This window comes from Mycolicibacterium arenosum (assembly GCF_024320865.1).
Classification (GTDB): Bacteria; Actinomycetota; Actinomycetes; order Mycobacteriales; family Mycobacteriaceae; genus Mycobacterium; species Mycobacterium arenosum.
Window position 1 is genome coordinate 113,645 of the sequence record NZ_JANDBD010000015.1, and the last position, 57,083, is coordinate 170,727.

The window sequence follows — 57,083 nt, forward strand, 5'->3', positions numbered from 1 at the left end:
CGCCCACCCACCAGGGTTTCTCCAGCAGCAAGGTGACGCTCAGCACCGCCGCCCCTATGCCGAACAGCAGCGAACCGCCCAGCCCCTCCCACGACTTCTTGGGGCTGATCGCGGGCGCCATCAGGTGCTTCCCGAACAGCACGCCCGCCACGTAGCCGCCGATATCGGCGAACACGACCGTGACGATGATCGTGAACACGCGCACGCCACCGTGGTCGGCGAAGATCAGTAGCGCGGTGAAGGCGGCGAAGAACGGCACCCAGGTGGCGAGCAGGACCGTCGCCGAGATGTCGCGCAGATAGTTGACCGGCTGTTCGCGCAGCCCGTGTCCGACCAGCCGCCACACCATGCAGACGACGACGGTGCCACCGTACGCGCCGAGCATCCCGTTGGCGCCGAACGGCCACGTGAGCCAGATCATCGCCTGGCCGCCCAGCAGCAACGGAATGGTCGGCAGCGCGTAGCCGTGCTCGGAGAGCCGGCGGATGACCTCGTGCGTGGCGATCGCCATGGCCACGGCCAGCAGCGGCAGCCACAGAATCGGCTTGAACAGCAGGGTGCCGATCGCCATGGCGCCGAGCAGAACGCCCACCCCTATCGCGGCAGGCAGATCCCGGCCCGCGCGGGATTTCTTTTTAGCAGGTTCCGTGGTCACGGGTGTCGATGCCGGGGTCGCTAGACCTCGAGCAGCTCGCCTTCTTTGTTCTTGACGAGCTCGTCGATCTGCGTCGTGTACGTCGAGGTGTACTTGTCGAGCTCCTTCTCGGCCCGGCCGACCTCGTCCTCGCCGGCCTCACCGTCCTTCTTGATGCGGGCCAACTCCTCCATCGCCTTGCGACGGATGTTGCGCACCGACACCTTCGCGTCCTCGCCCTTGCCCTTGGCCTGCTTGACGAGGTCGCGGCGGCGCTCCTCGGTGAGCTGCGGGATGTTGATCCGGATGACGGTGCCGTCGTTGGACGGGTTCACCCCGAGATCGGAGTTGCGGATCGAATCCTCAATGCTCTTGAGCTGATTCGCCTCGTAGGGCTTGATCACCACCATCCTGGCCTCCGGCACGTTGATGCTCGAGAGCTGGGTGATGGGCGTCATCGCACCGTAGTACTCGATGTTGATCCGCGAGAACATGCCGGGGTTGGCCCGCCCGGTGCGGATCGAGGCCAGATCGTCGCGGGCCACCGAGACGGCCTTCTCCATCTTCTCCTCGGCGTCGAAGAGGGTTTCGTCGATCACGGTGTCTCCTTGTTCTTCGGGCCGTCCGTGGTGACCAGTGTTCCGATCCTCTCACCCGCGACCGCCCGTGCGATGTTTCCGTCCGTGAGCAGGTTGAACACCAGAATGGGCATGTTGTTGTCCATGCACAGGCTGAACGCGGTGGCGTCGGCGACCTGCAGGCCCCGGTCGATGACCTCACGGTGGGTGATGTGCGTCAGCAGTTCGGCGTCCGGATTGGTGCGGGGATCGTCGGTGTACACGCCGTCGACGGCCTTGGCCATCAGCACGACCTCGGCGCCGATCTCGAGCGCGCGCTGCGCCGCGGTGGTGTCGGTCGAGAAGTAGGGCAGCCCCATGCCCGCGCCGAAGATCACGACGCGCCCCTTCTCGAGGTGCCTGCGCGCACGCAGCGGGATGTAGGGCTCGGCGACCTGTCCCATCGTGATGGCGGTCTGAACTCTGGTGTCGATGCCCTCCTTCTGCAGGAAGTCCTGCAGCGCAAGGCTGTTCATGACGGTACCGAGCATGCCCATGTAGTCCGAGCGGGTGCGCTCCATGCCGCGCTGCTGCAACTGGGCGCCGCGGAAGAAGTTGCCCCCGCCGATGACGACGGCGATCTGGGCGCCGCTGCGGACGACCTCGGCGATCTGGCGCGCTACCAGCGCGACGACGTCGGGGTCCAACCCGACCTGGCCGCCGCCGAACATCTCACCGCCCAGCTTGAGCACGACGCGGGAGAACTTCGGGCTGATCGGGGCGCTGTGGCTCGCTGGGCCATCGGTACCCACCGCCATCATGGCTCCTCACGTTCGAACGACTGCCCCAATCCTGCCAAACTCCGGCAACGGGGCAGCGAAAGGGTGGCGGTGGGTGTTGGATCTCATCCGTGGCCGCCATCACCCGCAGCAGGACGGTACCCGCAGAACAGCAAGCGGTATGGGACGTTCTGGCCGACTTCGGAGAACTGAGTTCCTGGGTCGACAGGTGCGACCACTCCTCGATCCTCAACCACGGCCTCGAAAGTCCGGCCGGGACGTCGCGCCGCGTGCAGATGGGCCGCGACGTCCTGGTCGAGACGATCACCGAATTCGTCGCGCCGATCACGTTGGCCTACGACATCGACGGCCTGTCAGCGCGGTTCGGCCGGCTGGCGAACCGGTGGACGCTGTCGACGACCGGACCCGACACCGTCGTGAGCGTCACCAGCACCATCGACTGCGGCAGAGGCGCCCGCGCTCGCGCCACTGAACTCGTCGTCGGCCGCGTCATGGCCAAGACGTCCGACGAGATGCTCGCCGGACTGATCCGACGAATGGAGTCCCGACATGACTGAGCGGCCCGACATCGTGATCCTCATGACCGACGAGGAACGCGCGACCCCGCCCTACGAATCCACCGAGGTGCTCGCGTGGCGCGAGAGGACACTGACGGGCAGGCGCTGGTTCGACGAGCACGGCGTTGGTTTCACGCGGCACTACACCGGATCACTCGCCTGCGTCCCGAGTCGGCCGACGATCTTCACCGGCCAGTACCCGGACCTGCACGGCGTCACCCAGACCGACGGCATCGGCAAGCGCTACGACGACTCCCGGTTGCGATGGCTGCGTCCCGGTGAGGTGCCCACGCTGGGTAACTGGTTCCGCACCGCGGGATACGACACGCACTACGACGGCAAGTGGCACATCAGCCACGCCGATCTCGAGGACCCGGTGACCGGCGCCCCGCTGGCGACCAACGACGACGAGGGTGTCGTCGACCCCGCCGCCGTGCAGCGCTACCTCGACGCCGACCCGCTGAACCCGTACGGCTTCTCCGGGTGGGTGGGCCCCGAGCCGCACGGAGCGGCCATGGCCAACAGCGGTTTTCGCCGCGATGGGCTGTTCGCCGACCGCATCGTCGCGTGGCTCACGGATCGCTATGAACGCCGCCGGGCCGGTGACGAGGCCGCGCTTCGCCCGTTCCTCTTGGTGGCGAGCTTCGTCAACCCCCACGACATCGTGCTCTTCCCGGCGTGGGCGAGGCGCAGTCCGCTGCAGCCGTCACACCTCGACCCGCCGCACGTCCCGGCCGCACCCACCGCCGACGAGGACCTGCGGGACAAGCCCGCCGCGCAAATCGCCTTCCGGGAGGCGTACTACTCCGGCTACGGGCCCGCCCCCGCGATCGGACGGATCTACGAGCGCAACGCGCAGGCCTACCGCGACCTCTACTACCGGCTGCACGCGGAGGTCGACGGTCCGCTGGACCGCGTGCGCCGCACCGTCACCGACGGCGGCTCCACCAACGCTGTGCTGGTGCGCACGTCCGACCACGGCGAGCTGCTGGGGGCGCACGGCGGCCTGCACCAGAAGTGGTTCAACCTGTACGACGAGGCCACCAGGGTGCCGTTCGTGATCGCCCGCGTCGGCACGGCCGCTACGGAACCCCGCACGGTGACGGCCCCGACGTCGCACGTCGATCTGGTGCCGACGCTGCTGGGCGCAGCCGGCATCGACGTCGACGCGGCGGCCGCGACCCTCGCGGAGTCGTTCACCGAGGTGCACCCGCTGCCGGGCGTCAACCTGATGCCGATCGTCGACGGGGCACCGGCCGACGCGGGCCGAGCCGTGTATCTCATGACGCGCGACAACGTCCTCGAAGGCGACACCGGCGCATCGGCTGCTGCGCGCGGACTCGGGATGGCCGTCAATCCGCCTGCGCCGCTGCGTATCAGGATCCCGGCACACGTCGCCGCGAACTTCGAGGGGCTCGTCGCTCGCGTCGACGACGCGGATGCGCCCGGCGGCGCGGGACACCTCTGGAAGCTGGTGCGGACGTTCGACGATCCCGCCACGTGGACGGAGCCGGGGGTGCGGCATCTGGCGGCCAACGGCATGGGCGGCGACGCGTATCGCACCGAGCCGGTCGAAGACCAGTGGGAGCTGTACGATCTGAGCGCCGACGGCGTCGAGGCCGTGAATCGCTGGTCGGATCCGGACCTGCACGACCTGCGTGCGCACCTGCGAATGCTGCTCAAGGAACAGCGGGCATCCGCGGTGCCGGAGCGCAACAACCCGTGGCCGTACGTGGCGCGGCGCCCGCCGGTGGGTCCGGCGCGCGGCGTCCTGAGCAGCCTGGCCGCTCGGGTGCTAGCCGAGGTGCGCCGAAAGTAGCCACGCACCAATGGATTTGCGGCCGTCACCCTCGTCGCGGACGCCGTCGAACATCGGGCTGTCGGGAACGTTCGCGTGGATACGTGCGGGGCGAATGTCGTCGATCACCCAGTACCGGCCGACGATGTCGCGCAACTCCTGCTCGGTGACGGCGTTGACGGGGCCCGCAGGCACCGCGGCGCGGTCGAAGACGAGAACGAAGTAGGACGCGCCGGGCGCAGCGGCGCGGACGATCGACTGCTGGTAACCCTCACGCAGTTCGACCGGCATCGAGTGGAAAAGCGTGCTGTCCACGATCGTTCCGAAGCGCCCGTCGTATCCGGTGAACGAACTGATGTCGGCGACCTCGAATTCGACGCCTGCCAGGGCGCGGCGGTCGGCCTCGGCGCGGGCGAGTGCGATGGCGGTCGGCGACTGGTCGAGCCCGACGGTCGCCACGCCGCGCTCGGCGAGGTACATCGACGTGGCGGCTTCCCCGCAGCCGGCGTCGAGCACGTCGCCGTGGAACCGGCCCGCGTCGATCAGTGCGGCGATCTCGGGCTGGGGTGCACCGATACTCCACGGGGGCTTGACCCCGGTGCTCATCTCGGGCGCCTCACCTCGGTAGGCGGTTTCGAACATCTCTCGGCTCGGATCGTCGGTCATGACTCCGGTTTATCAATCTAGTTGATATATGTCAATATTGTTGACATGAACGACGCCGATCAGCCGCTCGGGTACCTGTTGCACAGGTTGACGACGTCGCTGCGCGCCGAGGTGACGACCGGGGCGCTCGATCCGCTCGGGCTGACGTTCCCCCAGTACATCTGCATGAGGATCCTCGCGAAGTCGCCGGGCCGCTCGAACGCCGAACTCGCGCGCGACGTGATGGTGTCGCCGCAGGCGATGAACATGGTGGTGCGCGGACTGCAGGACCGCGGTCTGGTCTCCCGGCCGGCGGCAGTCGATTCCGGACGCTCGCTGCCCGCCGAACTCACGAAGTCCGGGCTCGCTCTACTGAAGCGCACCGAACCCGGCATCCGCGCGGCCGAGAAGCGTGCGCTCGCCCCGCTCTGCGACGACGATCAGCGCGACCTGCGCCGACTCCTCGCCGCCCTGAACTAGCCCCCGCCCCCCTCCGCGAGCGTGCGTGTCTGTACCGCGGCACGCCGCGTCATCGTGTACGTCCGCGCACGTTCGCGACGTCGAGCCGTCACGTATCGGGTCGCCATATCGTCAGATAGGCGAACTCGACAGCGAATGGAGGCGACAGCCATGGCGAGGCCGATGCTGAACACGGCGGTGCCCGAGGCGTACCGGACGACGATCGCGCTCAGCGCGCAGGCTGAGAAAGCCGCGCTCGACGCGGGCGTCGCACCGCTGACGCTCGAACTACTGCGAATCCGGGCATCCCAACTCAACGGATGCGGATACTGCCTGCGCATGCACACACGTGACGCACTGGACAAGGGCGAGAGCATCGACCGCATCGCGATACTGCCCGCGTGGCGGGAGACGTCCTACTTCTCCGCCGAGGAACGCGCGGCCCTCGCGATCGCCGAGGAGATCACGCACATCTCAGATCATCGCGACGACGACACGTCGGCGGTGAGCCCCGAGCAGGCGGCCGCGCTGCGCTGGGCGGCGATCGCCATCAACGCGTTCAATCGGATCGCGATCTCCAGCCACTACGCGGTGCAGCCGTGACGGCGGTCAGCACGACGGTGCACCGAATCCTGCTCGCGCTCCTCGCGGTAACGGGAGTGCTCGTCGGCTCATGGGCGTACTTCGCGCCGAAGCACTGGTACGACACGTTTCCGGGGCTGGGCCTGCGGTGGCTGCCGCAGTTGGGCCCCTACAACGAGCACTTCGTCAAGGACGTCGGGGCCTTCTATCTCGGCCTCACGGTGTTGAGCGTGTGCGCCTTCGTCTACATCGCGAACGCGACGCTGGTCCGCGTCGCCGCGGGAGCGTGGACCGTGTTCAACCTGCTGCACTTGGTCTTTCACGTGCAGATGCTGCACATGTACGAGCCCCGCGACCAGGTGCTCAACGTGATCGCGCTGAGCACGGTGCTACTCGTCTCGCTCGCCCTGCTGCTGCCGCAGCGCGCGCCGACACCCTGACACCTCCCCCGCGAGCGTGCTTGGACTGCCACGCAAACCGGCGTGTCGCGGTACAGACACGCACGCTCGCGGAGGGAGGGGACCCGCTGTAGGTCAGGACTCCAGGGCGCGGTCGGCGACGGGGAGTCCGGCGTGGCTGTGACAGGCCTTCGGGGGCGACGGAGGCAGGTCCAGGGCCGGATTGCCGTCGAAGAAGCCGATCGGCTTGAGGTGGAAACCGGTGTAGGCACAGGGCATCACCGGCCAGTCCTCGGGCCTGACGACGTGGTGCGCACCCAGCGTGTACCAGAGCACCACGTCGCTGTCCTCCAGCGGTGCGTCACCCTCGACGAACTCAGGCAGGCCCTGCACGTCGGCGGACTGGTACATGTAGTCACCGGCGGCGAACTTCTCCGCCGGGTCGTACTTCGTCACCCACAGGTTGTGCTGCAGGAAGCGCGCCCGGTCGTAGATGTAGGAGCCCTCCTGCACCATCACCGGCACGACGTCCTTGGGCACCAGCTTGTAGGCCACCGGGATCCCGAGTTCGTTCTTCTTCGACGGGTTGGTCACCTTCCAGTACCGTCCGGTCGACCAATTCCAGTCGCGTGCACCCTCGGACTCGGACGCCACCAGGGTGTCCCTGGTGATCCAGGCGTTGTGATGCGGATTCAGCTCCGGGTCCGGCTCCGGAATCGAATCCACCTCGTAGACACTGTTTCCCGCGCCGTCGATGCTCATGTCGAGGCGGAAGTTGAAGAAGTGCTGATGATTCGGACCGTAGATGCCCGGGGCGACCATCTTGCCCCAGCGCGGCTGCTCACCGGGTTCGACCTCGACGGCGCCCGTGGTCAACACACCCGACAACTTCACCTCGACCTCGATCGAGGCGTCGTTGTAGAAGTACCAGAAGAACCCGTACTCGTAGTTGCCGACCGTGCAGATCATCGAGACCACCAGCCGCCGAGACCGCCGCACCTCGACCTCACCGGTGCGGAAGTCGGTGTGCTTCCAGGAGATTCCGAAGTCCTCCTCGTGCATGCAGATGGCGTTGGGAATCGTCACCGCGTTGCCGCTGGAGTCGTTGACCGTGCCGTCGAAGTAGTGGATCTCGCCGAGACAGTCACATCCGAGCGTGAGCGGGTTGGCCGAGAAGCCCATCCCGACCTCGCCCATGTCGAAGACGTTCTTGTTCCAATGCGTCGGCGCCGTGTCACCGTAGGGCACCACCATCTCCGACAGCGATCCCCGATACAGGATCGGACGCGTTTCGCCGCGGTCGGTGTAGGTGACCTCGTGGATCGTGATGCCCTCGCGCGGGTTGAACCCGAGACGCAGAGACCACTTCTGCCACCGCACCTTCCACCCGTCGACGGTGAAACTCGGTCCGTCGGGCTGGGTGATCTCGATCGGCTTCACGTCGTCGCGGAACTCGGTGAACGCCGGCCGATTGTTCGCGTCGAACATGAACTCCTGCGAGTAGTTGCCTGCCGTCGGGGGCAACGGCACCACGCCGTGGTCCTCGATGTCGAGGACCTCCATCCTGTCCAGATCGAACGTGACGATCAGGCCCTCGACGGGACGCGCGTAGCCGTGCTCCGACGGCGCCGCGCGCATGAACGTCAACGGCCGGCATATCAGCGCCGAGTTGTCGTAGTGGTCCTGGGCGCCGTAGTAGCCCGCGGGCCACGGATCGATCATCGCGAGGCTGAAGTCGGTGACGCCGCGCTTGAGCATCGCCTGCTGCCACCTCGGATCCTCGCGGACCTTCTCCTCGACCCCCGTCATGTGCTCGACGAGGTACGACGGGAATCGACCGGGAATCGGCGTCCAGGAGTCGATGACCCTGGCACCCAGATCGACAACCGCCTCGTAGATCATCTTGGCCGCCGCGTCGTACATGCTGACGAACGCACACCGCGGTACGTCGATCCCACCCTCGAAGGTCAAGCCGGTGTTCTTGGCGGGCTCGGCCAACTGGATCATGACGAACTTCAATGTCGGCGTGGCGTACTCGGACGCCATCACGATCGCCGCTGCAGCCTCGATCTCCGCTCCGTCGAGCGGATCGAGCGGATACCGCGTCGTGCCGTCGCCGATGGTCGACGGAAGGGTGTCCTCCAGCGTCATTTGGCTGTCTCCTCCGAATCCTTGTCGAGCTCGAACACCGCGAGGTGGGCGAGCGCGTCCTCCTGGCTGACCTTGTGCGCCGACCGCCGTCCGAAGAAGTAGACGACGACGCCGAGCGCCACCATCCCGAGGCTGATGGTGCCGACCCACTTCATCCACTCCGCGTCGCCGACACCTGCGCTCTCGAGCCACGACTTGGCGAACGAGTAGTAGATACCGCCGACGGTGCCGACGGTGCCGACGATCACCGTGATCCACACGCCGACCATGCCGCCGGGGATCCGCCAGAAGGTCTCGTTCTCGTAGCGATCGGCGTACTTCTTCCGCGCGATGATCACGGGGAACAGGAAGAAGAAGCCCGAGATCAGCCACACGGTCGACAAACCGCCCTGCAGGAAGATCGTCGTGTTGACCAGGCTGCTCTGCGAGTACAACCCGACCAGGATCAGCGATGAGATCACACCCTGAATGAGTATGGCGGACACCGGGTTACGGGTACGCGGGTTCAAGTGGGTGAAGATCCGCGGGAGGTGACGCTCGAGGCCCGACACGAAGATCAGCCGGGAGTACGCCACCTGGTAGGTCATCAGCGCCACCACGATGATCAGGGCCAGCACGATGGCGGCGGCCTCCATCAGACCGGGGAACCCGGCGACGTCCAGCATGCCGATGACACCCGTGACGGCGTCGATCTCGTCGGACGGCAGAGCCATCATCGTGCCCAGCGTGGTCAGCAGGTAGATGGCGACCAGGGCCGCTGAACCCCACAGGATCATGCGCGGACCGCTCTTGCGCACCGACAGGAACTCCGCACCCATGTTGTACGGCGTTTCGACGCCGAGCAGGTACAGCAGCACTGTGCCGTAGAGGAAGCCGGCCACGGCGAAGTTCGGAATGGTCGCCTCCGACCAGCTGAACGGCGTCGCCGAGCCGTTCTTCACCGCGAACAGCACGCCGCAGATGAAGATCGTCAGCGCGAGGACGCCGAACACCACGAACACCACGTTCATGATCTTCTGGTTCGCCGCGAGCTTGGCCAGCGCCAGACCGATGACGGCCCAGAGGATCACCAGCTGCAGGATGACGCTCGTCATCACGCCGACCTCGCCGTGGAAGGCCAGCAGCAGGAACGAGAGCACCACGGCGGGCGAGGACGCGGCGTTGAGGATCACCGGCACCCACGACAGGTAGCCGCCGATGAAGCCCCACGTTTCACCCATGGTCCTGGTGGCCCAGATGTACACACCGCCCTGCCCCGGCCACAGGTTGCCGAGTTCGACGACGGCCATGCCCGCGGGAATCAGGAACGTCAGGATGCCGAGGATCCACATGGGGATGGCGGTCCACCCGCCGGTGGCCATCACCGAGGAGCCGGTGATCCAGCAGATGATGAACACGTAGGCGGCGGTGAGGCCGAACGTGCTCATCACCTTGGGCAGGATCTGTTCGGGGACCAACTCCGTGGTCATGAGTTTGTCGCGATCGGCGGGCGCCGGCGGCGTCGCGTCGAGTTCTGCTGTCATGTCACTTCTTTCGACTCGAGAAGGGGATATCGAACTACTGCTCTCTGCTCTTCGCGCAAGCGCTCATCACTGGACGATCTGTCCGTCTTTCATCCGGATGACACGGCTCGCTTCGTCGGCCACCGTGGGATCGTGAGTGCTGGCGACCACGGTGACGCCGAGCGTCGAGCACAGGTCGCGCAGCATGCGCACCACCGTCTCCCCCGTGCGGTGGTCCAGGTTCGCCGTGGGTTCGTCGGCGAGTACCAGGGTCGGGTCGCTGATCAGCGACCGCGCGATGGCGGTGCGCTGCTGCTCGCCGCCCGACATCTTGGTCGGCTGATGATTGATCCGGTGGGACAGCCCGACCAGTTCCAGTAGTTCGGTCGCCCTCTTGCGCAACGCCTTGCGGTCGTAGGGCTCGAACATCAGCGGCAGTTCCACGTTCTCCACGGCCGACAGGAACGGGATCAGGTTGTAACTCTGGAAGATGAACCCGATGGTGTCGTGCCGCAACGCCGCGAACTGGCTCTCGGAGATCTTCCCGGTGTCCTGGCCGGCGACCTTCACCAGGCCCTTCGTCGGCCGGTCCAGCCCGCCCATGATGTTGAGCAGCGTGGACTTGCCGCTGCCGCTCGGGCCCATCAGGCAGACGAACTCCCCCGGCATGACCTGGAGTTCGACGGCGACGAGGGCCTTGACGACCTCGTCGCCGAGCTTGTGCAGCTTCCACACGTCGGAGATCTCGATGACGGGTGCGGTGGCACCCGCCGTCGGGGTCTCCTCCGTGAGTGGAACATCCGTGGTGTCGTCGAGTGCGGTCACGGTTTAGCCTCCTGCCGATAGCGAACGAATGGGCGGCCGCGACGCTGCGTTCCACGTCGGGATGATGCTGGTGGCCAGCGCGGCCGCGATGCTGATGACGACGGCGATGGCCGAGCCGATCAGGATGCCGGAGACGGCGACGCCCGTGGGCGCCAGCCCCGTGACCCCGACGATCCACCCGCAGAGCGCCGCCAGGACCACGCCGACGATCGCGCCGAGGACGGCGGCCACCACCGGCTCGACGAGCAGCGCGAGAATCACGGGTTTGCGCGGAATACCGTTAGCGCCCAGGACTCCCAGTTCCCGCGTGCGGTGCGCGACCGTGCGGGTGGTGGCGACGGCCACCTCCACGACGCCGACGAGCAGCACGGTGACCGCGATGAGCACGACGGCGCGGCCGATCTCGTCAGCGTGGCCGAGGGTGGCGGACTGCTCCCTGATACCCGCCGACATCCCGAAGACGATGACGACGAGGAAGGCGCCGGTGGCGGTGGTGACCACGGGCAGCACCATCTCGCCGATGCGGCGCCGCGCCGACAGCCATCCGTAGGCGAGCCCCTTGCCGATCATCTGTCCCCCAGGAGGTCGACCGGTCGCTGCTGGAGCAACCGGTGCACGGGTACGAGCGCCCCGACGATCGCCATCGCGGGCAGGAAGGCCGCCACCATCGCGGCGGCCTGCAACCACGCCGTCGGGGTGGCGATGCTCGGAATCACCAGTGCCACAGCGGCACCCGCGCCGAGGACCCCGACCAGGTAGGCGGTGACGAACACGATCGCGGATTCGACGAGGAAGAAGTACAGCACCTCGTCGGCCAACCCGATGCTCGACATGATGCCGAACTCGCGCTTTCGTTCGGCGACGGCGGCGAGGAACGACGACAGCGCGATGACGAAGCCCAGCACGAGGCCGATGATCGAGATCAGACCGAGCGTGCTGCTGGTGACCTTGCCGGAGAACAGTGCCGAGTAGGCCTGATCGAAGGTCAGCGGGCCGCTACCGCCGACGAGGTCGTAGACCAGACCGCGGCCGCTCGGGTCGGGGACCACCGCGGGGTCGTAGGTGGCGGGCAGTCCCGTGGCCGCACTGAACGTGCTGCCGAGATCGCGTCTCTTCTCCTGGCCGTCCGGCGCGTACACCGTGAGCCACCCGCGGTCGCCGACGAGCGACGACGCGAGCGAGGTCGACACCCACACACTCTGGCCCGAGCCGTCGATCGCCGCGGTCAAATTCCGGCCGCCGATGCTGACGGTGTCACCGTCGGCGACGCCGATGCGTTCGGCCAGCCCGGAGCCGAATCGTGCTTGATCGGAGGGGATCTCGTCGACACCGCGCAGCGACACCGGCACCCCGGCGATGTCGGTGATACCGGACAGGGTGCGTACAGCGCGCCAGCCGTCCGGTATCACGACGGTCGGCGCCGCCCCTTCGGCGACGAGTGCCTGCACGCCTGCGTCGTACTGAACGCCCGCCGCGGGGACGGCCCACAGCTGCGCGTCGCCGAGGACGTCGGTGACGGAGTCGGCGCCGGTGATGGCGAAGCTCGCGGAGATCGTTCGAACGATCGTGACGCAGGCAATCGCGAGCGCGATGCCCAGCACGGACAGCGTGAACCGTTCCGGTCTGCGCCGAATGTTGGCCAGGGCGAAGCGCACCAGGCACGAAAGCGTGTTACCCGACTCGGCGGCCGCGATCGCCGGCGCTCGAGTGGACGCGGAGGTCTGCACATACGGATGTTGGGATCGCCGTGTTTCACCCGTGGCGATGGGCGGTGTCCGGCAGGTTAACTAGATGGGCCCCCGATTAACGGGTCGTGTCACCGGGACAACGGAATTCGTAGGTGGAACGGGACCTCTGCGCGAAAAAGCCGCCACGTCACCGACATTCGATCGTCGGATTCGCGTGTCACGCTCGTAACGAGGCGAACGGTGCGGCGTCCTCCAACTCGTACGCCAACCCCAGCAGCCGCGCCTCGTGACCGACAGTGGTCGCGAACATCATCCCCACCGGCAGTCCGTCCGCCGACCGCGCGAGTGGCAGGGAGATCGCCGGATCCCCCGTGGCGTTCTGCAGCGGCGTGAATCCGACCCACGCGATGAGCCGATCCATGATCTGTTCGTAATCACCCGTCGGATCCAGATGCCCGATCCGCGGAGTCGTCTCCGCCAGCGTGGGATTCAGCACCACGTCGTACTGCCTGCCGAGTGCCGCGGTGATGCGGCGACTGCGCGCCAACCGCGCGATGGCGGCCGGTACGCGATGCAGGTTGCGCGCCGCCGCACGATCCAAACCGAGGGTGAGGTTGTCGAGTTTCGAGCGGTCGAACGACGGGCCGAACATCCGACGGCCGCCGCGGACGATCGCCATCGCGAGAAACGCCCAGTACAACAGGAAGTCGTCCTTGAAGTGTGCGGGCACGGGATTGGAGATGGTGGTCACGTGATGGCCGAGTTCCTCCAGCAGCGCCGCCGTTTTGAGGGTGAGTTCGGTGACTTCGGGACTCGCGTCCCGCGTGATCGACTGCGTGCACACGGCGATCCGCAAACGCGCGTCCGAGGGACTGCGGACGTCACCGATGGGCGGGAGTTTGGGGTTGGGGGTGACGCGCTCCATCTCGCGCAGAAACGCCGCGGTGTCGCGCACGGAGCGGCTGACCACACCGTTGGCCACGATGTGCAACGGCATCGCCCTGGTCTCCCGGTCGAGCGGCAGCCGTCCGCGCGACGGCTTCAAGCCGACGAGTCCGTTGCACGCCGCGGGAATCCTGATCGATCCGCCGCCGTCGTTGGCGTGCGCGATCGGCACCACACCCGCCGCGACGAACGCCCCGGACCCCGACGAGGACGCGCCCGCGGTGTACTCCGGATTCCACGGATTGCGCACCGATCCGAGCCGCGGATGCTCGGCCGAGCCACTGAATCCGAACTCCGACATACGAGTTCGACCGAGCGGCACCACACCGGTCGCCAGGAAGTCGCGGGCGAAGTCGCCGTCAGCGGTGCCGGGCCGCGGTTCCCACGCGTCGGTGCCCTGCATCAGCGGCATGCCCGCCACCGCGACGTTGTCCTTGATGTACGTGGGCACCCCGTCGAAGTAGCCGCCGTAGGGGCGCGGTGCCGCCGCCCGGCGGCGACTGCGGTCGTACGCCTCGTGGGCCAGACCGTTGAGTTCCGGGTTCACTCGTTCGGTCCGCGCGATGGCGGCCTCGACGAGTTCGGCCTTCGACACGCGCCGCGCGGCCAGCGCGTCGACGACGCCCACCGCATCGAGATCTCCGAGCGCGTCATCGGTGAAAGCGGATACTCGAGTCACCCGATCGACGTTAGCGGTAACCGGTGGCCGCATATGGTGGAACGGTGTCGAGTGGACCGCAGGGGCCGGGCTGGTGGTGCGCCTCGGACGGCCGCTGGTACCCACCCCAGCCGGCTGTCCCCGCGGCGAGGAGGAAGTCGACTCGCGGGATCTGGATCGCCGTCCTTGCCGTGGTCGTCGTCCTCATCGCGGGCGTCGGGATCGGCGGCTATCTCATCGTCCGCGCCGTGACGAACGAGGTGTCCAGCGCGCTCGGAGTCGGCGATCTCGAATGCCCGGCATCGGGTGATATCGGCGAGCTTCTCGGGTCCCCGGTCAGCGGACCGGCCGGGGGCAGCATGATCGTGGCCAGTGGTTGCTACTACACCGGGGCCGTCTACGACGTGATCATCGTGTCCGGGTCCACCCTGATCGCCGACGAGCAGATCGCGTCGATGGTCGGCGAGGGTGAAGCCGGCGGAGCCGAGGTGCGCGACATCGACGTCGGCGACAAGGGCCGGGTGTGGGCGTCGGATACCAAGAGTTCCGCGATCGCGGTCGGCGCCGACGCGCTCGTCAGTGTCGAGGTGCAGGGCAAGGACTTCGCGTCCATCCCGGATCGGAGCGACGCGGCCGTCGCGATCCTGGAACGGGTACTGCGCTGACTCCCCTGGGGCATAAGAGAAACCCCGCGCCTCCGGATAACCGGACGACGCGGGGTTCTCGTTCCTACGCTTAGGGCTGGCCGACCTCGAAGCGGGCGAACCGCGTCACGGTCACGCCCGCGGCGTCGAGCACCTGCTTGACCGTCTTCTTGTCCTCGGTCAGGGCGGGCTGCTCGAGCAGCACGACGTCCTTGAAGAACCCGGTGAGCCTGCCCTCGATGATCTTGGGCAGAGCCTGCTCGGGCTTGCCCTCCTCGCGGGCGGTCTCCTCGGCGACTCGACGCTCGCTGGCGACGAGGTCCGCGGGGACGTCCTCCTTGGTCAGGTACTTGGCCTTCATGGCCGCGACCTGCTGCGCGATCGTGCGTGCCACGTCGGCGTCACCGCCGGCGTACTCCACGATCACACCCACGGCGGGCGGCAGGTCCGCCGACCGCTTGTGCAGGTAGGTGGCCACTTCACCGTCGTAGTAGGCGACCCGGCGGAGTTCGAGCTTCTCGCCGATCTTCGCCGACAGGTCGGCGATCGCCTGCTCGACCGTGGTGTCGCCGGCCGCAGCGGCCTTGAGCGCGTCGACGTCGGTGGCCTTGGCCGCCGCGGCAGCCGCCACGACGAGGTCCGCCAACGCCTGGAAGTCCGCGTTCTTGGCGACGAAGTCGGTCTCGGAGTTCAGCTCGATGAGCGCGCCGCCCTTGGCCGCGACCAGACCCTCGGCCGTTGCCCGCTCGGCGCGCTTGCCGACGTCCTTGGCGCCCTTGATGCGGAGCAGTTCGACGGCCTTGTCGAAGTCGCCGTCCGCCTCCACCAGAGCGTTCTTGCATGCGAGCATCCCGGAGCCGGTGAGCTCCCGGAGCCGCTTTACGTCGGCAGCGGTGTAATTCGCCACGTGTTCTTCGCCTCTTTCAGGATTGGTGAGGATTACGAGGATTCCGCGGGGGTCTCGGCAGCCGGAGCGGCCTCGGCCTCGGCGGGGGCACCGGCCGTCGCGCCTGCGAGCAGCTCCTGCTCCCACTCGGGAAGCGGCTCGGCCGCTTCGGCCTCGGACTTGTTCGAGCCGGCACCGGAGCGGGCCTGCAGACCCTCGGCGACCGCGGAGGCGATCACCTTGGTGAGCAGAGCGGCCGAGCGGATGGCGTCGTCGTTGCCCGGAATCGGGTAGTTGACCTGATCGGGATCGCAGTTGGTGTCCAGGATCGCGATGACCGGGATGCCGAGCTTGATGGCTTCGCTGACCGCGAGGTGCTCCTTGTTGGTGTCGACGACCCAGATCGCCGACGGCACCTTGGCCATGTCGCGGATACCGCCGAGGCTGCGCTCGAGCTTGTTCTTCTCACGGGTCAGCATCAAGATCTCCTTCTTGGTGCGTCCCTCCATGCCACCGGTCTGCTCCATGCTCTCCAGCTCCTTCAGGCGCTGAAGGCGCTTGTGGACGGTGGAGAAGTTGGTGAGCATGCCACCGAGCCAGCGCTGGTTCACGTACGGCATGCCGACGCGCGTCGCCTCTTCGGCGATGGACTCCTGCGCCTGCTTCTTGGTGCCGACGAACATGATGCTGCCGCCGTGCGCGACGGTTTCCTTGACGAACTCGTACGCCTGGTCGATGTACGTCAGCGTCTGCTGCAGGTCGATGATGTAGATGCCGTTGCGGTCGGTGAAGATGAACCGCTTCATCTTGGGGTTCCAGCGACGGGTCTGATGCCCGAAGTGGGTGCCGCTGTCGAGCAGCTGCTTCATGGTTACAACAGCCATGGTTAGCCGATGTCCTTCTGTGTCGGTTGTCGCCGAGCATCGGGTGATGCCTGGCCCTAGCGTCTGTTGCGTGCCGGACCCGGCCTGAGAAACCCCAGGTAGGGACCGCCCGGCATGCTGATGCGGCCCTGGAACATCGGGGCTGCGGCACAGGCGCGCGAAGTCAATCCGGTGAGACGGATTGCGGGAGCGAGTTTACACCGACGAAACCCCTGGTCAAAACCGGCGTTGCCGGCTCCTCGCGCAAGCGCTCGTCGGTCGATGCACAGTCACGCGTTCATCCCCGGGACACCCACCCGCCCCTTTCGCCGTCGGCGCCGCGGCGGTGAACTGGTGCCATGCGCGCGCTCGCGGTTCTACTGCTCATTCCGGCGCTAGCCGCCCCCGCTCACGCCGCCGAGGGTCGGCTGGATTGGCCGCTGCGGCCCCGGCCCGCGGTCGCCCGCACCTTCGACGCGCCGAATCCGAACTGGCAGCGCGGTCATCGCGGCGTCGACCTGGTCGCGGCGGCCGGGCAGCCGGTCTACGCCGCAGCCGAGGGAACCGTGGTGTATGCGGGCAGGATCGCCGACCGACCGGTCGTGTCGATCGCCCACCCCGGCGGGCTGCGCACCAGCTACGAGCCCGTCGACGCTGGCATCCGGGCCGGGCAGTGGGTCGACGCGGGGACGCCGATCGGCACCGTCCGGCCCGGCCATTCGGGGTGCGGCGCGCCGGCCTGCCTGCACTGGGGAGCGATGTGGGGCCGGGCCGCCAACGCCGACTACGTCGACCCGCTCGGTCTGGTGGTGACGACGCCGATCCGGCTCAAGCCGGTGGGTTAGGCGCGCGGATGCGCCTGGTCGTGCACCGCGCGCAGCCGGGCGACCGTGACGTGGGTGTAGAGCTGTGTGGTCGCCAGCGTCGAGTGGCCCAGCAGTTCCTGCACCACACGCAGATCCGCGCCGCCCTCCAGCAGATGCGTCGCCGCGCTGTGCCGCAATCCGTGCGGGCCGATGTCGGGGGCGCCGTCGACCGCCGCCATCGTCTGGTGGACGACGGTACGCGCCTGCCGGGGGTCGAGACGCCGGCCGCGCACACCGAGAAGCAGTGCAGCGCCTGATGATTCGGCCACCAGATGCGGTCGTCCGTCGTCGAGCCAGGCCCGCAGCGCCCGTTGCGCGGGCTCCCCGTAGGGCACCGTCCGCTGCTTGTCGCCCTTGCCGAGCACACGCAGCAGCCGGCGCGACGAGTCGACGTCGTCGATGTCCAGCCCGCACAGTTCGCTGACGCGGATTCCCGTGGCATACAACAACTCGACGATCAACCGGTCCCGCAGGGCGAGCGGGTCGCCCTGTTGCGCTCCCGACTCCGCCGCCGCCATCGCGTCGAGCGCCTGGTCGGAGCGCAACACGGCGGGAAGCGTGCGACTCGCCTTGGGCACCTGCAGCCGGGTCGCCGGGTCGGTGTCCATGAGGCCGGCCCGCGACGCCCACGCGGTGAACGTCTTGACCGCGGAGGTGCGACGCGCCAACGTGGTCCGCGCGACCCCGGCCGTCGCCTGCGAGGCGAGCCACGACCGCAGCAACGGGACCGTCAGGGCGGCGGGCGACGCGTCCGTCCGTTCGGCGACGAACGCGAACAGGGACCGGAGGTCACCGAGGTAGGCGCGCCTGGTGTGGTCGGAACGGCCGCGCTGCAGCGCGAGGTACTCGTCGAACTCCTCGAGCACCGCGTCGATCGTCACCCCTCCACCGTGGCAGAGCGGGTACTCAAGACCCGGCCGACGCGCCGGGTTCGCTCACCTTGACCAGCATCTTGCCGATGTTCGCGCCGGTGAACAGCCCGTTGAGGGCGTCGACACACGATTCCAGTCCGTCGTAGACGGTTTCGCGATGCGCCAGCAGACCCTGCTGCTCCCACCCGCGGAGCGCGGCGAACGCCTCCTCGAAGTGCGCCCACTCGTCGAGTGCGTTGAACCCCTGCATCGTCGCGGTCCTCGCCAGCAGGTTGACGTAGTTCGCGGGTCCGGGGTGCTCGCCGGTGAGGTAACTCGAGATGACGCCGCACAGCACCACGCGCGCCTTGGACGCCAGCCTGCCGAGCACGGCGTTGAGGACGTCACCGCCGACGTTGTCGAAGTAGACGTCGACCCCCTTGGGGCAGTGCTCCTTGAGCGCGGCGGCGAGATCGCCCGCTTTGTAGTCGATGCACGCGTCGAACCCGAAGTCCTCCACCACTGCCCGGCACTTCTCGGGACCGCCTGCGATGCCGACCACCCTGGCGCCCGCGATCCTGGCGATCTGGCCGGCCACCGAACCGGTGGCGCCGGCGGCGGCGGACACCACCACGGTCTCCCCCGGCTGCGGCTTGCCGACACCCGTCATCCCGAAGTACGCGGTCGCTCCGGTCGGGCCGTAGATCGACATCACCGCCAACTGGTCGGTGAACCCGACGACGGAAGTGGCGAACACGTCGTCGCGGATGACGACGAAGTCCTGGAAGCCGGTCAGAGTCGTCACGACATCGCCCACCTGATATGCGTCACAACGTGATTCGACGACCTCGCCGATCCCGGCAGCGCGGATCACGTCGCCGACCTCCACCGGAGGGAGATAGCCGGGTTGCCCGTCGAGCCAGGTGCGAGCCGCGGCGTCGATGCCGACGTAGGTGGTCCGCAGCAGCGCCTCGCCCTCCGCCGGTTCGGCAGCGGCCACCGTCACCATCTCGGTGTCGTCGGGTGACACCAGCCCGTTCGGTCGTCGGCGCAGCAGGATCTGACGATTCACCCGGTCCGGCACGACGCCGAAGCTACCGAACTCAGCCGACCCGGCGCAGCGCTTCGGGCACGAGATCCGCCAGCGTCCGATAGCCGTCGATGCCCATGATGAGATCGGCCTCGGCCAGCAGCGAGCGCAGCACGTGCACCACTCCGTCGGCGCCGCCGAGTGCCATCCCGAACGCGTACGGGCGGCCGACGCCGACCGCGGTCGCGCCGAACGCGAGCGCCTTGACGATGTCCGCGCCGCTGCGAATGCCCGAATCGAACAGCACCGGAACGTCACCCGCGGCCTCGACCACACCCGGCAGGCAGTCGAGCGCGGGGATCCCGCCGTTGGCCTGCCTGCCGCCGTGGTTGCTGCAGTAGATGCCGTCGACACCGCCGTCGATGGCGCGGCGCGCGTCGTCGGGATGCTGAATGCCCTTGACCAGCAGCGGCAGCGTCGTGAGGGAGCGCAGCCACGGCAGGTCGTCCCAGGACAGCGAGTTACCGAACACCGAGATCCACTTGAGGATCGCCGCCTGCATGTTCTCCTCCGGCGGTGCCGCCAGCCCGGACCGGAACACGGGGTCGCTGGTGTAGTTGGCCAGGCACTTGCCGCGCAGCTGGGGGAAGTTCGACGTCGAGAGGTCGCGCGGTCGCCACCCCGGCACCCAGGTGTCGAGCGTGACGACGATGCCCTTGAAACCCGCCTTCTCGGCGCGCTGCACGAAGCTGGCCGCGAGGTCGCGGTCCGTCGGCGTGTACAGCTGGAAGAACCCCGGCGTGTCGCCGAACTCGGCGGCGACGTCCTCGAGCGGGTCGGCGGTCAGCGTCGACACCACCAGGGGCACCCCGGTACGCGCCGCGGCCTTCGCCGCGGCGATGTCGCCGTGCCCGTCCTGGGCGCAGATGCCCATGACGCCGATGGGCGCCATGAACGCGGGCGACGGCAGGGTCAGACCGAACAGATCGACGCTGAGGTCCCGCTCCTTGGCACCCACGAACATCCGCGGCATGAGACCCCAGTTGTCGAAGGCGGTCCGGTTGACCCGCTGGGTGCGCTCGTCGCCGGCACCACCGGCGACGTAAGACCAGACCGACGGCGACATCGCGGCCTGCGCCCTGGCTTCGAGTTCCGCGAACGACATGGGCAGCGTCGGCATGACGCCCGACAGGCCCTGCAGGTAGATCTCGAGTTGGTAGTCGCCGAATGCCATGGCTACGAAGTTAGTCCCGCCTAGTTCTTGCCGGCCTCTAACTGGGCGAGTTCGGCCTTCCACTGCCGGAACGTCTCCTCGGTGCGCCCGCGGCGCCAGTACCCGGAGATCGACGCCCACTTGGCCTCCACCCCGCGCTCCTTGCGCACGTACCCGCGCAGGTTGTGCATGACGGTCTGCGCTTCGCCGTGGATGAACACCTGGGCCTGGCCCGGCAGCCACGGCGACTCCTTGACCGCGGCGATCAGCGGCGCGTGGTCGCCCGCCTGGTCCTCGGGCACCAGGTCGGCCCGGCCGCCCCGGTAGATCCAGCGGATCTCGACGCCGTCCGGGGCGGTCAGGGGCACCTCGTCCTCAGGACCGGCCACCTCGATGAAGGCGCGTCCGATCGCGTTGGGCGGCAGCGCTTCCAGCGCCACGCTCAGCGCGGGCAGGCCGGCTTCATCGGCGGCGAGCAGGTGCCAGTCGGCCGCGGGGTCGGGCGCGTACGCTCCGCTCGGACCCATGAGGTAGGCGCGCTGGCCGGGCTGCACCGACGCCGCCCACGGACCGGCGACGCCGTGCTCGCCGTGGACGACGAAGTCGATGGCGATCTCGCGGCGATCGGCGTCCGCGTGCCGGACGGTGTAGCTGCGCACGACGGGTCGCTGCTCCTCCGGCAGCGCGGTGAAGCTGTCGAGGGTGAGCGGTTGGGGCAGTGCGTCGACGGTCGCGTCGTCCAGGTCGGCGCGGACGATGACCACCTTGACGTAGGAGTCGGTGAACTCGCTCGGCACGAAGGTGTCGAAACCTCTGCCACCCAGCACGACGCGAATCATGTGCGGCGCCAACTGCTCGCTGCGAATCACCTCGAACGTGTGGACGGGACGCCCTGCCACGGTTACCTCCTGAAGCTCGACTGACAACCCCGTCGAGCATACGAGCGGTGGCGGGGCGTCAGGGGCCTACCGCCAGCCGCCGTCCGGTGGGCGAGCCAGTACGGCGGCGGCGTACTTGGGCTGCCAGTCCGTGGTGAGCAGGGCGCCGAAGTTGTCCTGAACCTCGTCGGGGTTGGCGGTGTCGGTGTCGCGGATCGAGTAGATGAAGGCCGGTCCGGAGTACCCCGTCTCGGCGATACCCGCCAGCACCGCGACGATCTGTCTCGCCTGTTCCTCCTGGGTCACCCCTTCGTCGGTGGTCTGCGACGTGGGAGCGCCGAGTTCGGTCATCCAGATCTTCTTGTCCCCGTCACCGTGCGTCGTCATCACGTCGTGCACACGCGCGATGTCCGACCAGGAGTTGAACGGGTCGGCCTCGATGCCGCCCGGGTACACGTAGGGATGCATCGCGAGGGCGTCGAACAAGCCCTTTGCGCCCGCGATGTACATGTCGTTGACGAAGTTCGGCGGCGAGTCGACACCGACCGCCGGACTGAGCCCGGCCGCGATCACGGTGGAACGCGGCTGGATCAGCTTGATCGCCGGATACGCCACCCGCAACAGGTCGACGTACCGTTTGGGCCGCAGATCGCTGAACCCCATGAACCGAGGGAGATTCGGCTCGTTCCAGATCTCCCAGTCCGTGATGCGCACCTGGTAGCGCTTCACCACCGCGATCACGAAGTCCCGGAAGTCGTCGGCGTTCGCGGGCGGCGAATAGAGCGGCGCGCCGGCCGGCCGAGCCCATTCGGGGGTGTTGACGATGAGGCCGAGGATCTTCAGGCCGTGGTCGCGGGCCGCGTTGATCCAGCGGTCGGCGTAGGACCAGTTGTACTCGCCCTTGACGGGTTCGATCGCGTGCCAGTCGATGTGCACGCGCAGCCAGGTCGCGCCGGTGCGGGCGACGGCGTCCAGTTCGCGGGTCGCATCCTCCGGGCTCATCCAGATCTGTGCCGCGCCGACCGCGAATCCGTAACCGTCATCGGGGTGGACCACCGGCGCGGGTGCATCGCGGCAGCCCGCGGCGCTCAGCGCGAGCACCGCGACGAGAAGGCACGCGAGCAGCCGGAAGCGCCCGTTCACGTGCTGGTTCATGCGGCCAAACTACCGGCCCACTGGTCGGGCCAGCTTCCACCGGCCATCGGAACGCGTGACGAGCCCGGCGAGTTCGAGTGTCGCCAACGGCCCCAGCACCTGGACCGGCGGCAGCCCCGCGGCCACCGCCAGCTGCTCGACACTGCGAGCGCCGCGGCCCGGCAGCGCCTCGAACACCAGGGCCTCGCGCTCCGTCAGGCCGTCGAGCACCGACGTGGGACGCGGCGCCTCGTCGGCGTACTCACCGATGCGGCCTGCGAGTTCGACGACCTCCTGCGCACGGGTGACCAGAGTCGCCCCAGCGCGGATGAGCGCGTGACAGCCGTTCGACGACGAGGACGTCACCGGGCCCGGCACCGCGCACACCGGACGGTTGAGAGCCTCCGCCCAGGCCGCCGTGCTCGCGGCGCCGCTGCGCAACCCCGCCTCCACGACGACGGTGGCAGCGCCGAGTGCCGCGACGATGCGGTTGCGCGTGAGGAAGCGGTGCCGCGCCGGCCGCAGACCCGGCGGATACTCGCTGACCACCAGTCCCTGTGTCGCAATGCGGTTCAGCAGTGCGGAGTGCCCGGACGGGTACGGCACGTCGATCCCACCCGCGAGCACCGCCACCGTCACACCGTCGGACGCGAGCACCGCTCGGTGGGCCGCCCCGTCGATGCCGTACGCGGCGCCGGACACGACGGCCATGTCGCGTTCCACCAGTCCGGTGGCGATGTCGGCGGTGACGCGATCGCCGTACCCGGTCGACGCCCGCGTCCCGACGATCGCGCAGCTGCGCCATGTCACGTCGGCGAGCTGCACGGGGCCGACCGCCCAGAGCGCCAGCGGCGCCAACCACTCGCGCTTGTCCGGGTCGGCGTTGACCGGTGCGGTGAACGCGGCGTCCGGCCACTCGTCCTCCCCCGGCACGACGAGCCGGCCTCCCAGCCGCGCGAGGATATCGAGATCAGCTGCACCGCAATCGATGTCACGGCGCGCTTCACTGCGCTTCCGCAGCGCCTGCCCGACCGCCCCGCTGCGAATCCGGGCGGCCGCCTCCACCGGACCGTCGCTCTGCACCAGCGCCGCCAACTCCGCGCACGGCGGCTCCACCACGCGCGAGAGATAGGCCCACGCGAGCATCTCGGCGCGGGTCATCGCGCGAGCCCCGCCTGCCGGAAGCTCAGCGCCGTGGTGACGTCCTCGAGATCGGGTGACGACCTGCCCGCGAGATCGGCCAGACTCCACGCGACCCGCAGTGTGCGATCCATGCCTCGGATGCTCAGCGCTCCGCGGTCCAGCGCCGACGTCAGCGGCGTCATCACGCGCTCGGGTAGTCGAAACCGCCTGCGCAGCAACGACCCGCTCACGTCGGCGTTCGTCCGCACCCCGTACGCCGCCCACCGCGCCGCGGCCGCGGCTCGAGCAGCCGCCACCCTGGCACGCACGGTATTCGTCGACTCGCCGCCCTGTTCGCCCGCGATGGCCCCCGACCGAACCGGGTCCATCGCGACGGTGATGTCGACGCGGTCGAGAAGCGGACCAGACAACCTGCCCTGATAGCGGCGCTTCTCCGCCGCTGCACAGGTGCAGTCGCGCGGATCCGCGGGGGCGCACGGGCACGGGTTCGCCGCGAGGATCAGCTGGAACCGCGCCGGGTACTGAGCCACCCCGTCCCGACGGGCGAGCCGAATCTCGCCGTCCTCCAACGGCGTTCGCAACGCCTCCAGCGCCTTGGCGCCGAACTCGGCGTACTCGTCGAGGAACAGCACGCCGCGGTGCGCCCGGCTGACCGCGCCCGGCCGGGCCATGCCGCTGCCGCCGCCGACGAGCGAGGCCACGCTCGAGGTGTGATGCGGTGCGACGAACGGCGGCCTGGTGATCAGCGGTGCGCCCGTGACGAGCAGGCCCGCCACGGAGTGGATGGCGGTGACCTCGAGCGCTTCGGCGTCGGTCAACGGCGGCAGCAGTCCGGGGAGCCGTTTCGCCAGCATGGTCTTGCCGACCCCCGGCGGCCCCGTGAGCACCAGGTTGTGGGCACCGGCGGCGGCGACCTCGACGGCGAATCGCGCGTGGAACTGTCCGACCACCTCCGCCAGTTCCGCGACCGGCGGGGCGTCGGCCGTCACCGTCACAGGCTCGTCCTCGAGGCGGCTGTCCCCGTCGAGCCACGCCTTCAGATGAGACAGCGTCCGTACGCCGAGGACCTCGACACCGGACACCAGGGCGGCCTCGGCCATGTTCTCGACGGGAACCACCACCGTCGGCCGACCCTCGCGCTGCGCCGCGAGAACGGCGGGCAGCACACCCGTGACCGGGCGCACCCGCCCGTCGAGTGCGAGTTCACCCAGCAGGACCACCTTCTCGAGCTGAGCCCAGGGAACGTCCATCTTCGCCGACAGCACCGCGGCGGCGATGGCGATGTCGTAGACCGACCCCGTCTTCGGCATCGTCGCCGGCGACAGCGCCAGCGTCACCCGCGCCTGGGGCCATTCGTTGTCGGAGTTGTTGATCGCCGCGCGAACGCGGTCCCGCGACTCCCGCAGTGCGCTGTCCGGCAATCCCACCAGATTCACGCCCGGCAGCCCCGAGCTGATGTCGGCCTCGATCTCGACGAGCACCGCGTCGAGACCGCGCACCCCGACCGAGACCGCTCGCCCGAGTGCCACTACCCCACCCCCTCGAGGTGGACGAGCTCCGGCTCGGGACCACGCCCCATCCGGATACCGACGACGTCGATGCGGATCTGCGCCCAGCTGCCCCGCTGTGACGCGAGCCAGAGTCCGGCCAACCGCCGCAGCCGCCGCAGCTTCTGAGGGGTGACGGCCTGCTCGATTCCGCCGAACCGGTCGGTGGTGCGCGTCTTCACCTCCACGAAGACGAGCACCCGCCGCTCGAGGTCGGCCGCGATCACATCGAGTTCGCCGTACCGGCAGCGCCAGTTGCGGTCGAGCACGGTCAAACCCGACCCGATCAGGTGGTCGACCGCGAGTTGTTCACCCAGGGCGCCCAGTTCGGCGCGGGTCATATCCGTCATGGGCCCAGCCTCGGCAGCGCCTCCGACAGTGCGACCTCACACGGGTCCGGTCATCCACAGTCGGAGGTTCGTCCACAGGGAGCGCGAGACTGCGTTGACAGAGCGGTCGATCAACGGACGCAACAATTTTCGCCACTCGACGTGTCACACCCCCGCGTTACCTTTCCCTCGCCGCCACCCCACCACCCCACCACCATTGCGAGGAGTCATGTCGATGCGCACCCCCATCCGCCACGGCGAGGTCATGCTGGTTCCGGTCGGTTCCGCCCCCGACGGCACATGCGAACGCGTCACCAGCTGCATCGTCGGGCACAGCGAGTCCGGCCACCACCACGTGCTCGACAGCGACCTCGAATTCGCCACCATCGTGTCGGCGAGCGGGACGCTCTACGTCGACCTCGACACACCCAGCCGACTCCTCCACCGCAAGGACCACGAGCAGCACCGCGAGCTCGAGGTGCCCGCCGGAACCTGGCGCGTCGTCCGCAAGACCGAGTACGACGTGCGGTCCTCGGTGGACCCGAATCCGCGCCGGCGCCCCGTCGTCGATTGATCGCGTTCGACGAGGCCGCGGTCCGGCGGGCGATCAGTGCGTTCCGCCGGACCCGCGGGGTCGACGACACCCCGGTGACGGTCGTCGACCGGCTGGACCACGCGATCGCGATCTCGGAACTCAAGGGTCCCGACCCGCGCTGGCGCACCATCCCGTTCTGGGCCGCCGACGACGATCCCGGCGACCCGCCGGCCGGCCACGACTTCCGGCGCGCCACGACCGACGTCGCGCAGGCGGTGCTCGACCGTGTGCTGGCGATCGAGGGACAGCACGGTCGCCACGCGGTCCTCTCGGCGAGCCGCTGGGCGCGTTTCTCACTGGCGATGCGCGACGCGCATTACGGCGGCCTGGGCTGGCTGGTGCCGGTGCACCGGGAACTCGTCCTCGTCCCGATGCCGCTGGTGCGGACCGCCGAGGGGCGGCCCACCGTCCTGCACGACGACACCGGTCGCCCCGCGGTCGAATGGATGGACGGGTCCGGGTCGTATTTCCTGCACGGCCTCGACGTGGACCGGCGGACGTACACCCTGGTGACCGGGGGTCGGATGCTGATCCAGGAGATCGCCGCGCTGCCCACCGCCGACCTCCGCTCCCTCGCGCTCAGCTACCTCCCCTTCGAGCGTCTGGTCATCGACTCCGACGCCGAACTGATCGACACCGGGGTTCGCGGCACCCGGCTCTACCGCCTGCCGCTGCCCTGGCGCATCCGGGTCGACCGCGTCGCGGGATACGGGGGTTACGACTACTTCATCCACATGCGCGACGCCAGTCACCCCGAACGCGAGTTCGTCGAGTGGGTCGAGCCGTCGATCGGCCGTCAGCACAACGCCGAACTGTGCCAGGCCCACGCGTTCGGCATCACGCTCGCGGAGTGGTTGTCGATCGAACAGGAGGGCTGACCGGAGCGGATGGCTTCGGCCGCACAGCGCGCACGGGTATGTTTAGGCAATCCTCAGTAAGGTACGCCTGCACTCCGGTGCTGAAAGGACTCGGTCGATGCGATCCCCCCGGAGCCGGGTAACCCGTCTCCTCTCCCTGTTCTCCGCCGTAGCGCTCATCGCCGGCCTGACGGCGTGCTCGTCGTCGGAGGAGACCGACGGTCTGCTGATCTACAACGCGCAGCACGAGTCACTCACCAAGGAGTGGATCGACGCGTTCACCGAGGAGACCGGGATCAAGGTCACCTACCGCCAGGGCGGTGACACCGAGTTGGGCAACCAGTTGATCGCCGAAGGCGCGTCGTCGCCCGCCGACGTCTTCCTCACCGAGAACTCCCCCGCGATGGCCGCCGTCGAGAAAGCCGGCCTGTTCGCCGACGTCGATCAGGCGACCATCGATCAGGTGCCCGCGCAGTACCGGCCGGCGACCGGCAAGTGGACCGGAGTCGCGGCCCGCACCACGGTCTTCGCCTACAACACGACCAAGCTCACCGAGGCGCAGCTGCCGACGTCGATCATGGATCTCGAGAAGCCGGAGTGGAAGGGCCGCTGGGGGGCGCCGCCCGTCAAGCCCGATTTCCAGGCCATCGTGGCGGCCATGCTGCAGCTCACCGGTGAGCAGGCGACCTCGCAGTGGCTCGCGGGCATGAAGGCGGGAGCCGAGATCTTCTCCGACAACATCGCGACACTGCGCGCGGTCAACGACGGTCAGGTCGAGGGCGGCGTGATCTACCACTACTACTGGTTCCGCGATCAGGCGGAGGCCAAGGAGATCAGCAACAACACCGCGCTGCACTACTTCAAGAACGAGGACCCCGGCGCGTTCGTCTCCATCTCCGGCGGCGGCATCCTGAATTCGAGCAAGAAGAAGGACGACGCCCAGAAGTTCCTCACGTTCATCACCGGAAAGGCCGGCCAGGAGGTGCTGGAGAACGGGACGTCGTTCGAGTACCCGGTCGCCAGCGACGTTCCCGCCAACAAGGCGCTGGTGCCGCTCGACCAGCTGCAGGCCCCGGCGGTCAATCCGTCGGACCTCGATTCACAGCAGGTCACCGATCTGATGACGAAGGCCGGCCTGCTCTGATGGTGCCGTAGTTGGTCACCGCCGACCATCCGCTCACCGCGGCACCCGATGTCGCGCCGACCGGCCCGCGCCCCGGCCCGGCACTTCGCGCCGGCGTGCTGGTGCTCGTCGCCGCCACCTTCATCCCGCTGGGCTACATCGCCTGGTCGATGATCTCGCTGGGACCCGGCCCGGTCTACCAGCTGCTGGCCCGGCCGAGGGTCGGCGAGCTGCTGGTCAACACGGTCGGGCTGGTGGTCGTCACGGTGCCGCTGTGTCTGATCCTCGGCGTGGCGACGGCGTGGCTCGTCGAGCGCACCGACGTGCCGGGACGCGCGGTGTGGCGACCCCTGTTCGTCGCACCGCTGGCCGTGCCCGCCTTCATCAACAGCTACGCGTGGGTCAGCGTCGTGCCGACACTGCACGGCTTCTGGGCGGGGGTGCTGGTCGCGACCATGAGCTACTTCCCCTTCGCGTACGTGCCGGTGGCGGCCACCCTGCGTCGGCTGGATCCCGCCATCGAGGAGTCGGCCCGCGCGCTGGGATCCAGCCCGGCGACGGCGTTCCGGCGCATCGTGCTGCCGCAGCTGCGGCTGGCGATCCTCGGCGGCGGACTGCTCATCGGAGTGCACCTGCTCGCGGAGTACGGCGCGTTCGCCATGCTCCGGTTCAGCACCTTCACCACCGCGATCTTCGAACAGTTCCAGGCCACGTTCAACGGCGCCGCGGGCAGCACGCTCGCGGGGGTACTGGTGCTGCTGTGCCTGGTGCTCATCCTCGGCGAGACCGCGGCGCGCGGTAACGCCCGCTACGCGCGCATCGGCTCTGGTGCGCAACGGATCTCGACCCCGCAGCAGCTGGGTTCGTTGGGGATCCCCGCGAGCATCGGCCTCGCGCTGCTGGCCGCCCTCGCCCTCGGCGTGCCGGTGTGGATCATCGCCCGCTGGCTGTGGATCGGCGGCATCGCGGCGTGGACGTCGACCGACATCGTCACATCGACATGGCAGACGGTGGTGCTGGCCGCTGCGGCCGCCGCGCTCACCACGGTGCTCGCGTTCCCGTTCGCGTGGGTTGCGGTGCGCTACAGCGGTTTCTTCGCCCGCTTCGTCGAAGGCTCGAACTTCGTCACCAGTTCGATGCCGGGGATCGTCACCGCCCTGGCCCTCGTCATCGTCGCGATCAGGTACGTGCCGCCGCTGTACCAGACCGTCGCACTGGTGCTGGCCGCCTACGTGCTGCTGTTCCTGCCACGGGCCATGGTCAACCTCAGATCGGGACTGGCTCAGGTGCCACCGGGCCTGGAGGAGGCCTCACGCTCGCTGGGGGTGTCGCCGTCGCGGACGTTCCTGCGTGTCACACTGCGCCTCACCGCACCCGCCGCGGCCGCGGGTGCATCACTCGTATTCGTCGCCGTCGCAACGGAACTCACCGCCACGCTGCTGCTGGCCCCCACCGGCACCAACACCCTGGCGATGCGGTTCTGGTCGCTGTCGAGCGAACTGGACTACCCTGGTGCCGCGCCGTACGCCTTCCTACTCGTCGCACTGTCCGTTCCCGTGACGGTGGTGCTGTTCCGCCAGTCGACGAAGGTGGCGGCACTGTGACGGGATCGGTCGCACTCGAGGTCACCGCGCTGGCCAAGTCCTTCGACGGACACGAGGTGCTGCACGGAATCGACCTGAGCGTGCCGACGGGCACCATCACCGCCGTCGTCGGCGCCTCCGGGTGCGGCAAGACCACCCTGCTGCGTCTGGTCGCGGGGTTCGAAACCCCGGATCGCGGAACGGTTTCCATCGCCGGACGGGAGGTCGCCAGCGTTGGCCGATGCATCCCGGCGCACCGTCGCGACGTCGGCTACGTCGCGCAGGACGGTGCGCTGTTCCCCCATCTGACGGTCGGCCAGAACATCGCGTACGGCCTCTCCGGCGGAGCACGCGAGGACAGGGTGAGCGAGTTGCTGCGCACCGTGTCACTCGACGAGTCCTATGCGAGCAGAAGGCCCCACGAGCTGTCCGGCGGCCAGCAGCAGCGCGTCGCACTCGCCCGCGCCCTCGCTCGCCAGCCCGCGGTCATGCTGCTCGACGAGCCCTTCAGCGCACTCGACACCGGCCTGCGCGCCGCCACCCGCAAGGCCGTCTCAGCTCTGCTCTCCGACGCGGGCGTCACCACGCTGCTGGTGACCCACGACCAGGAGGAGGCGTTGTCGATCGCCGACCAGGTCGCCGTGATGCGCGACGGCCGGTTCACGAAAGTCGGAACGCCGCAATCGGTCTACCGGAGTCCCACCGACCGATTCACCGCCGAGTTCCTCGGCGACTGCGTGCTACTGCCGTGCACGGTGACCGCGGGTGTCGCGGAGTGCGCGCTGGGCCGACTCCCCCTGCGCGACGACGACATCGGCACCGTCGGCGACGCGACGGTGATGCTGCGGCCCGAGCAACTCGTCGCCACCGTCCTGTCCGACGACTCGGCGCCCGACGACGAACGGGGCGTGGCCACGGTGCTCGCCTCCGAATTCCGCGGCCACGACGTGCTGCTGACCGTGGACCTCGGCGGCGACACCGCACCGATCACGGTCCGCCAGCACAGCGTCGCGCCACCCGAGGTCGACGCGAAGGTCCGGTTGACGATCAACGGCACGGCCGTCGTCTTCCCCGATCGGGCGTCGTGATGTTCGATCGGATCGTCGATCACCTCGCCGGGCTCGGTGCTCACATCGCCGTCGTGACTGACGACCTCCAGCTCACCTACGCCGAGCTCGCCGCCCGAGTCGCCAGCTGCGCAACGGAATTGGGCGGCAAGCGCCGCTTGATCCTGCTCGAGACGCGCAACGACGTCGACACCCTGGTGAGCTACCTCGGCGCCCTGGCGGGCAACCACGTCGTGCTCCCCGTGCCTGCAGACAGCGACTACGGCTCCGTCCTCGACGTCTACGATCCCGACACCGTCGTGCGCGCGGGTGTCACCGAGTTCCGCCACCGGCCACTCCACGAACTGCACCCCGACCTGGCCCTGCTGCTGTCCACGTCGGGCAGCACGGGGTCACCCAAACTCGTCCGGCTGTCGCGCGAGAACCTCGACGCCAACGCCGAGGCCATCGCCTCCTACCTCGACGTCCGCAGAGACGACCGCGCAGCCACCACGCTGCCGATGTCGTACTGCTACGGCCTGTCGGTGGTGCACACCCACCTGCTGCGCGGCGCGGGACTCATCCTCACCGAGGGCTCGGTGGTCGACGACGCCTTCTGGACGTCGGTGCGACGACACGGGGCGACGACGTTCGCCGGGGTTCCGCACACCTTCGAGTTGCTCGACCGCATCGGCTTCGACGAGATGGACCTCCCCGACCTCCGCTACCTCACTCAGGCGGGCGGCCGGCTCGCGCCCGAACGGGTGCAGCGCTTCGCCGAACTCGGCAGCGCGCGCGGCTGGCAGCTGTTCGTGATGTACGGCGCCACCGAGGCAACCGCCCGAATGGCCTATCTGCCACCGGAGCTCGCGCGCGACCATCCGGCCTCGATCGGCATCCCGATCCCCGGCGGCGCGTTCACCCTCGAGGCGAAGGACGGCATGCCCGACGACGTCGGCGAGCTGGTCTACACCGGACCCAACGTCATGATGGGCTACGCGCACACCAGTGGGGACCTCGCTCTCGGCCGCGTCGTCGACCAGCTGCGCACCGGCGACATCGCCCGGTTGCGCAACGGCCTGTACGAGGTGGTCGGACGCAGTAGCCGCTTCGTCAAGCTCTACGGCCTGCGTATCGACCTGCAACGCGTCGAGGCGAGGCTGCAGGCCGACGGCGTCGACGTCATCTGCACCGACGGGGACGGCCTGCTGTTGGTTGCCGCCGCGAACGCGGAGGACCGGGACGTCGCGCGCCTGGCCGAGGTGGCCTCGGGCCTGCCGCGCGCGGCCATTCGCGTCATCGACGTCGATGCCGCCCCCCGTCTCCCCTCCGGAAAGCCCGACTATCCCGCGGTGCGGGAGCTGGCGGCCGACCGGGCCGGTGCCGGCAGCGACAGCCTCGACCTGCGCGACCTGTTCGCCGACGTCCTTCAGCTCGATCCGGCGTCGATCGACCCCGGCCAGAGCTTCGTCGACCTCGGCGGGAACTCGCTGTCCTACGTGACGATGTCGGTACGTCTGGAGCGTGCGCTCGGACATCTGCCCGCGGGGTGGCAGAGCCTGCCGCTGCGCGAGCTCCAGTCGACGTCGCGGCCGCGGCGGTGGTGGGGCGCCACCCTGGAAACCAGCGTCGCGTTACGTGCGACGGCGATCGTTCTGGTGGCCGGTTCGCACGCGGGACTGTGGGTGCTGTGGGGCGGCGCGCACATCCTGCTCGGCGTCGCCGGCTACAACTTCGGCCGGTTCTGCCTGACCCCGCTGCCGCGCGGTCAACGAATTCGACATCTGCGCAACACGATCGCGTGGATCGCGATACCCGCGATCGTCTGGATCGCTTTCGCACTCGTCGTCACGAACGACTACACCGCCGCGAACCTGTTGCTCGCGGACAAGTTCCTCGGACCCGAGGACAGCATGACCGCGGGCAGGCTGTGGTTCGTCGAAGTCGTGGTGTGGGTGCTGGCCGCGCTGGCGCTCGTATGCTGGCTGCCGATCGCGGACCGCTGGGAACGTCGTCGACCGTTCGCCTTCGCGCTCGCCTTCCTGGCACTGGGGATGGCCCTGCGTTACGACGCGTTCGGCTTCGGCCTGGGCAACGAGGCGTGGTTCACCGTGCTGGCGTTCTGGTTCTTCGCAATCGGCTGGGCGGCGGCGAAATCGTCGACGGTGTGGCAGCGGCTCGCCGTCACGGTCGTGCTGGCCATCGGAATCGTCGGCTACTTCGGTCAACCCGGCCGCGAGACGCTGGTGTTCGTCGCGTTGACACTGCTGATCTGGCTGCCCGCGATCCGGTGTCCGTCGGCGCTCACCGTGGCCGCGGGCCTGGTCGCCGAGGCCTCGCTGTTCATCTACCTCACGCACTACCAGGTGTACCCGCTGTTCGGCGAGCACCAGCTGGTGGGCGTGGCCGCCGCGATCGTCGTCGGCATCCTGGTCACCCAGCTGGTGATGATGCTGCGCAAGCTGATTCGCGTGCGCGGCCCGCGGCTGCTCAGGTCGCAGGCCGCTCCCGCTCCGCGATGAGGCCCTCCTGCGCCAGCGTCGCGGCCACCACCCCGTCGGCGCCGACCAGGTGGCCCGTCACGACGCCCCGGCCCCGCGCTGCGGCGGGCGAGCGCAACTCCAGGAGGTTCCACCGGTCGGCGTGAATCCGCCGGTGAAACCAGATCGACGAGTCCGTCGTGCCGCTGCGATGGGTGCGTGCGCGCATCGAGTGCCCGTGCACGGCCAGCGCGGGATCGATCATGTACAGATCGCACAGGTAGGCAGCGGCGACCGTGTGCAGCACCGCGTCGTCGGGCAGCGGCGCCGTCACCCGCCACCACATCCGACGGACGAACTCCCCCGTCGACCTGTCGTCGTCGATGCGGATGTCCAGCTCGTCCAACGGAACCGACGGCGCCGGGCCGATCGGACCGGTGCGCTCCAGCGCCTCTGGATCCGTCGACAACTCCCACCTGCCGTGCTCCGGCCCCGCCATCGGCGCCGAGAACGACACGCTCGCCGTCGTCAGCAGCCGGCCCGCCTGCCGGGATTCCACCCGGCGCGACGCGGCCGTGCGGCCGTCGTACACGCGCTCGACGCGGTACTCGACGGGGTCACCCGCCTCACCCCCGCGGAGGAACTGCAGATGCACGTTGGTCGGCGCCTTGTCGGGGTCGACCGTTCGGCACGCCGCGGCCAGGCTCTGGCCCATGAACTGACCTCCGTAGGCGCGCTTGCCCTCCGGGCCGCTCGCCGCGCCGAGCCAGCCGCCGTCGTTCATCGGGGTCACGTCGAGCAGCCGCACTAGCGCGCTCACGCGACGGTCCCCGCGTCGAACAGCGCGCCGATCTCATCGTCGGGCACCCCCGCGCTGCGCAGGACGTCGACGGTGTGGTCGCCGAGCGCGGGGGCGGCCACCGCACTCGGATACGCGCCGTCGATCGCCAGCGGCAGGCCGGGCGCCAGATACTCGCCGATGCGCGGTTGGTCGAGCGGAGTGAACAGCGGGTTGTCGGTGACCTTGGCGTCGGTGACGACGTCGGCGAACGTCCGGTAGCGCTCCCACAGGATCGACGTCGACGACAGCGCCGCGGACACCTCGTCGGCGGTGTGGCTGGAGAACCACACGGTGAACAGCCCGGTGAGCGCGTCGCGGTGCCGATACCGCTGACCCTCGTCACCGAAATCGGCACCAAGCGAATCACCGAGTGCGGCAACCGCTTTCGTGGTACCAGTCAGCTCGGTGAGGTCGCGGAAGTGCCTGCCGGTGAGCGCCACGATCATGAACGCCGCGCCGTCAGAGCTGCTGAACTGCTGACCGTACTGGCCGAAGATCGAATTGCCGATGCGCTGGCGCGGCGTCCCGTTGACCATGACCTCGGTCAGGAAGCTCAGGTTTCCGGCCGTGGCGAGCGCGACGTTCTCCAGCGGGATGCTGACCCGCTGGCCCGCACCGGTGGCGTCGCGGTGCCGCAGTGCCGCGATGACGGCGAGTGCGACGTACAGCCCGCACGCCACGTCCCAGGCGGGCAGCACGTGGTTCACCGGCACGTCGAGGTCGGCGGGCCCGGTGACGAGCGGGAAACCGATGCCCGCGTTGACCGTGTAGTCGACGCCGGTGCCGCCGTCGGCCCGGCCGGACACCTCGACGTGAATCAGGTCGTCCCGCAGCGCCGTTAACGTCTCGTACGAATGCCACTGTCGGCCAGCCACATTGGTGATCAGCACCCCGGCGTCGACGATGAGGCGCTGAATCAGCTGCTGCCCCTGCTCGGATCGCACGTCCACAGCGGCGGAGCGCTTGCCCTTGTTGAGCCCGGCCCAGTAGATGCTGTCGCCCGCGTCGGTCACCGGCCAGCGGTGGTAGTCCGCCGCCCCGCCGACCGGATCGACGCGGATGACCTCGGCACCGAGCTGGGCGAGGGTCATGCCGGCCAGCGGTACCGCCACGAAGCTGGAGATCTCGATGATCCGCGCCCCGGCCAGCGGGCGGGAGGAGTCGACAGTCACCCGGTCACCCTAATCAGCCCTCGACGAGCGCCGACGCCTGCCACGCTCAGATCAGTTCGACGGCGTCCGCGATGGAATCCAGCACCCGGCTGGGCCGGAACGGATACTTCTCGATGTCCTCGACGCTGGTCGACCCCGTCAGGACCAGGATGGTCTCCAGCCCGGCCTCGATACCGGCGACGACGTCGGTGTCCATCCGGTCCCCGACCATGAAGGTGTTCTCCGAATGGGCCTCGATGCGGTTGAGCGCGCTGCGGAACATCATCGGGTTGGGCTTGCCGACGAAGTAGGGCTCGCGGCCGGTGGCCTTGGTGATGAGCGCGGCCACCGACCCGGTGGCGGGCGTCGGGCCCTCCGCCGACGGGCCGGTGACGTCGGGGTTGGTGGCGATGAATCGGGCACCCCCGCCGATCAGCCGGATGGCCTTGGTGATCGCCTCGAACGAGTACGTCCGCGTCTCGCCGAGCACCACGAAGTCCGGCCCGGTGTCGGTCAGCGTGTAGCCGACCTCGTGCAGCGCCGTCGTCAGGCCGGCTTCGCCGATGACGTACGCCGAACCGCCCGGCAGCTGGTCGTGCAGGAACGCGGCGGTCGCCAGCGCCGAGGTCCAGATGGATTCCTCGGGCACCTCGAGCCCGGACCGCAGCAGCCGGGCGGCCAGGTCACGCGGCGTGAAGATGGAGTTGTTGGTCAGCACCAGGAAGGGACGGTTCCTGTCGACGAGCCGCTGCAGGAACTCGGCGGCGCCGGGGAGCGCCCGCTCCTCGTGCACCAGGACACCGTCCATGTCGGTCAACCAGCATTCTCGTTGGGTGCTCGTGGCTCCAGTGTGTCAGTCAGCGGATGACCACCGTCGACGGTTCGCGCGGCGCTCCGAGCATGTCGCGATGCGACGGCGGCCGCCTGCCGCCCTCGTCGGTGATGCCGTAGCGGTGCGCCAGTTCAGCGGCGATGACCGTGTGTCCGGTCAACTCGGCGAGGTCCGGATCGCGGTACAGGGCGTCGATCAGGCGGCCGATGAACTCCGGCGTCTCGGCGTGCTCGGCGGTCTTGGCGAGCGCGTCGGGATCGCCGTCGAACGCGCTGCGGAACCGCTCGGTCAACAGGATGCCCATCCAGATCGACACCGTCGACACCCCGGTGTCCGCGAAGTCGACGGCCATGTCGGCGGCGAGCTTGTCGAGGCCCGCCTTCTGCGCCCCGTACGCAGGACCGTGCATGTAGCACACCGATCCGGGTGACGACGTGAACGCGATCAGCCCGCGATCGCCGCGAAGCAGCAGCGGCGCGGCGTGCCACGACGCGACGTACGCCGACCGCAGCCCGACGTCCAGCACGTCGGCAAGCTCACGTGGCTTCTCCCAGAACGGTTTCGGGCTCGTCAGCGCATCGTGGATCGCAGCGGCGTTGTTGACCAGCAGGTCGAGGGAACCGCATTCGCGCTCCACCCGCTCGAACAGCGCGGCCACCTGGCCGTCGTCGCGGTGGTCCACCTGCACGGCGATCCCGCCGTCGTCGCGGTCGGTCACGGAGCGGCCGGTCAGATAGACGCGCCAGCCCGCGGCCAGCAGCGCGGTCGCGATCCCCCGGCCGGCTCCGCGGCTGGCACCGGTGACGACGGCGACGGGTGCTGAGGCGCTCATGGCTCTAGTCGGGGAGGCGCAGCTCGGGCTTCTCGACCTCTTCGATGTTCACGTCCTTGAACGTGATCACGCGGACCTGTTTGACGAATCGGGCTGGTCGGTACATGTCCCACACCCACGCGTCGGCGAGGCGCAACTCGAAGTAGACCTCGCCGTCGGAGTTCCGCGGCACCAGCTCGACGCTGTTGGCGAGGTAGAACCGCCGCTCCGTCTCCACGACGTAGCTGAACTGCCCCACGATGTCCTTGTATTCGCGGTACAGCGAGAGCTCCATCTCGGTTTCGTACTTCTCGAGATCCTCAGCACTCATGCGGTTTCCTGCTGTCCTTCTGCTCGGTTCGGCTCATCTTCCCTCACCCGTACTCACGGCGCTGCTCCGGCTCCGGGTCCTCGGCGGCGATCTCGGCCTCGGAGCACATCACCACCTCATTGCGGCCACCCGCCCTGCGCACGTTCACGAACGAGTACCGGTGCTCGGCGCACGGTCCAAGTTCGGCCAGCGCCGCGGTGTGCATCGGCGTGGAGTACCCCTTGTGCACCGCGAACCCGTAGCCGGGGTGGTCAGCCTCCATCGCGACCATCAAGCGGTCCCTGCTCACCTTCGCGAGCACGCTGGCCGCGGCGATGCAGGCCGCCGCGGCGTCCCCGCCGATGACCGGAAGCGACGGCACGCCGAGGCCCGGCACCCGGAATCCGTCGGAGAGCACGTAACCGGGTTTCACACTCAGTCCGGCGACGGCCCTTCGCATGCCCTCGATGTTGGCGACGTGCACGCCGCGCCGATCCACCTCGGTGGATCCGATGAACACCACGTGGTAGGCCAGCGCGTAGCGCTTGATGATCGGAAACAGCCGCTCGCGTTCACGCTCATTCAGCCTCTTGGAGTCGTCGAGTGCCGACAGACTGTCCAACTTATTGGGCCCCAGTACGCAGGCGGCGACCACGAGCGGACCCGCGCACGCTCCCCGGCCGACCTCGTCGACTCCGGCAACCGGACCCAATCCACCTCGGTACAGGGCGGATTCGATGGTCCGCAGTCCGGCGGACTTGCGGATCACCGTCCTCGGCGGCCAGGTAGCCGGCATTCCTACTGCTGAGGGTTGGTCGAGGAGACGCCGCCCCACCGGCCGGGCGGCCATGCGATGAAACGCGCCTTGCCGATCACGTTCTCGACGGGCACCGTGCCCGACATCGGGTCGCCGGTGCACCAGACGCCCTTCTGCACGTCGGCGGGGGTGTTCGTGCAGTGCATGCGCGAGTCGGCGGAGTGCGTGCGGTTGTCACCCATCACCCACAGCCTGTCCTTCGGGACCGTCACCGGGCCGAACTCGTTGCCGAGACACGGGTAGATGGCCGGGTCGGCGTTCATCGTGGTGACGTTGAGGTACGGCTCGTTGAGCTTCTTACCGTCCACCGTCAGACCGGTCGCCACCCGGCATTCGACGGTCTGCCCACCGACGGCGATGATCCGCTTGACCAGATCGTTCTCGTCGGGTGGCACGAAGCCGATGAACGACAGCGCGTTCTGCAGGTAGCGGATCGCCGGGTTGTCCGAACGGATGGACTGATAGCCGACGCTCCACGACGGCGGACCCTTGAACACGACGACGTCACCCGGCTCGGGCTCGGAGAAGCGATAGGTCAGCTTGTCGACCATGATGCGGTCACCCGTGCAGCCCTCGCACCCGTGCAGCGTCGGTTCCATCGACTCCGACGGGATCAGGTACGGCCTCGCGACGAACGTGAGCATCACGTAGTACAGGACGAGCGCGATGGTCAGGAGGATGACACCCTCGCGGAACGCGCCGCCCTTCTTCTCGGGCTCACCCTGCTGCGTGTCATCGGCGGGATCGACGTCGGTCTCGGCGGCGTCCTCGCGGGGTTCTGTCACGGCTTCAGACTAGCCAGCGCGCGTGCGACGACACCGCCACGTGGGGTGTCGACCGCGCCGCGGAGGCGCTGTGTCAGCGCTTTTCCTTGATCTTCGCCTTCTTGCCACGGAGCTCGCGCAGGTAGTAGAGCTTCGCGCGACGAACGTCACCGCGGGTGACGACGTCGATGTGATCGATGTTCGGCGAGTGCACCGGGAAGGTCCGCTCGACACCGACGCCGTAGCTCTCCTTGCGCACCGTGAAGGTCTCGCGGACGCCACCGCCCTGGCGACGCAGCACCACGCCCTTGAAGACCTGGATGCGCTCCTTGGAGCCCTCGATGACCTTCACGTGAACGTTCACGGTGTCGCCGGGGCCGAAGGTCGGGATGTCGTCGCGCAGCGACGCCTGATCGACGAAGTCCAGCGTATTCATCGGTGACAACTTCCTAGTAGTTCTCGGCTGCGGCGCCGCAATCCTGACGGCTGGCCGCGGTACGTGGGTGCGTCTCGCAGCGGCGCGGTGTAACCGCCGAGCGCAGACAACTGGTCAATTGTGCCAGACGTGCCCCCTGGCAGCGAAATCGCGTCGGATGCGCACGGCATCCGCCAAACCGTTAGGCTTGCTACACGGGTTTCTTCGCTCGACGACTAGGGAGGATCATGTTCCGCCGGCGGTCGAAGCCACTCGTCGTGTGCGCCGCGACGGTCGCCGTCGTCACCGTTGCGGCTGGCTGCGAGGCCGAGGTCTACGGCGCTCCCCCGACGCCGCCGCGCGCCCCTCAACTGACCGTTGTCGCGCCGCTCGGCGAAATGGCGCCACTCCCCGAAGTGCCACCGGATCAGCCGGCGACGGCGTTCATCGGATTGGCCGACCGGGAACGGCAGGCCACCGACATCGCCGCCGACGCGGGCGCCGACATCACGATCGCCGTGCTGGACCGCAACACCGGCGAGTTGGTGACCAACGGCAACGGCCGATCGATCGCGATCGCCTCGGTGGTCAAGCTCTTCATCGCCGACGATCTGCTGCTGCAGGTGGCCAAGGGCCAGACCAAGCTCACCCCTGATGACCGCGCGATGCTCGACGTCATGCTGCGGGCGTCCGACGACAGCGCCGCCGAGGTGTTCTGGAACCGCAGCGGCGGCAGCGCCATCATCGGCCGCGTCACCAAGCGGTACGGCCTCGCCGCCACCAACCCGCCGGGCAACGGCCGCTGGTACAACACGACCAGCACGGCGACCGACCTGGTGCGCTACTACGACATGCTGCTCGCGGGCACCGGCGGACTACCTCCCGAACAGGCCAGCATCATCCTGGCCAACCTCGCCGCGTCGACGCCGACGGCTCCCGACGGCATGGTGCCCGGCGGCGTCTACCCGCAGCGCTTCGGCATCCCGGAAGGCGTGCCGGGCGAACCGGTGGCCGTCAAGCAGGGCTGGATGTGTTGTATCGGCGCCGACTGGATGCACCTGTCCACCGGTGTGATCGGGCCGGGTCGCCGATACGTCATGGTCATCGGGTCGATGCAGGCCGCCCAGGCCGACGTCGCACGCGACACCATCACGGAGGCGGTGCGGACGATCTTCCCCACCGGGCACGTCTAGCCGGCTCAGTCCTCGGCGAGCAGGTCGGGTCTGCGCTCGCGCGTCCGCTCCAGCGACTGGGCCCGCCGCCAGGCCGCGATCTTCGCGTGGTCACCGGACAGCAGCACCTCGGGCACCTCGAGGTCACGCCAGCTGGCCGGCCGCGTGTAGCTGGGCCCCTCGAGCAAGCCGTCGGAGTGCGAATCCTCTTGGTGGGAGACCGGATTGCCGAGCACGTTGGGCATCAGCCGCACAACGGCCTCGACCATCACCAGCACCGCCGACTCCCCACCCGCCAGCACGTAGTCGCCGATCGAGACCTCCTCGACCCGCATCCGACGCGCGGCGTCGTCGACCACCCGCTGGTCGATGCCCTCGTAGCGACCGCAGGCGAACACCAGATGGCGCTCGCCGGACAGCCGCTGCGCATCGGCCTGGGTGAACAACCGGCCCGCAGGCGTCGGCACCACCAGAACCGTGTCCACGGAACAGATCTCGTCGAGGGCGTCGCCCCAGACGGGCGCCCTCATCACCATGCCGGGGCCGCCGCCGTACGGGGCGTCGTCCACCGACCGGTGCACGTCGTGCGTCCACCGGCGCAGATCGTGAACCGCGAGATCGACGATGCCCGCCTCGATGGCCTTGCCGGGCAACGCCTGTCGCAACGGCTGCAGATAGTCGGGGAAGATTGTGACGACGTCTATCCGCATGCGGCCATCAATCCAACTCCAGCAATCCCTCGGGCGGGTCGATGACGACGCCGTCCGACCGCGACACCGACGGCACGATGGCCTCGACGAAGGGCACCAGCACCTCCGAGCCGTCCTCCCGGCGCACCGAGAGCAGTTCACCGGCGGCGGTGTGCAACACCTCGGCGACGACTCCGACGTGAGCGCCGTCGACGGTCCGCACCCGCAGGCCCTCGAGCTCGTGGTCGTAGAACTCGTCGGGATCCTCGATGGCGGGGAGATCGGCGGTGTCGACCAGGAACAGCGTGCCCCGCAACGAATCAGCGGTATCGCGGTCGTCGACTCCGGCCAGCCGCACCAGGAGCCGCCCCCCGTGCGCCCGCGCCGCATCGACGACGAACGTGCGGGTCGTGCCACCACCCTTGGGCTTGCCGCGCAACTCGGCGCCTGCGGCGAACCGGGTCTCGGGGTCGTCCGTGCGGACGTCGACGACGACCTCACCGCTGATGCCGTGGGCCTTGACGATCCGCCCTACGACAAGCTCCATGACGCGTGGACTACTGGACGCTACTGATCCGTGTCCACCACGTCGACGCGGATCCCGCGACCGCCGATACCGGCGACCAGCGTGCGCAGCGCCGTGGCGGTGCGTCCGCCGCGACCGATGACCTTGCCGAGGTCGTCGGGGTGGACGTGCACCTCGACCGTGCGGCCGCGGCGGCTGGTCACCATGTCGACACGGACGTCGTCGGGGTTGTCGACGATCCCGCGAACGAGGTGCTCGACGGCGTCGACGACGACGGCGCTCATTCGGCCGCGGGTGCGTCAGCGGGCGCGTCGGTGGCCTCGGCCTCGGTCGACGCCGCGTCGTCGTCGGACTTCTTGGTGGACTTCTTGGTCTTGAGCTTGACGGCGTCGCCGGTGGGCGCGTTGTCGGCGGCGGCCAACGCGGCGTTGAACAGATCCAGCTTGCTGGGCTTGGGCTCCTTGACCTTCAGCGTGCCCTCGGCACCGGGCAGGCCCTTGAACTTCTGCCAGTCGCCCGTGATCTTCAGCAGAGCCAGCACGGGCTCGGTGGGCTGGGCGCCGACGCTCAGCCAGTACTGCGCGCGCTCCGAGTCGATCTCGATGAGGCTCGGATCTTCCTTCGGGTGGTACCGGCCGATGACCTCGATCGACCGGCCGTCACGGCGGGTGCGCGCATCGGCGACCGCGATGCGGTACTGGGGGTTGCGGATCTTGCCAAGCCGGGTGAGCTTGATCTTGACAGCCATGAACTACTCCTGTGGTTGCCACGCTGCAATTCAGCGATGCGGGAGGTTTACCCGATCCGGTTTTGCCTTACGTGTGTGACCGCCGTACAGCCGTGGTTGTCGGCGGACAGCCGCCCATTGTGCCAGAGAGGGCGCGTCCCCGAGAAATCCGAGTCATCCGCCCGACCTGCGGTGTCGTCGAGGTCAGACGATCCGGTCGAAGCATTTGGTCTCGACGCGGCGCGTCATCCGCCACCCGGAGTCGGTGCGGAGGAACTCGTCGTCGTACCAGAGACCGCAGAACAGGATCTGCCCGTCATCGGACAGCTTCATCGGGTTGAAGCAGATGACGCGCGACTTCGCGGTGTCCCCGTCGATGGTGACGTCGAAGTTGCCGATCAGGTGCGAGTAGGCCGGGAAGTTGGGCAGCACCTCGGCGAGCCACTTCTTCACGTCGGGGAACACGCCGTCGATCCCGCCCATCGCGGTGTAGTCGATGTAGGCGTCCTCTGTGAAGACGTGGTCGAGGTCGTCGAAGCGGCGGGTGTCGATCGCCGTCGAGTAGTCGACGAGCAACTGTTGGATTTCGAGGCGATCGGAGATCTCTTCCAGACTCAGCACGCCTCGATTGAACCACCGCGCACCGCCGTGGGGGTCAGGCTTGCGGACCCTCCGACGGCGGCCAGTGCTCGCCCGACCACTCCCCCGGCTCGGTGTGGTCGCCGCGGGACAGCGGCACCCACTGCTCGCTCGGTGCCGGCTGCTTCGACGACGGGAAGTCCTCGAGCCTGCCCGACGGCTGCGCGTCCCACTTGGCGAACGTCAGCGGTGTCTGCAGCCAGGCGTGCAGCAGGTTGTACACGGCCTCGAGCGACTCGATGTGGGTGCGCTCCCAGCCGTGACTGCCGTCGAGGCCGAACCCGACGAGCGCAGCACGCGTATTCGCGCCCGCCTCGATCGCCGCTGCCGCGTCCGAGCGGTAGTAGCGGAAGATGTCTCGCGCGTAAGGGATCTTGCGTTCGTCGGCCAGCCGGCACAGCTTGCGTGTCAAGTGGTAGTCGAACGGTCCGTGCAGGTCGGCCATCGGGATCGTCGCGCCGTCCTCGATGGAGTGCTGTCCCGGCGCGCACACCGCGTTGTCCACCGAGACCAGTTCCGCGACGTCCGGGGGCAGTCCGTGGCTGGCGCCGTGCCCGACCTCCTCGGTGATGGTCACCATGATCGTCGTCTTGTGCGGCAACACGATCCGCTGCTCCGAGACCGTCCGCGCGAGCGCCAGTGCCACCGCCACACCGGCCTTCCCGTCCAGATGTCGCGACACGATGAAGCCGTCCTCGGTCAGTTCCGGCCCGGTGATCAGGGCCACGAAGTCACCGACCTGAAAGCCGAGGCGCTCGAGGTCCGCGCGCGTCGAGACCTTGCGGTCGATGCGCACCTCCACGTGCTCCCACTCCGTCGGCTGAGTGTCGATCTCGTCGCCGAACGCGTGCCCGGATGCCTTGAGCGGCATGACGGTTCCCGTGAAGAACTCGTCGGGGTCGTCGGTGAAGACTCGCACCCGCGCGCCGGTGGCGAAGCGCGCCGAGAAGGTCCCGACGGGGATGAGCTCGAGGCGGCCGTTGTCCTTCAGCTGGCGGACCATGCAGCCGATGGTGTCGGCGTGCACGACGACCGCGCGATCGGTGGTCGCGCTCCTCCCCGGCAGTTCCGCCGTCAAGGCTCCACGGCGGGTGAGGGTGAACGGCACCCCGAGGTCGTCGAGGATGTTGCCGATCAGTTGCATGACCGCGTCGGTGCGGCCCGACGGGCTCGGTGTCTGCAGCAGTGCCAGCAGCGTGTCGATCATCCAGGCGCGATCGGCCTCCGGCATCATCGCGGGCTCGATCGTGTTCTCGGGCATGGTGCAGTGCCTCCCTTCTGAAGCAGTGAAACTCTGGTCGAGAAGTGGTGCGGATTCAACCCTGGTCGACGGGGCCCGCCTGCCACGCCCACGGAGTCGCGGCGGTGCGCGGGAAGAGCAGGTCGACGAACGCCTGCGCGGTGGGCCGCGGCTCGTGGTTGGCTAGCCCCGGCCGTTCGTTGGCCTCGATGAAGACGTACTCCTCGCCGCTGACCGACGGCACCATCAGGTCGATGCCGGTCACGGGGATGCCGATGGCGTCGGCGGCCTCGACGGCGACCCTGGCGAGCGTCGGGTTGAGTTCGTCGGTCACGTCGCGGATGGTACCGCCGGTGTGCAGATTCGCCGTGCCGCGCACCACCAGCCGTTCGTTGATCGGCAGCACGTCGTCGAGTGCCCACCCGGCGTCGCGGACGGTGTCCTCGGTGACGTCGTCGACCGGAATGGCCGACTCGCCGTGGGTGGCGGCGGACCGCCGGCGGCTCTGCGCCTCGATCAGTTGCCGAATGGTGTGCTCGCCGGTGCCGACCACCTCCGGTGGGCGTCGCACGGCAGCGGCGATGACCTTGCCGTTGATCACGACGAGGCGCAGATCCTCACCCTCGCAACGCTCTTCGATGAGCACGTCGGGGCAGTGCTTGGCGGCCCAGAGCAGCGCCCTGTCGAGATCGTCGTTGGTGGTGACGCCCACGGTGATCCCCGCGCCCTGTTCGCCGCGAGCGGGTTTCACCACCACCGAGCCGGCGTCGGCGAGGAACTCGTAGTCCTCGTCGGAGAAGGTGGCGGTGCGGCCTCGCGGTACCCGGATTCCCGCTTCGGACACCACCTTGCGCGCGACGCGCTTGTCGTCGCAGCGGCTCATCGCCACCGCGTTTGTCAACTCCGACAACGACTCCCGCGTCACGACACTCGTGCCGCCGTGGGTGAGGCGCAGGTAACCGCCCTTGCCGTCCAGCACCTCGACGGTGATCCCGCGCATGATCGCCTCGTCGGCGATGATCCGCGCGTACGGGTTGAGCTCGGCGAGCCCCTCCTGGTCCTGCACGGGCGCGAACAGCTTCTCGTTGATCGCGTTCTTGCGCTTGATGCCGAGCACCGGCACCCGCTGGAAGCCCATCCGCTCGTACAGCGCGATGGCACCGGCGTTGTCGTGCAGCACCGACAGGTCCATCTGCGAGCGGCCCCGGCGCGCGAACTCCGCCACGAGCGAGCGGACCAGCAGTCCACCGACACCCGGCCGCGACAGCGTCGGATCGACGGCCAGACACCACAGACTGGAACCGTTGTCGGGATCGTCGAACAGCTGCGCGTGGTCGATGCCCGTCACCGTCCCCACGACGGCGCCGGTCTCGTCGTCGGTGGCGACGAGGTAGATCATGTGCGGCGCGTCCCGGCTGTTGGACCACATCAACTCGACGTCGGCCGGGACCATCTTGCACTGGACGTAGATCTGGTTGATCGCCGCGCAGTCGTCGGCGGAGTCCACGAACCGCACCGAGAGACCCGGCACGTCGGCGGGCCCGTACTCGCCGGGCTCGTCGAAGACGAGTCGGTAGGTGAAGCTCGGATCGATGAAGAACTCGTGCGGGTGCAGGGCGACGAACACGTGCGGAGCGTCGAGGTACATCCCGATGTCACGCCGCCCGCTTCCCTCGGCGCGCAACGCGTTCCCGAACTCGTTGGCGTCGGCGAACGTCTGGCCGAACACCAGCCGGCCCCACCCGAGATCCTGGACGACGTCGCTGGTCGTCGGCTCGCACGTGGCGTCCGTCATCACTTCCGAGCGCCCCCGTCGACGTGGTCGGCCAGCCACAGTTCCAGTAGACCCAACTGCCACAGGGGGTTACCGCGCAGCGGGGTCAGATTGCCGTTGGGGTCGGCCATCATCTGCCCGACGGCATCAGCCGTGAACAGGCCGCGGTCGCGGGCCGCCCCCGAGTGCAGCGCGTCGCCCACCATATCGAGGTACGGGCCTGCGAGGTGCTTGAGCGCGGGCACCGGGAAGTATCCCTTCGGTCGGTCGATGACCTCGTGCGGAATCACCCGGCGGGCAGCCTCTTTCAGCACGCCCTTGCCGTCGTGGGCGGTCTTCAGTTCGGGCGGGCACGTCGCGGCCAGCTCGACGAGCTCGTGATCGAGGAACGGCACGCGTCCCTCCAGGCCCCACGCCATCGTCATGTTGTCGACCCGCTTGACCGGATCGTCGACGAGCATCACGGTGGTGTCGAGTCGCAGCGCACGGTCGGTCGCGGTCGCCGCGCCCGGATGCGAGAAGTGCTGCAGCGCGAACTCTCCCGCGACGTCGTCGTCGAGGCGCCACCGGGGTTGCAGGAGCGCGTTCACCCCGGCGTGATCACGGTCGAAGAACGCCGCGCGGTAGCGCGCCAACGCCTCCCCGGCGTCACCGTCGGCCGCGTGCGCCATCGGCGGATACCAGTGGTAACCGGCGAAGATCTCGTCGGCGCCCTGTCCGGACTGCACCACCTTGACGTGCTTGCTGACCTCCTCCGACAGCAGGTAGAAGGCCACGCAGTCGTGGCTCACCATCGGCTCGCTCATCGCGCCGATCGCGTTGCCGAGCGACGGCAGCATCCTCGCGGTGTCGATCCGGATCTGGTGGTGATCGGTGCCGTAGTGCCTCGCGATGACGTCGGAGTACTTGAACTCGTCGCCCTCCTCGCCGCCCGCCGCCTCGAAGCCGATCGAGAACGTCTGCAGCCCGTGCTGACCGGCCTCGGCGAGGAGTCCGACGATGAGGCTGGAGTCCAGGCCGCCCGACAACAGGCACCCGACCGGGACGTCGGCGACGAGTCGACGCTCGACGGCGGTCCGCAACGACGCGAGGATCGCCTCCTCCCACTCCCGCTCCGACCACGACGCACGTTCTGCGGTGCGCTCGAAAACCGGCTCCCAGTACGTCTCCTGGGTGCGGCGACCGTCGGGCTCGATGCGCATGATCGTGCCGGGCGGGACCTTGCGGACGCCCTTCAGAATGGTGCGCGGCGCAGGCACCACCGAATGGAACGACAGGTAGTGATGCAGCGCGACCGGGTCGAGTTCGGTGTCCACCCCACCCGCGGCGAGCAGAGCGGGCAGCGACGAGGCGAACCGGAAGGCACCCGCTCCGCTGCCGTCCTCGACGTCGGTCCAGTAGAGCGGTTTCACGCCGAGCCGGTCACGAGCGAGAACCACTCGCCCCGAGTCGATTTCGGTGACGGCGAACGCGAACATGCCCTTGAGGTGGTCGACGACGCGCTCACCCCACTCGCGGTAGCCCTTGAGGATCACCTCGGTGTCGCTGTGCGAGAAGAACCGGTACCCCTTGCCGAGCAGTTCCTGCCGCAGCTCGGGGTAGTTGTAGATGCAGCCGTTGAACGCGACCGTCAGACCGAGCTCCGGGTCGTGCATCGGCTGGTGGCCGTTGGTGGAGAGGTCGATGATCGCGAGCCGCCGGTGCCCGAGCGCGATGTTCGCCTTCGACCACGCCCCGCTGTCGTCCGGCCCGCGCGGCACCATGCTGTCCGTCATCGCGGCTACGGCCGCCAGGTCGGCTGGGCGCCCGCGCGCGATCTCCCCGGCGATGCCGCACATGCGTAATTGCTCCTCACGTCAACGGGTGCTCATTGCGTGTAACCGCAGCGTGCGGTCCTCAAACACAAGATCAATCCGGAAGTGGCGAAGCGCACAGGATGCGCGCGATCGGGCATTGATTAAGCTCAGCCGCGATGATCGCGCCTCTTCGACGGGCCCTGTGCGCTGGCGCCCTGGTTCTCGCATCCGTGTCACCCGTCGCCCCCTCGATCGTGCCGTCCGCCCTCGCGGACACCGAGGTGCAGCCCGTGGGCAGCGTGCCGTTCACCGACGGTCCCGCGCCGTCGTGGATCGTCGCCGACATGGACACCGGCCAGATCCTGGCCGGACGGGACCAGTACGTCACCCACGCACCCGCGAGCACCATCAAGGTGCTGCTCGCGCTGGTGGCCATCGACGAGCTCGCCCTGACCGACACCGTGGTGGCCGTCGAGTCGGACACCGACGTGGAGTGCAATTGCGCGGGTGTGAAGGCGGGGCGCACGTACACCACACAGGAACTGCTCGACGGGCTGCTGCTGGTGTCGGGTAACGACGCCGCCAACACGCTGGCGCACATGCTGGGCGGCATCGACGCCGCGGTCGCGAAGATGAACGCGAAGGCGGCAACGCTCGGAGCCACGGCAACGCGCGCGGGGTCGCCGTCCGGCCTCAACGGGCCGGGGATCGACGGCTACACCAATCCGCACGACCTGGCGCTCATCTTCCGGGCCGCGCTGGACAACCCCGTGTTCGCGGCCATCACCGCCGCCCCCACGGCTCCGTTCCCCGGCGAGAACGGCCCCGTGACGCTGATCAACCAGGACGAGATGCTCAGTCGCTATCCCGGCATGATCGGCGGCAAGACCGGGTTCACCGACGTCGCACGCAAGACGTTCGTGGGGGCCGCGCAGCGCGACGGTCGGCGCCTGGTGGTCGCGATGATGTACGGCCTCGTTAAGGAAGGCGGGCCGACCTACTGGGATCAGGCCACCGCGCTACTGGACTGGGGCTTCGCTCAGGATCGTGCCGCGAGCATCGGCACGTTGTAAGCCGAGTCCGAGCCGAGACCTGATCGCGCGCTGAACGAGTCCTGGCGGCTCTAACCTCGGCATTCGTGCGAAGAACAGCCGCGGCGGTGGCGCTCGCCCTCGGTGTAGTGCTGCCGGCACCGGTCGCCGCGGCGCAACCGAACATCGAACCCGCGGGTGCCGCGTCGATCCCCGACGGCCCGGCGAAGGCGTGGCTGGTTGCCGACCTCGACTCCGGCCGGATCCTCGCGGCCAAGGACGGCACCGGCAGCTACGCCCCGGCGAGCACCATCAAGCCGCTGCTCGCCATGGTGGTGCTCGACCACCTGCGGCCGGACAACTTCGCACGGGCCAACGCATCCCACACCGAGGTCGAGTGCTCGTGCGTCGGATTGACGCCGGGACAGCCGTACACCACGCAGGAACTGCTGTCGGCTCTCCTGATGGTGTCGGGCAACGACGCGGCCAACATGCTGGCCGACATGCTGGGTGGGCAGGCCGTCGCGGTCGCCGCGATGAACCGCAAGGCGGCGGGCATCGGCGCCACGTCCACTCGCGCCGGGTCGCCGTCCGGGCTCGACGGTCCCGGCTGGGAATCGACGACCACGCCACGCGACCTCGCCGTGATCTACCGACACGCCCTGGCCTACCCGCTGATCGCCGCGATCCTGCGAGCGCAGACGGCACCGTTTCCCGGCAAGACCCTGACGGCACAGAACGAGTTGCTGACCCGCTACCCCGGCGATCTCGGCGGCAAGACCGGATTCACCAATCTCGCGCGCAAGACGTACGTCGGCGCCGCCCAGCGAGGCAATCGCCGACTGATCGTGGTGCAGATGTACGGCTCGGGTGATCTGTACGGTCAGGCCACCGAGTTACTGGACTGGGGCTTCAGCCAGTACGCCTAGCGCGCAACACCGTTGGGGCACTAGCGGTAGACGCGGCCGCGCAGCACGACGAGCTCGGGATGGTCGAGCACGCCCGGCTCGCGGGGATCGGCTGCGTAGCAGACGAAGTCGGCTGACGCGCCGTGCTCGAGCGCGGGACGGCCCAGCCACGCACGGGCATCCCAGCTGGCGGCGCCCAATGCGGCAATCGGGTCCATGCCGACCCGAGTCAGCGCCTCGACCTCGTCGGCGATGCGCCCGTGGGCGATCATCCCGCCCGCATCGGTGCCCGCGAAGATCGGCACGCCCGCCTCGAACGCGGCCCCGACCCGTTGATGGCAGGTCGCATGGAGGTCGGTCATGTGCTTGGCGTACGCGGGGTACTTCCCCGCCGCCGCGGCGATGCCGGGGAAGTTCTCGATGTTGATCAGCGTCGGCACCAGCGCCGTGCCGTGCTCCAACATCAGCGCGATGACGTCGTCGGTGATCCCGGTGCCGTGTTCGATGCAGTCGATGCCCGCGTTGATCAGACCGGGCAGCGCGTCCTCACCGAAGACGTGCGCGGTCACGCGCGCCCCCTCGGCGTGGGCCGCGGCGATCGCGGCCACGAGCACGTCGTCGGACCACAGCGGCGCGAGATCGCCGACGCCGCGGTCGATCCAGTCGCCGACGAGCTTGACCCAGCCGTCGCCCCAGCGCGCCTGTTCGGCCACGGCCGCAGGCAGTTGCGACTCATCCTCGATGTCGATGGGCAGCCCCGGCATGTACCGCTTCGGGCGGGCGAGATGACGCCCCGCCCTGATGATGCGCGGCAGGTCGTCGCGATCGTCGAAATCGCGGGTGTCCACGGGTGAGCCGGCGTCGCGCAGCAGCAGTGCGCCGACGTCGCGTTCGGTCTCCGCCTGCGCGACGGCCTCGTCGAGGGTGGTCGCCCCGCCGGGGCCCAACCCGACGTGGCAGTGCGCGTCGACGAGCCCTGGAATGATCCAGCCGCCGTCGAAAGCCGTGTCGGCGTTGGCAATCGGCTCCGCGCTCAGCAGCCCGTCGTGCACCCACCATTCGACGGGCTCGCCGTCGGGCAGTCCCCTCCCGCGTACGCGGAGTGCGACGGACAAGCTAGCTCTTCGGGAACTTCAGCTTGGACAGATCGATATCGGCCAGACCCGGCGGCAGTTCGTCGAGCCCCTTGGGCATGTTGGACAGGTCGGGGAACCCCGCGGGCAACCCCGGCACGCCTGCGCCGAGTGGATTGCGAGGCGGCGTCGGCCCCCGCCCCTTCTTCTTACCCGCCTGCTTGTTCTTCCCCTTGCCGGCCTTACGCGACGAGCCCTTGCGGCCGAACGGCATTCCCATCTGGCCGGCCATCTGCGACATCATCTTGCGCGCCTCGAAGAACCGGTCGACGAGCTGGTTGACCTCCGCGACGGTGACACCCGAGCCGTTGGCGATCCGCAGCCGCCGCGAGGCGTTGATGATCTTGGGGTCTTCGCGCTCCTTCGGCGTCATGCCGCGGATGATGGCCTGGACCCGATCGAGTTGACTGTCGTCGACCGCGGCGAGCGCGTCCTTCATCTGGCCCGCGCCCGGCAGCATGCCCAGCAGGTTCCCGATCGGACCCATCTTGCGGATCATCAGCATCTGCTCGAGGAAGTCCTCCAGCGTCAGCTCGCCCGAACCGATCTTGGCGGCGGCCTCCTCGGCCTTCTGCGCGTCGAAGTGCTGCTCGGCCTGCTCGATGAGCGTCAGGACGTCGCCCATCCCGAGGATGCGGCCCGCCATCCGGTCGGGGTGGAAGACGTCGAAGTCCTCGAGCTTCTCGCCCGCCGACGCGAACAGGATCGGCACGCCGGTGACCTCACGTACCGACAGCGCTGCACCACCGCGAGCGTCGCCGTCGAGCTTGGTCAGCACGACGCCGGTGAATCCGACACCCTCGCGGAACGCGTTGGCGGTCGCCACGGCGTCCTGGCCGATCATGGCGTCGAGAACGAACAGCACCTCGTCGGGGTCGACGGCGTCGCGAATCGCCGCGGCCTGCCCCATCAGCTCCTCGTCGATACCCAACCGACCAGCGGTGTCGACGATCACGACGTCGTAGTGCTTGGTCCTGGCTTCGGCGAGACCGCCGGCGGCCACGGCCACGGGGTCACCGGGAGACGAGTCGTCCGAACCCTCGACGGTGCCGGCGTGCGGCGCGAAGACCGCGACCCCGGCTCGCTGGCCGACGATCTGCAGCTGGTTCACCGCGCCGGGGCGCTGAAGGTCGCACGCCACCAGCAGCGGCGTGTGACCCTGATCCTTCAGCCACTTGGCGAGCTTGCCCGCCAGCGTCGTCTTGCCCGAGCCCTGCAGACCCGCGAGCATGATCACCGTCGGAGGGGTCTTCGCCCACGCCAGCTGCCTGGTCTGGCCGCCGAGGATGCCGACGAGTTCCTCGTTGACGATCTTGACGACCTGTTGCGCCGGGTTCAGCGCACCGGACACCTCGGCGCCGCGGGCGCGCTCCTTGATGCGAGCGACGAACTCACGCACCACGGGCAGCGAGACGTCGGCTTCGAGCAGCGCGAGCCGGATCTCCCTGGTGGTGGTATCGATATCGGCGTCGGTGAGCCGCCCCTTGCCGCGAAGCCCCGCTAGGGCTCCGGTCAACCGGTCGGAGAGGGATTCAAACACCCGACAAGGGTAGCGGTCCCCGGTCCTGCTGGGCGGTGAGGCCGCTGGTCACCGACATCGAGTAGGAGTAGTCCGGGCTGTAGGCGGGCTGTGGTCGGGCGTCCACGGCTCCTTCAACCGGCCTCGGACACCCTGGCCGGCGGCGGCGTGGGCAGCACGGCGTACAGGTCGCGCTCCAACTCGTCGCGGGCGTCCTCGAACGCCGAGAGCCCGAACGCGTCGACGACCGTGGAGCCGAGCGTTTCCACCTTCGCCCAGTTGATGTCGACCCCGTCGCGTTCGATGACCGCCGTCAACCGGGCCAGCAGGCCGGGGCGATCGGTGCTGCGGACCTGCAACACGTACTCACCCGCCGAGGTGCCCTCGAACCACAGGATCCGCGGCGGCGCCTGCACCCGACTGATCGGAACGGCGGCCGGAATCTCGCCCGCGCGCGCGGTGTTGGTGGCCGCCGAGTCCCGATCGCGCTTTTCCAGCGACTCGATGACGTTCAGTTCGCCGTTCAATGCGAGGACGAACTGCTGGCGCAGCAGGTCCGGGGCCGGCGGCGTGCCGAAGTGCGGCGACACCAGGAAGGTGTTGATCGCCACACCGTCGTGGCTGTTGACCGACGCGGAGTGCACGCGCAGCGAGTGCAACGCGAGCACCCCGGCCGCCTTCGACAGCAGGCCGTGGCGATCTGGCGCGATCATCGTCACACTGAAGACATGCGGCCCGTCGGTGGTCGTCATCTCGACGTGCACTCCGCCGTCCGCTGCCATCGAGAGATGTTGCGAGTCAATGGGATCCGGGTGCGGCAACGGCTCCCCCGCCATCACCATGCGGCAGCGGCGCACCAGGTCGCCGATGAGCGAGGCCTTCCAGTCCCCCCACACCCCCGGCCCGGTGGCGAGGGAATCGGCCTCCGCGAGCACGTGCAGAAGTTCCAGTAGCACCGAGTCGCCGCCGAGTGCGTCGACAACCGCGGAGATGGTCTTGGGGTCCTGCAGATCGCGACGGGTCGCGGTGTCCGGCAACAGCAGGTGAAAGCGCACGATCTTCGACAGCACCTCGACATCGGACGGCCACAGCCCGAGCCTGGTACCGATCTGTGTCGCGAGGTCGGCGCCGATGACGCTGTGGTCACCACCGCGTCCCTTGCCGATGTCGTGGCACAGCGCGCCGAGCACCAGCAGATCGGGTCGCGACACCCTGGTGGTGAACGCACTGGCCCGCGAGACGGTCTCGATCAGGTGGCGGTCGACCGTCCAGATGTGCACCACGTCCCGCGGCGGCAGATCGCGTACGGCACCCCACTCCGGAAACAGTCTGCCCCACAAGCCCGTTCGGTCGAGTGCCTCAACGGTGGCCACCGCGGCGGGGCCGGCGGCGAGCATCACGAGCAGGTCCTTCAAGGCCTGTCGGGGCCATGGTGTGCGGAGTTCGGGGGCGGCCTCGGCGAGTCGACCCAGTGTCGATGCCGCGATCGGCAGTCCCGTGGTCGCCGACGCGGCGGCCACCCGCAGGATCAAGCCGGGGTCGCGTTCCGGTCGCGCATCGCGGGCCAGGATCACCTCGCCCGCGAACTCGATGACACCCTCGTCGATGGGTCGACGCACCGGCCGGCGCAGCGCCGCGAAACCACGGCGCGGCAACGCGTTCGCCGCTGTCCGCAAGCCGGCGTCGACGTAGAAGCTGATCGTGCGCGCCGCATCACTGAGGACACGGGCGAGGTCGAAGCGGTCGCCGATGTGCAGTGCGGCGCCGATCTCGTCGGCGAACTGCGCCAGCAGCATCTCGCGGCCCTTTCGCGAGACGCGGTGGAGTTCGGTGCGCACGTTCAGAAGTGCGAGGTGCGCGTCACCCAGCGTGCCCATCGGCGACGCGAGTGAGCGACTGGGATAGCCGTCGGCGAGTTGGGCGATGGCGAGCGCGTTGAGCAGTTGCACGTCGCGAAGACCGCCACGGCCGTTCTTCAGATCGGGCTCAGCCCGGTGGGCGATCTGCCCGCTGCGCTCCCACCGCGCCTTAGCGTGGTCGACGAGTTCGTCGAAGCGCGAGGCGATGCCGGTGCGCCACTGTCTGCGCGCGCCACCGACGAGCAGCGCCGACAGGTCGGCGTCACCCGCGATGTGCCTGGCATCGAGCATGGCGAGCCCGGCGGAGATGTCCTCACCGGCGACCTGCAGCGCCTCGGGCACCGTGCGGACGCTGTGGTCGATGTGGATGTTGGCGTCCCACAACGGATACCAGAGCAGTTCGGCCACCTGCGTGACGACGTCACGCGGCATGTTGTCGTGCACCAGCGTGAGGTCGAGATCGGAGTACGGCAGGAACTCGCCACGGCCGAGCCCTCCGGTCGCGACGATGGCGAACCCGCTGGTGGCCGTGATGCCGATCTCGGTGGCCTTCGTGGTGAGCCAGAACTCGTTGAGGTCGAGAAGCGCGTCGCGGAGCGCGGCGGAGTCCAGTTGGCGCGCGCCACCGCCGAGCAGTTGCTCTGCGGCAGCGGACAAGTCGGTCGCCGGACGCGACGAACCCGCCGCCGGAGCCTCCCAACGAGGGGCCCCGGCGGCGGGATCTGGTGTCTGCTTGGTCATCTCGGTCCTCCCCCGGCTGTGGGTGTTGTTCGGGTACTACCTGTGCGCCGGGAGACGACGTCAGATCACTTCTGCATCAAATGGCGTCGGTCCCCCGTTCACCGGTGCGGACGCGCACCACGGTGTCGACGGGACTGACCCAGACCTTGCCGTCTCCGATCTTCCCGGTGCGGGCGGCCTGGACGATCACGTCCACCACCTTGTCGACGGCCGAATCGTCCACCAGGACCTCGACTCGCACCTTCGGCACGAAGTCGACGGAGTACTCCGCACCGCGGTACACCTCGGTGTGGCCCTTCTGGCGACCGTAGCCCTGCACCTCGCTGACGGTCATTCCGAGAATGCCCGTCTGCTCGAGACCGGTCTTCACATCTTCGAGCGTGAACGGCTTCACGATCGCAGTGATCAGCTTCATTTACTGGATTCCTTCCGAAGACACCATCGATTGTTCCCGATCATGCGAGTTCATAAGCGGTTTCCGCGTGCTCGGTTTCATCGATGCCAGTGTCCTCGTCCTCCTTGCTGACCCGCCAGCCGAGCGGCTTGACGATGAAGGCGATGATGGCGGTTGCGATGCCCGTGAAGACCAGGGCGCAGAGCGCGACCACGATCTGGACCACCAACTGCTTGTAGTCGCCACCGTAGAACAGGCCAGCCGAGTCCTCCTCCGACCACGCGAAGAAGCCGATGCCGATGGTGCCCCACAGGCCGGCGACCAGGTGCACGCCGACGACGTCGAGCGAGTCGTCGTAGCCGAACTTGTACTTCAGCCCGATGGCGAGCGCCGACAGGACACCTGCGATGGCACCGAGGCCGATCGAGCCGATCGGAGTCAGCGCCGCACAGGCGGGGGTGATCGCTACCAGGCCGGCCACCACACCTGACGCCGCACCCACGCTGGTGGCGTGCCCGTCGCGGATGCGTTCCACCAGCAGCCAGCCCAGCATCGCCGCAGCGGTGGCCGCGGTGGTGTTCACGAACACCTGGCCCGCGATCATGTCGGCGCCGCCCTCGGAACCCACGTTGAAGCCGTACCAACCGAACCACAGGATGGCCGCGCCGAGCAGGACGAACGGCACGTTGTGCGGCCGGTAGGCCATCTTGCCGAAGCCCGCGCGCTTGCCGAGCAGGATCGCCAGCACCAGACCGGCCATACCGGCGTTGATGTGGACGACCGTGCCGCCTGCGAAGTCGATCGGGGCGACGTTGGCCGCACCCTCCTCGTCGACGCCGAAGAGCTTCGCCGCGATGCCGTCGCCACTACCCGACAGGAAGCCGCCGCCCCAAACCATGTGGGCGAGAGGGAAGTACACCACGGTGACCCAGATGGCGCCGAACGCGAGCCAGGTGCCGAACTTCATGCGCTCGGCAACCGAACCACTGATGAGCGCCACGGTGATGACCGCGAAGGTCAGCTGGAACGCGACCCACAGGATGGCGGGCACGGTGCCGAATCCACCGAGCACGTAGGCGGTTTCGCCATCGACTTCCTTCGTCGTCAACAGCTGGCTCACGCCGAACAGGTCGAACGGGCTGTCGAAGAACAGGCCCGCATCCTTGCCCGTATGCGCCGACGAGAAGGACATCGAGTAGCCCCAGAGCACGTAGATGACGCTGACGAGGCCGAGCGACCCGTACGACATCATCATCATGTTGAGGACCGACTTCTGCCGCGACAGGCCGCCGTAGAAGAACGCCAGGCCGGGAGTCATGAAGAGGACCATCGCCGTAGCGGCGATGACCCATGCGGTGTCGCCCGAGCTCAACCCCTCGGGGCCAAACGGCAGGTACGCGTCGTCTGGCAGGGCCAGGACGACGTCGTTTAAGGCTAAGACCACTTTGTGTGAACCTCCTTGGGATTTCGCCGACGAATCGGCCTCCCAGAGAGATTCGATTGCGGTCGTTTCGGTGGTGGTTCGCGTGTGTTTCAGCCAGGTGAACGGATCGCGGGTTCCTGTTACACCTGTGTTTCTTCACGGCGAATGCTGGTACAAGGACCTAGCTGTACTGACCTGAGAGGTTAGGTACACGGCTGGCTGGTGGTTGACCGCCGAGTGCTGTGTGGCCGCGGTGGTGATTGTAGGTGTGCAACCAGCGGGGATACTCCTGGCATCGTTGTTC

General features: G+C 68.6%; 56 protein-coding genes and 2 pseudogenes (1 of these 58 cut by a window edge). 16 read left to right on the forward strand and 42 right to left on the reverse strand.

The window, feature by feature from the left end; translation table 11 throughout:
* The 3 genes in view from NM203_RS29230 to pyrH are tightly spaced (at most 20 nt apart) and all read right to left on the reverse strand, a layout consistent with a single transcriptional unit that may run on beyond the window.
* Positions 1 to 655 carry the 5' portion of a phosphatidate cytidylyltransferase gene (locus NM203_RS29230; protein ID WP_255064226.1) on the reverse strand. 188 nt of this gene lie to the left of the window's left edge, so 655 of the gene's 843 nt are visible here — the first part of the coding sequence; its start codon is at positions 653 to 655; the stop codon falls past the left edge of the window.
* A gap of 20 nt (positions 656 to 675) precedes the next feature.
* Positions 676 to 1,233: a ribosome recycling factor gene (gene frr, locus NM203_RS29235; protein ID WP_255064227.1), complete on the reverse strand. Its 558-nt coding sequence runs from the start codon at positions 1,231 to 1,233 to the stop codon at positions 676 to 678.
* Entirely contained in the window at positions 1,230 to 2,003 is a 774-nt protein-coding gene (gene pyrH / locus NM203_RS29240) for a UMP kinase (RefSeq protein WP_255064228.1), read from the reverse strand. Before pyrH ends, frr begins: the two co-directional genes overlap by 4 nt.
* Before the next feature lie 98 nt (positions 2,004 to 2,101).
* Between pyrH and NM203_RS29245 the strand changes: the two genes are divergently transcribed.
* Both NM203_RS29245 and NM203_RS29250 read left to right on the forward strand, forming a co-directional pair.
* Positions 2,102 to 2,548: an SRPBCC family protein gene (locus tag NM203_RS29245; RefSeq protein WP_255064229.1), complete on the forward strand. Its 447-nt coding sequence runs from the start codon at positions 2,102 to 2,104 to the stop codon at positions 2,546 to 2,548.
* On the forward strand, positions 2,541 to 4,367 hold the full coding sequence (locus tag NM203_RS29250) for a sulfatase-like hydrolase/transferase (RefSeq protein WP_255064230.1): 1,827 nt from the start codon (positions 2,541 to 2,543) through the stop codon (positions 4,365 to 4,367). The genes NM203_RS29245 and NM203_RS29250 overlap by 8 nt, the downstream gene beginning before the upstream one ends.
* Here the strand turns inward: NM203_RS29250 and NM203_RS29255 are convergent.
* Positions 4,344 to 5,012, reverse strand: coding sequence for a class I SAM-dependent methyltransferase (locus NM203_RS29255; protein ID WP_255064231.1), 669 nt, complete (start codon positions 5,010 to 5,012; stop codon positions 4,344 to 4,346). The two genes, NM203_RS29250 and NM203_RS29255, sit on opposite strands and share 24 nt — an antisense overlap.
* A gap of 45 nt (positions 5,013 to 5,057) precedes the next feature.
* On the opposite strand from NM203_RS29255, the gene NM203_RS29260 reads away from it, so the two are divergent.
* From NM203_RS29260 to NM203_RS29270, 3 genes are all read left to right on the forward strand, one after another.
* A complete protein-coding gene (locus NM203_RS29260) occupies positions 5,058 to 5,471 on the forward strand; it encodes a MarR family winged helix-turn-helix transcriptional regulator (RefSeq protein ID WP_255064232.1) in 414 nt (137 codons plus the stop codon).
* A 150-nt stretch (positions 5,472 to 5,621) separates the two neighbouring features.
* A complete protein-coding gene (locus NM203_RS29265; protein ID WP_255064233.1) occupies positions 5,622 to 6,053 on the forward strand; it encodes a carboxymuconolactone decarboxylase family protein in 432 nt (143 codons plus the stop codon).
* Positions 6,050 to 6,472, forward strand: a complete 423-nt coding sequence (locus NM203_RS29270) for a hypothetical protein (RefSeq protein WP_255064234.1) — start codon at positions 6,050 to 6,052, stop codon at positions 6,470 to 6,472. Before NM203_RS29265 ends, NM203_RS29270 begins: the two co-directional genes overlap by 4 nt.
* A gap of 93 nt (positions 6,473 to 6,565) precedes the next feature.
* Here NM203_RS29270 and NM203_RS29275 read toward each other — a convergent pair whose 3' ends face one another.
* The 6 genes from NM203_RS29275 to NM203_RS29300 all read right to left on the reverse strand — a co-directional run bounded on the left by NM203_RS29275 (position 6,566) and on the right by NM203_RS29300 (position 14,220).
* Positions 6,566 to 8,581 (reverse strand): primary-amine oxidase, encoded by a 2,016-nt coding sequence (locus NM203_RS29275; RefSeq protein WP_255064235.1) that lies wholly within the window; start codon positions 8,579 to 8,581, stop codon positions 6,566 to 6,568.
* The gene (locus tag NM203_RS29280; RefSeq protein WP_255064236.1) at positions 8,578 to 10,104 is read right to left on the reverse strand and encodes an APC family permease; all 1,527 of its coding nucleotides are present in this window, start codon (positions 10,102 to 10,104) and stop codon (positions 8,578 to 8,580) included. Before NM203_RS29280 ends, NM203_RS29275 begins: the two co-directional genes overlap by 4 nt.
* Positions 10,105 to 10,170: 66 nt before the next feature.
* Positions 10,171 to 10,908 (reverse strand): ABC transporter ATP-binding protein, encoded by a 738-nt coding sequence (locus NM203_RS29285; protein ID WP_408633435.1) that lies wholly within the window; start codon positions 10,906 to 10,908, stop codon positions 10,171 to 10,173.
* 3 nt (positions 10,909 to 10,911) lie between these two features.
* Positions 10,912 to 11,478: an ABC transporter permease gene (locus NM203_RS29290; RefSeq protein WP_255064237.1), complete on the reverse strand. Its 567-nt coding sequence runs from the start codon at positions 11,476 to 11,478 to the stop codon at positions 10,912 to 10,914.
* Complete coding sequence (locus NM203_RS29295; RefSeq protein WP_255064238.1) at positions 11,475 to 12,635, reverse strand: ABC transporter permease; 1,161 nt, start codon at positions 12,633 to 12,635, stop codon at positions 11,475 to 11,477. Before NM203_RS29295 ends, NM203_RS29290 begins: the two co-directional genes overlap by 4 nt.
* A 178-nt stretch (positions 12,636 to 12,813) precedes the next feature.
* The gene (locus NM203_RS29300) at positions 12,814 to 14,220 is read right to left on the reverse strand and encodes an amidase (RefSeq protein WP_255064239.1); all 1,407 of its coding nucleotides are present in this window, start codon (positions 14,218 to 14,220) and stop codon (positions 12,814 to 12,816) included.
* 44 nt (positions 14,221 to 14,264) lie between these two features.
* On the opposite strand from NM203_RS29300, the gene NM203_RS29305 reads away from it, so the two are divergent.
* The gene (locus tag NM203_RS29305) at positions 14,265 to 14,864 is read left to right on the forward strand and encodes a hypothetical protein (RefSeq protein ID WP_255064240.1); all 600 of its coding nucleotides are present in this window, start codon (positions 14,265 to 14,267) and stop codon (positions 14,862 to 14,864) included.
* Positions 14,865 to 14,934: 70 nt separating this feature from the next.
* Here NM203_RS29305 and tsf read toward each other — a convergent pair whose 3' ends face one another.
* Together tsf and rpsB are read right to left on the reverse strand one after the other, a co-directional pair.
* Complete coding sequence (gene tsf / locus NM203_RS29310; protein WP_255064241.1) at positions 14,935 to 15,750, reverse strand: translation elongation factor Ts; 816 nt, start codon at positions 15,748 to 15,750, stop codon at positions 14,935 to 14,937.
* Between the two features lie 32 nt (positions 15,751 to 15,782).
* Complete coding sequence (gene rpsB / locus NM203_RS29315) at positions 15,783 to 16,613, reverse strand: 30S ribosomal protein S2 (protein ID WP_255064242.1); 831 nt, start codon at positions 16,611 to 16,613, stop codon at positions 15,783 to 15,785.
* A gap of 338 nt (positions 16,614 to 16,951) precedes the next feature.
* On the opposite strand from rpsB, the gene NM203_RS29320 reads away from it, so the two are divergent.
* Positions 16,952 to 17,437, forward strand: coding sequence for a M23 family metallopeptidase (locus NM203_RS29320; RefSeq protein ID WP_255064243.1), 486 nt, complete (start codon positions 16,952 to 16,954; stop codon positions 17,435 to 17,437).
* On the opposite strand, the gene NM203_RS29325 is transcribed toward NM203_RS29320, so the two are convergent.
* From NM203_RS29325 to NM203_RS29360, 8 genes are all read right to left on the reverse strand, one after another.
* Positions 17,434 to 18,333: a tyrosine recombinase XerC gene (locus tag NM203_RS29325; RefSeq protein WP_255064320.1), complete on the reverse strand. Its 900-nt coding sequence runs from the start codon at positions 18,331 to 18,333 to the stop codon at positions 17,434 to 17,436. The two genes, NM203_RS29320 and NM203_RS29325, sit on opposite strands and share 4 nt — an antisense overlap.
* A gap of 31 nt (positions 18,334 to 18,364) precedes the next feature.
* Positions 18,365 to 19,393: an NADP-dependent oxidoreductase gene (locus NM203_RS29330; protein WP_255064245.1), complete on the reverse strand. Its 1,029-nt coding sequence runs from the start codon at positions 19,391 to 19,393 to the stop codon at positions 18,365 to 18,367.
* A 19-nt stretch (positions 19,394 to 19,412) separates the two neighbouring features.
* Positions 19,413 to 20,573: a lactate 2-monooxygenase gene (locus NM203_RS29335; RefSeq protein ID WP_255064248.1), complete on the reverse strand. Its 1,161-nt coding sequence runs from the start codon at positions 20,571 to 20,573 to the stop codon at positions 19,413 to 19,415.
* A gap of 20 nt (positions 20,574 to 20,593) precedes the next feature.
* Complete coding sequence (locus NM203_RS29340) at positions 20,594 to 21,451, reverse strand: siderophore-interacting protein (RefSeq protein ID WP_255064249.1); 858 nt, start codon at positions 21,449 to 21,451, stop codon at positions 20,594 to 20,596.
* A 66-nt stretch (positions 21,452 to 21,517) separates the two neighbouring features.
* Complete coding sequence (locus NM203_RS29345) at positions 21,518 to 22,585, reverse strand: endo-1,4-beta-xylanase (RefSeq protein WP_255064250.1); 1,068 nt, start codon at positions 22,583 to 22,585, stop codon at positions 21,518 to 21,520.
* A 9-nt stretch (positions 22,586 to 22,594) separates the two neighbouring features.
* Entirely contained in the window at positions 22,595 to 23,725 is a 1,131-nt protein-coding gene (gene dprA, locus NM203_RS29350) for a DNA-processing protein DprA (RefSeq protein ID WP_255064251.1), read from the reverse strand.
* The gene (locus NM203_RS29355; protein WP_255064252.1) at positions 23,722 to 25,236 is read right to left on the reverse strand and encodes a YifB family Mg chelatase-like AAA ATPase; all 1,515 of its coding nucleotides are present in this window, start codon (positions 25,234 to 25,236) and stop codon (positions 23,722 to 23,724) included. Before NM203_RS29355 ends, dprA begins: the two co-directional genes overlap by 4 nt.
* On the reverse strand, positions 25,236 to 25,604 hold the full coding sequence (locus tag NM203_RS29360; RefSeq protein WP_255064253.1) for a YraN family protein: 369 nt from the start codon (positions 25,602 to 25,604) through the stop codon (positions 25,236 to 25,238). The genes NM203_RS29355 and NM203_RS29360 overlap by 1 nt, the downstream gene beginning before the upstream one ends.
* Positions 25,605 to 25,818: 214 nt before the next feature.
* On the opposite strand from NM203_RS29360, the gene NM203_RS29365 reads away from it, so the two are divergent.
* The 6 genes from NM203_RS29365 to NM203_RS29390 all read left to right on the forward strand — a co-directional run bounded on the left by NM203_RS29365 (position 25,819) and on the right by NM203_RS29390 (position 33,309).
* Entirely contained in the window at positions 25,819 to 26,157 is a 339-nt protein-coding gene (locus NM203_RS29365) for a DUF8820 family protein (RefSeq protein ID WP_255064260.1), read from the forward strand.
* Complete coding sequence (locus tag NM203_RS29370; protein ID WP_255064262.1) at positions 26,154 to 27,056, forward strand: hypothetical protein; 903 nt, start codon at positions 26,154 to 26,156, stop codon at positions 27,054 to 27,056. The genes NM203_RS29365 and NM203_RS29370 overlap by 4 nt, the downstream gene beginning before the upstream one ends.
* A 97-nt stretch (positions 27,057 to 27,153) precedes the next feature.
* Complete coding sequence (locus NM203_RS29375) at positions 27,154 to 28,179, forward strand: iron ABC transporter substrate-binding protein (RefSeq protein WP_255064263.1); 1,026 nt, start codon at positions 27,154 to 27,156, stop codon at positions 28,177 to 28,179.
* 11 nt (positions 28,180 to 28,190) lie between these two features.
* On the forward strand, positions 28,191 to 29,762 hold the full coding sequence (locus tag NM203_RS29380; RefSeq protein ID WP_255064264.1) for an ABC transporter permease: 1,572 nt from the start codon (positions 28,191 to 28,193) through the stop codon (positions 29,760 to 29,762).
* Positions 29,759 to 30,829: an ABC transporter ATP-binding protein gene (locus NM203_RS29385; RefSeq protein ID WP_255064266.1), complete on the forward strand. Its 1,071-nt coding sequence runs from the start codon at positions 29,759 to 29,761 to the stop codon at positions 30,827 to 30,829. The genes NM203_RS29380 and NM203_RS29385 overlap by 4 nt, the downstream gene beginning before the upstream one ends.
* A complete protein-coding gene (locus NM203_RS29390; RefSeq protein ID WP_255064268.1) occupies positions 30,829 to 33,309 on the forward strand; it encodes an AMP-binding protein in 2,481 nt (826 codons plus the stop codon). The genes NM203_RS29385 and NM203_RS29390 overlap by 1 nt, the downstream gene beginning before the upstream one ends.
* On the opposite strand, the gene NM203_RS29395 is transcribed toward NM203_RS29390, so the two are convergent.
* The 8 genes and pseudogenes from NM203_RS29395 to rplS form a co-directional block, all read right to left on the reverse strand.
* Entirely contained in the window at positions 33,278 to 34,087 is an 810-nt protein-coding gene (locus NM203_RS29395) for an acyl-CoA thioesterase (RefSeq protein WP_255064269.1), read from the reverse strand. The two genes, NM203_RS29390 and NM203_RS29395, sit on opposite strands and share 32 nt — an antisense overlap.
* Positions 34,084 to 35,280, reverse strand: coding sequence for a CoA transferase (locus tag NM203_RS29400; RefSeq protein ID WP_255064271.1), 1,197 nt, complete (start codon positions 35,278 to 35,280; stop codon positions 34,084 to 34,086). Before NM203_RS29400 ends, NM203_RS29395 begins: the two co-directional genes overlap by 4 nt.
* Before the next feature lie 46 nt (positions 35,281 to 35,326).
* Positions 35,327 to 36,067, reverse strand: coding sequence for an HAD-IIA family hydrolase (locus NM203_RS29405; RefSeq protein ID WP_255064321.1), 741 nt, complete (start codon positions 36,065 to 36,067; stop codon positions 35,327 to 35,329).
* Positions 36,068 to 36,116: 49 nt separating this feature from the next.
* Positions 36,117 to 36,923 carry an SDR family NAD(P)-dependent oxidoreductase gene (locus tag NM203_RS29410; RefSeq protein ID WP_255064272.1) on the reverse strand — a complete coding sequence of 269 codons (807 nt, stop codon included), beginning with the start codon at positions 36,921 to 36,923 and terminating at the stop codon, positions 36,117 to 36,119.
* 4 nt (positions 36,924 to 36,927) lie between these two features.
* On the reverse strand, positions 36,928 to 37,233 hold the full coding sequence (locus tag NM203_RS29415) for a DUF2469 domain-containing protein (protein ID WP_102142913.1): 306 nt from the start codon (positions 37,231 to 37,233) through the stop codon (positions 36,928 to 36,930).
* Positions 37,234 to 37,266: 33 nt separating this feature from the next.
* Positions 37,267 to 38,008 (reverse strand): annotated as a pseudogene (locus tag NM203_RS29420) (ribonuclease HII).
* A gap of 2 nt (positions 38,009 to 38,010) precedes the next feature.
* A complete protein-coding gene (lepB, locus tag NM203_RS29425) occupies positions 38,011 to 38,814 on the reverse strand; it encodes a signal peptidase I (RefSeq protein WP_255064277.1) in 804 nt (267 codons plus the stop codon).
* A 73-nt stretch (positions 38,815 to 38,887) separates the two neighbouring features.
* Positions 38,888 to 39,229: a 50S ribosomal protein L19 gene (gene rplS, locus NM203_RS29430; protein WP_255064278.1), complete on the reverse strand. Its 342-nt coding sequence runs from the start codon at positions 39,227 to 39,229 to the stop codon at positions 38,888 to 38,890.
* 227 nt (positions 39,230 to 39,456) lie between these two features.
* Between rplS and NM203_RS29435 the strand changes: the two genes are divergently transcribed.
* Positions 39,457 to 40,401, forward strand: a complete 945-nt coding sequence (locus tag NM203_RS29435; RefSeq protein ID WP_255064279.1) for a serine hydrolase — start codon at positions 39,457 to 39,459, stop codon at positions 40,399 to 40,401.
* Positions 40,402 to 40,406: 5 nt separating this feature from the next.
* Here the strand turns inward: NM203_RS29435 and trmD are convergent, their stop codons facing one another.
* The 8 genes from trmD to NM203_RS29475 all read right to left on the reverse strand — a co-directional run bounded on the left by trmD (position 40,407) and on the right by NM203_RS29475 (position 47,813).
* Positions 40,407 to 41,090 (reverse strand): tRNA (guanosine(37)-N1)-methyltransferase TrmD, encoded by a 684-nt coding sequence (trmD, locus tag NM203_RS29440; RefSeq protein ID WP_255064282.1) that lies wholly within the window; start codon positions 41,088 to 41,090, stop codon positions 40,407 to 40,409.
* A gap of 7 nt (positions 41,091 to 41,097) precedes the next feature.
* Complete coding sequence (gene rimM / locus NM203_RS29445; RefSeq protein ID WP_255064284.1) at positions 41,098 to 41,616, reverse strand: ribosome maturation factor RimM; 519 nt, start codon at positions 41,614 to 41,616, stop codon at positions 41,098 to 41,100.
* Positions 41,617 to 41,636: 20 nt separating this feature from the next.
* Positions 41,637 to 41,879, reverse strand: a complete 243-nt coding sequence (locus NM203_RS29450; protein WP_255064286.1) for an RNA-binding protein — start codon at positions 41,877 to 41,879, stop codon at positions 41,637 to 41,639.
* Positions 41,876 to 42,343, reverse strand: coding sequence for a 30S ribosomal protein S16 (rpsP, locus tag NM203_RS29455; RefSeq protein ID WP_255064288.1), 468 nt, complete (start codon positions 42,341 to 42,343; stop codon positions 41,876 to 41,878). Before rpsP ends, NM203_RS29450 begins: the two co-directional genes overlap by 4 nt.
* Before the next feature lie 183 nt (positions 42,344 to 42,526).
* A complete protein-coding gene (locus NM203_RS29460; RefSeq protein WP_255064290.1) occupies positions 42,527 to 42,943 on the reverse strand; it encodes a nuclear transport factor 2 family protein in 417 nt (138 codons plus the stop codon).
* Positions 42,944 to 42,977: 34 nt separating this feature from the next.
* On the reverse strand, positions 42,978 to 44,222 hold the full coding sequence (locus tag NM203_RS29465) for an osmoprotectant NAGGN system M42 family peptidase (RefSeq protein ID WP_255064291.1): 1,245 nt from the start codon (positions 44,220 to 44,222) through the stop codon (positions 42,978 to 42,980).
* Positions 44,223 to 44,277: 55 nt separating this feature from the next.
* A complete protein-coding gene (gene ngg / locus NM203_RS29470) occupies positions 44,278 to 45,996 on the reverse strand; it encodes an N-acetylglutaminylglutamine synthetase (protein ID WP_255064293.1) in 1,719 nt (572 codons plus the stop codon).
* Positions 45,996 to 47,813, reverse strand: a complete 1,818-nt coding sequence (locus NM203_RS29475; RefSeq protein ID WP_255064294.1) for an N-acetylglutaminylglutamine amidotransferase — start codon at positions 47,811 to 47,813, stop codon at positions 45,996 to 45,998. The genes ngg and NM203_RS29475 overlap by 1 nt, the downstream gene beginning before the upstream one ends.
* Before the next feature lie 134 nt (positions 47,814 to 47,947).
* On the opposite strand from NM203_RS29475, the gene NM203_RS29480 reads away from it, so the two are divergent.
* Entirely contained in the window at positions 47,948 to 48,844 is an 897-nt protein-coding gene (locus tag NM203_RS29480) for a D-alanyl-D-alanine carboxypeptidase family protein (protein WP_255064295.1), read from the forward strand.
* 65 nt (positions 48,845 to 48,909) lie between these two features.
* The gene (locus NM203_RS29485) at positions 48,910 to 49,731 is read left to right on the forward strand and encodes a D-alanyl-D-alanine carboxypeptidase family protein (protein WP_255064297.1); all 822 of its coding nucleotides are present in this window, start codon (positions 48,910 to 48,912) and stop codon (positions 49,729 to 49,731) included.
* A 20-nt stretch (positions 49,732 to 49,751) separates the two neighbouring features.
* Here the strand turns inward: NM203_RS29485 and NM203_RS29490 are convergent, their stop codons facing one another.
* From NM203_RS29490 to NM203_RS29515, 6 genes and pseudogenes are all read right to left on the reverse strand, one after another.
* A complete protein-coding gene (locus tag NM203_RS29490) occupies positions 49,752 to 50,825 on the reverse strand; it encodes an amidohydrolase family protein (RefSeq protein WP_255064299.1) in 1,074 nt (357 codons plus the stop codon).
* Position 50,826: 1 nt separating this feature from the next.
* The gene (ffh, locus tag NM203_RS29495; RefSeq protein ID WP_255064301.1) at positions 50,827 to 52,383 is read right to left on the reverse strand and encodes a signal recognition particle protein; all 1,557 of its coding nucleotides are present in this window, start codon (positions 52,381 to 52,383) and stop codon (positions 50,827 to 50,829) included.
* A gap of 113 nt (positions 52,384 to 52,496) precedes the next feature.
* Positions 52,497 to 54,962 carry a [protein-PII] uridylyltransferase gene (locus NM203_RS29500; RefSeq protein WP_255064303.1) on the reverse strand — a complete coding sequence of 822 codons (2,466 nt, stop codon included), beginning with the start codon at positions 54,960 to 54,962 and terminating at the stop codon, positions 52,497 to 52,499.
* Positions 54,963 to 55,038: 76 nt separating this feature from the next.
* Complete coding sequence (locus NM203_RS29505) at positions 55,039 to 55,377, reverse strand: P-II family nitrogen regulator (RefSeq protein ID WP_029114932.1); 339 nt, start codon at positions 55,375 to 55,377, stop codon at positions 55,039 to 55,041.
* A 40-nt stretch (positions 55,378 to 55,417) separates the two neighbouring features.
* Positions 55,418 to 56,800: an ammonium transporter gene (locus tag NM203_RS29510; protein ID WP_255064306.1), complete on the reverse strand. Its 1,383-nt coding sequence runs from the start codon at positions 56,798 to 56,800 to the stop codon at positions 55,418 to 55,420.
* A gap of 160 nt (positions 56,801 to 56,960) precedes the next feature.
* A pseudogene (locus NM203_RS29515) lies at positions 56,961 to 57,083 on the reverse strand (IS481 family transposase); the annotation flags it as partial.

What these genes read in the sequence shown, in the direction of transcription:
- NM203_RS29250 (WP_255064230.1), top strand. Translation starts at nt 2,541, where the DNA reads ATGACTGAGCGGCCCGACATCGTGATCCTCATGACCGACGAGGAACGC.
- NM203_RS29255 (WP_255064231.1), bottom strand. Translation starts at nt 5,012, where the DNA reads ATGACCGACGATCCGAGCCGAGAGATGTTCGAAACCGCCTACCGAGGT.
- NM203_RS29260 (WP_255064232.1), top strand. Translation starts at nt 5,058, where the DNA reads ATGAACGACGCCGATCAGCCGCTCGGGTACCTGTTGCACAGGTTGACG.
- NM203_RS29265 (WP_255064233.1), top strand. Translation starts at nt 5,622, where the DNA reads ATGGCGAGGCCGATGCTGAACACGGCGGTGCCCGAGGCGTACCGGACG.
- NM203_RS29275 (WP_255064235.1), bottom strand. Translation starts at nt 8,581, where the DNA reads ATGACGCTGGAGGACACCCTTCCGTCGACCATCGGCGACGGCACGACG.
- NM203_RS29280 (WP_255064236.1), bottom strand. Translation starts at nt 10,104, where the DNA reads ATGACAGCAGAACTCGACGCGACGCCGCCGGCGCCCGCCGATCGCGAC.
- NM203_RS29290 (WP_255064237.1), bottom strand. Translation starts at nt 11,478, where the DNA reads ATGATCGGCAAGGGGCTCGCCTACGGATGGCTGTCGGCGCGGCGCCGC.
- rpsB (WP_255064242.1), bottom strand. Translation starts at nt 16,613, where the DNA reads ATGGCTGTTGTAACCATGAAGCAGCTGCTCGACAGCGGCACCCACTTC.
- NM203_RS29320 (WP_255064243.1), top strand. Translation starts at nt 16,952, where the DNA reads ATGCGCGCGCTCGCGGTTCTACTGCTCATTCCGGCGCTAGCCGCCCCC.
- NM203_RS29335 (WP_255064248.1), bottom strand. Translation starts at nt 20,573, where the DNA reads ATGGCATTCGGCGACTACCAACTCGAGATCTACCTGCAGGGCCTGTCG.
- NM203_RS29345 (WP_255064250.1), bottom strand. Translation starts at nt 22,585, where the DNA reads ATGAACCAGCACGTGAACGGGCGCTTCCGGCTGCTCGCGTGCCTTCTC.
- dprA (WP_255064251.1), bottom strand. Translation starts at nt 23,725, where the DNA reads ATGACCCGCGCCGAGATGCTCGCGTGGGCCTATCTCTCGCGCGTGGTG.
- NM203_RS29360 (WP_255064253.1), bottom strand. Translation starts at nt 25,604, where the DNA reads ATGACGGATATGACCCGCGCCGAACTGGGCGCCCTGGGTGAACAACTC.
- NM203_RS29365 (WP_255064260.1), top strand. Translation starts at nt 25,819, where the DNA reads ATGCGCACCCCCATCCGCCACGGCGAGGTCATGCTGGTTCCGGTCGGT.
- NM203_RS29375 (WP_255064263.1), top strand. Translation starts at nt 27,154, where the DNA reads ATGCGATCCCCCCGGAGCCGGGTAACCCGTCTCCTCTCCCTGTTCTCC.
- NM203_RS29390 (WP_255064268.1), top strand. Translation starts at nt 30,829, where the DNA reads ATGTTCGATCGGATCGTCGATCACCTCGCCGGGCTCGGTGCTCACATC.
- NM203_RS29405 (WP_255064321.1), bottom strand. Translation starts at nt 36,067, where the DNA reads ATGGACGGTGTCCTGGTGCACGAGGAGCGGGCGCTCCCCGGCGCCGCC.
- NM203_RS29410 (WP_255064272.1), bottom strand. Translation starts at nt 36,923, where the DNA reads ATGAGCGCCTCAGCACCCGTCGCCGTCGTCACCGGTGCCAGCCGCGGA.
- NM203_RS29415 (WP_102142913.1), bottom strand. Translation starts at nt 37,233, where the DNA reads ATGAGTGCTGAGGATCTCGAGAAGTACGAAACCGAGATGGAGCTCTCG.
- rplS (WP_255064278.1), bottom strand. Translation starts at nt 39,229, where the DNA reads ATGAATACGCTGGACTTCGTCGATCAGGCGTCGCTGCGCGACGACATC.
- NM203_RS29435 (WP_255064279.1), top strand. Translation starts at nt 39,457, where the DNA reads ATGTTCCGCCGGCGGTCGAAGCCACTCGTCGTGTGCGCCGCGACGGTC.
- trmD (WP_255064282.1), bottom strand. Translation starts at nt 41,090, where the DNA reads ATGCGGATAGACGTCGTCACAATCTTCCCCGACTATCTGCAGCCGTTG.
- rimM (WP_255064284.1), bottom strand. Translation starts at nt 41,616, where the DNA reads ATGGAGCTTGTCGTAGGGCGGATCGTCAAGGCCCACGGCATCAGCGGT.
- NM203_RS29450 (WP_255064286.1), bottom strand. Translation starts at nt 41,879, where the DNA reads ATGAGCGCCGTCGTCGTCGACGCCGTCGAGCACCTCGTTCGCGGGATC.
- rpsP (WP_255064288.1), bottom strand. Translation starts at nt 42,343, where the DNA reads ATGGCTGTCAAGATCAAGCTCACCCGGCTTGGCAAGATCCGCAACCCC.
- NM203_RS29465 (WP_255064291.1), bottom strand. Translation starts at nt 44,222, where the DNA reads ATGCCCGAGAACACGATCGAGCCCGCGATGATGCCGGAGGCCGATCGC.
- ngg (WP_255064293.1), bottom strand. Translation starts at nt 45,996, where the DNA reads ATGACGGACGCCACGTGCGAGCCGACGACCAGCGACGTCGTCCAGGAT.
- NM203_RS29475 (WP_255064294.1), bottom strand. Translation starts at nt 47,813, where the DNA reads ATGTGCGGCATCGCCGGGGAGATCGCGCGCGGGCGCCCAGCCGACCTG.
- NM203_RS29480 (WP_255064295.1), top strand. Translation starts at nt 47,948, where the DNA reads ATGATCGCGCCTCTTCGACGGGCCCTGTGCGCTGGCGCCCTGGTTCTC.
- NM203_RS29500 (WP_255064303.1), bottom strand. Translation starts at nt 54,962, where the DNA reads ATGACCAAGCAGACACCAGATCCCGCCGCCGGGGCCCCTCGTTGGGAG.
- NM203_RS29505 (WP_029114932.1), bottom strand. Translation starts at nt 55,377, where the DNA reads ATGAAGCTGATCACTGCGATCGTGAAGCCGTTCACGCTCGAAGATGTG.